General features: G+C 67.6%; 51 protein-coding genes and 2 pseudogenes (1 of these 53 running past the window's edge). 26 read left to right on the top strand and 27 right to left on the bottom strand.

What is annotated here, in order from left to right; translation table 11 throughout:
• The 3 genes in view from ASD34_RS23675 to pncB are tightly spaced (at most 49 nt apart) and all read right to left on the bottom strand, a layout consistent with a single transcriptional unit that may run on beyond the window.
• Window positions 1–959 carry the 5' portion of a 2-hydroxyacid dehydrogenase gene (locus ASD34_RS23675; protein ID WP_056583038.1) on the bottom strand. It extends 34 nt beyond the left edge of the window, so 959 of the gene's 993 nt are visible here — the first part of the coding sequence; it begins with the start codon at window positions 957–959; its stop codon lies off the left edge, out of view.
• Between the two features lie 34 nt (window positions 960–993).
• Complete coding sequence (locus tag ASD34_RS23670) at window positions 994–2406, bottom strand: sodium:proton antiporter (RefSeq protein WP_056583036.1); 1413 nt, start codon at window positions 2404–2406, stop codon at window positions 994–996.
• Between the two features lie 49 nt (window positions 2407–2455).
• Window positions 2456–3676 carry a nicotinate phosphoribosyltransferase gene (gene pncB, locus ASD34_RS23665; protein ID WP_056583034.1) on the bottom strand — a complete coding sequence of 407 codons (1221 nt, stop codon included), beginning with the start codon at window positions 3674–3676 and terminating at the stop codon, window positions 2456–2458.
• 185 nt (window positions 3677–3861) lie between these two features.
• Between pncB and ASD34_RS23660 the strand changes: the two genes are divergently transcribed.
• Together ASD34_RS23660 and ASD34_RS23655 are read left to right on the top strand one after the other, a co-directional pair.
• Window positions 3862–4095 carry a CsbD family protein gene (locus ASD34_RS23660; RefSeq protein ID WP_056583033.1) on the top strand — a complete coding sequence of 78 codons (234 nt, stop codon included), beginning with the start codon at window positions 3862–3864 and terminating at the stop codon, window positions 4093–4095.
• 51 nt (window positions 4096–4146) lie between these two features.
• Complete coding sequence (locus ASD34_RS23655; RefSeq protein WP_082549042.1) at window positions 4147–4557, top strand: hypothetical protein; 411 nt, start codon at window positions 4147–4149, stop codon at window positions 4555–4557.
• Between the two features lie 61 nt (window positions 4558–4618).
• On the opposite strand, the gene ASD34_RS23650 is transcribed toward ASD34_RS23655, so the two are convergent.
• Window positions 4619–5080, bottom strand: a complete 462-nt coding sequence (locus tag ASD34_RS23650; RefSeq protein ID WP_056583031.1) for an acyl-CoA thioesterase — start codon at window positions 5078–5080, stop codon at window positions 4619–4621.
• Window positions 5077–6003 (bottom strand): histone deacetylase, encoded by a 927-nt coding sequence (locus tag ASD34_RS23645; RefSeq protein ID WP_056583027.1) that lies wholly within the window; start codon window positions 6001–6003, stop codon window positions 5077–5079. Before ASD34_RS23645 ends, ASD34_RS23650 begins: the two co-directional genes overlap by 4 nt.
• Window positions 6004–6187: 184 nt before the next feature.
• On the opposite strand from ASD34_RS23645, the gene ASD34_RS23640 reads away from it, so the two are divergent.
• Entirely contained in the window at window positions 6188–6739 is a 552-nt protein-coding gene (locus ASD34_RS23640) for a phasin family protein (protein ID WP_056583024.1), read from the top strand.
• Window positions 6740–6869: 130 nt separating this feature from the next.
• Window positions 6870–7628, top strand: a complete 759-nt coding sequence (locus ASD34_RS23635; protein ID WP_056583022.1) for a 3-hydroxyacyl-CoA dehydrogenase — start codon at window positions 6870–6872, stop codon at window positions 7626–7628.
• Here ASD34_RS23635 and ASD34_RS23630 read toward each other — a convergent pair.
• Complete coding sequence (locus tag ASD34_RS23630) at window positions 7576–8523, bottom strand: YihY/virulence factor BrkB family protein (protein WP_056583021.1); 948 nt, start codon at window positions 8521–8523, stop codon at window positions 7576–7578. The two genes, ASD34_RS23635 and ASD34_RS23630, sit on opposite strands and share 53 nt — an antisense overlap.
• Before the next feature lie 74 nt (window positions 8524–8597).
• Between ASD34_RS23630 and dnaG the strand changes: the two genes are divergently transcribed.
• Complete coding sequence (gene dnaG, locus ASD34_RS23625; protein ID WP_056583019.1) at window positions 8598–10625, top strand: DNA primase; 2028 nt, start codon at window positions 8598–8600, stop codon at window positions 10623–10625.
• 123 nt (window positions 10626–10748) lie between these two features.
• On the opposite strand, the gene ASD34_RS28400 is transcribed toward dnaG, so the two are convergent.
• Window positions 10749–11087 carry a hypothetical protein gene (locus ASD34_RS28400; RefSeq protein WP_235510227.1) on the bottom strand — a complete coding sequence of 113 codons (339 nt, stop codon included), beginning with the start codon at window positions 11085–11087 and terminating at the stop codon, window positions 10749–10751.
• Between ASD34_RS28400 and rpoD the strand changes: the two genes are divergently transcribed.
• From rpoD to sugE, 4 genes are all read left to right on the top strand, one after another.
• A complete protein-coding gene (gene rpoD / locus ASD34_RS23620; RefSeq protein WP_235510226.1) occupies window positions 11080–13281 on the top strand; it encodes an RNA polymerase sigma factor RpoD in 2202 nt (733 codons plus the stop codon). The two genes, ASD34_RS28400 and rpoD, sit on opposite strands and share 8 nt — an antisense overlap.
• A 109-nt stretch (window positions 13282–13390) precedes the next feature.
• Entirely contained in the window at window positions 13391–14629 is a 1239-nt protein-coding gene (locus tag ASD34_RS23615; RefSeq protein ID WP_056583015.1) for a multidrug effflux MFS transporter, read from the top strand.
• A gap of 13 nt (window positions 14630–14642) precedes the next feature.
• Window positions 14643–15773 carry an HPP family protein gene (locus ASD34_RS23610; RefSeq protein ID WP_056583013.1) on the top strand — a complete coding sequence of 377 codons (1131 nt, stop codon included), beginning with the start codon at window positions 14643–14645 and terminating at the stop codon, window positions 15771–15773.
• Between the two features lie 37 nt (window positions 15774–15810).
• The gene (gene sugE / locus ASD34_RS23605; protein ID WP_056583011.1) at window positions 15811–16131 is read left to right on the top strand and encodes a quaternary ammonium compound efflux SMR transporter SugE; all 321 of its coding nucleotides are present in this window, start codon (window positions 15811–15813) and stop codon (window positions 16129–16131) included.
• Window positions 16132–16153: 22 nt separating this feature from the next.
• Here sugE and ASD34_RS23600 read toward each other — a convergent pair whose 3' ends face one another.
• Genes ASD34_RS23600 through ASD34_RS23590 form a run of 3 tightly spaced genes read right to left on the bottom strand, consistent with a single transcriptional unit; the run spans window position 16154 to window position 19318 of the window.
• Window positions 16154–17140: a tripartite tricarboxylate transporter substrate binding protein gene (locus tag ASD34_RS23600; protein ID WP_056583009.1), complete on the bottom strand. Its 987-nt coding sequence runs from the start codon at window positions 17138–17140 to the stop codon at window positions 16154–16156.
• A gap of 34 nt (window positions 17141–17174) precedes the next feature.
• Complete coding sequence (locus tag ASD34_RS23595; RefSeq protein ID WP_056583007.1) at window positions 17175–18374, bottom strand: CaiB/BaiF CoA transferase family protein; 1200 nt, start codon at window positions 18372–18374, stop codon at window positions 17175–17177.
• The gene (locus ASD34_RS23590) at window positions 18371–19318 is read right to left on the bottom strand and encodes a hydroxymethylglutaryl-CoA lyase (RefSeq protein WP_056583005.1); all 948 of its coding nucleotides are present in this window, start codon (window positions 19316–19318) and stop codon (window positions 18371–18373) included. Before ASD34_RS23590 ends, ASD34_RS23595 begins: the two co-directional genes overlap by 4 nt.
• A 99-nt stretch (window positions 19319–19417) precedes the next feature.
• Here ASD34_RS23590 and ASD34_RS23585 point away from each other — a divergent pair, with 99 nt between their 5' ends.
• The 3 genes and pseudogenes from ASD34_RS23585 (at window position 19418) to ASD34_RS23575 (ending at window position 22067) form a co-directional block, all read left to right on the top strand.
• Window positions 19418–20335, top strand: a complete 918-nt coding sequence (locus ASD34_RS23585) for a LysR family transcriptional regulator (RefSeq protein ID WP_056583004.1) — start codon at window positions 19418–19420, stop codon at window positions 20333–20335.
• Between the two features lie 119 nt (window positions 20336–20454).
• A pseudogene (locus ASD34_RS23580) lies at window positions 20455–21348 on the top strand (MBL fold metallo-hydrolase); the annotation flags it as partial.
• Window positions 21342–22067, top strand: coding sequence for a DsbA family protein (locus ASD34_RS23575; RefSeq protein ID WP_056583000.1), 726 nt, complete (start codon window positions 21342–21344; stop codon window positions 22065–22067). The pseudogene ASD34_RS23580 and the gene ASD34_RS23575, both read left to right, overlap by 7 nt.
• Before the next feature lie 10 nt (window positions 22068–22077).
• Here the strand turns inward: ASD34_RS23575 and ASD34_RS23570 are convergent, their stop codons facing one another.
• The 8 genes and pseudogenes from ASD34_RS23570 to ASD34_RS23535 all read right to left on the bottom strand — a co-directional run bounded on the left by ASD34_RS23570 (window position 22078) and on the right by ASD34_RS23535 (window position 29798).
• Window positions 22078–22785 (bottom strand): ABC transporter ATP-binding protein, encoded by a 708-nt coding sequence (locus ASD34_RS23570; RefSeq protein ID WP_056583450.1) that lies wholly within the window; start codon window positions 22783–22785, stop codon window positions 22078–22080.
• The gene (locus ASD34_RS23565) at window positions 22778–23539 is read right to left on the bottom strand and encodes an ABC transporter ATP-binding protein (protein ID WP_056582997.1); all 762 of its coding nucleotides are present in this window, start codon (window positions 23537–23539) and stop codon (window positions 22778–22780) included. Before ASD34_RS23565 ends, ASD34_RS23570 begins: the two co-directional genes overlap by 8 nt.
• A complete protein-coding gene (locus ASD34_RS23560) occupies window positions 23536–24531 on the bottom strand; it encodes a branched-chain amino acid ABC transporter permease (RefSeq protein WP_056582995.1) in 996 nt (331 codons plus the stop codon). The genes ASD34_RS23565 and ASD34_RS23560 overlap by 4 nt, the downstream gene beginning before the upstream one ends.
• A gap of 1 nt (window position 24532) precedes the next feature.
• Window positions 24533–25405: a branched-chain amino acid ABC transporter permease gene (locus ASD34_RS23555; protein ID WP_056582994.1), complete on the bottom strand. Its 873-nt coding sequence runs from the start codon at window positions 25403–25405 to the stop codon at window positions 24533–24535.
• A 141-nt stretch (window positions 25406–25546) separates the two neighbouring features.
• Window positions 25547–26734 (bottom strand): ABC transporter substrate-binding protein, encoded by a 1188-nt coding sequence (locus ASD34_RS23550; RefSeq protein WP_056582992.1) that lies wholly within the window; start codon window positions 26732–26734, stop codon window positions 25547–25549.
• 155 nt (window positions 26735–26889) lie between these two features.
• Window positions 26890–27879 carry a PDR/VanB family oxidoreductase gene (locus ASD34_RS23545; protein WP_056582990.1) on the bottom strand — a complete coding sequence of 330 codons (990 nt, stop codon included), beginning with the start codon at window positions 27877–27879 and terminating at the stop codon, window positions 26890–26892.
• A gap of 44 nt (window positions 27880–27923) precedes the next feature.
• Window positions 27924–28582, bottom strand: a pseudogene (locus ASD34_RS23540) (GntR family transcriptional regulator); the annotation flags it as partial.
• 106 nt (window positions 28583–28688) lie between these two features.
• Window positions 28689–29798, bottom strand: coding sequence for an aromatic ring-hydroxylating dioxygenase subunit alpha (locus ASD34_RS23535; RefSeq protein WP_056582989.1), 1110 nt, complete (start codon window positions 29796–29798; stop codon window positions 28689–28691).
• 145 nt (window positions 29799–29943) lie between these two features.
• Here ASD34_RS23535 and ASD34_RS23530 point away from each other — a divergent pair, with 145 nt between their 5' ends.
• The 4 genes from ASD34_RS23530 to ASD34_RS23515 all read left to right on the top strand — a co-directional run bounded on the left by ASD34_RS23530 (window position 29944) and on the right by ASD34_RS23515 (window position 35471).
• Window positions 29944–31065, top strand: a complete 1122-nt coding sequence (locus ASD34_RS23530) for a 5-methyltetrahydropteroyltriglutamate--homocysteine S-methyltransferase (RefSeq protein ID WP_056582987.1) — start codon at window positions 29944–29946, stop codon at window positions 31063–31065.
• 27 nt (window positions 31066–31092) lie between these two features.
• A complete protein-coding gene (locus ASD34_RS23525; protein ID WP_056582985.1) occupies window positions 31093–31764 on the top strand; it encodes a glutathione S-transferase family protein in 672 nt (223 codons plus the stop codon).
• 26 nt (window positions 31765–31790) lie between these two features.
• On the top strand, window positions 31791–33170 hold the full coding sequence (locus tag ASD34_RS23520) for a phospholipase D-like domain-containing protein (protein WP_056582984.1): 1380 nt from the start codon (window positions 31791–31793) through the stop codon (window positions 33168–33170).
• A gap of 537 nt (window positions 33171–33707) precedes the next feature.
• Entirely contained in the window at window positions 33708–35471 is a 1764-nt protein-coding gene (locus tag ASD34_RS23515; protein ID WP_056582982.1) for an Ig-like domain-containing protein, read from the top strand.
• 10 nt (window positions 35472–35481) lie between these two features.
• Here ASD34_RS23515 and ASD34_RS23510 read toward each other — a convergent pair whose 3' ends face one another.
• The gene (locus tag ASD34_RS23510) at window positions 35482–36540 is read right to left on the bottom strand and encodes an ROK family protein (RefSeq protein ID WP_056582980.1); all 1059 of its coding nucleotides are present in this window, start codon (window positions 36538–36540) and stop codon (window positions 35482–35484) included.
• A 110-nt stretch (window positions 36541–36650) separates the two neighbouring features.
• On the opposite strand from ASD34_RS23510, the gene ASD34_RS23505 reads away from it, so the two are divergent.
• Entirely contained in the window at window positions 36651–38204 is a 1554-nt protein-coding gene (locus ASD34_RS23505; protein ID WP_056582978.1) for a glycine betaine ABC transporter substrate-binding protein, read from the top strand.
• A 7-nt stretch (window positions 38205–38211) separates the two neighbouring features.
• Here the strand turns inward: ASD34_RS23505 and ASD34_RS23500 are convergent, their stop codons facing one another.
• From ASD34_RS23500 to ASD34_RS23465, 8 genes are all read right to left on the bottom strand, one after another.
• Complete coding sequence (locus ASD34_RS23500) at window positions 38212–39648, bottom strand: aldehyde dehydrogenase family protein (protein ID WP_056582977.1); 1437 nt, start codon at window positions 39646–39648, stop codon at window positions 38212–38214.
• Between the two features lie 55 nt (window positions 39649–39703).
• Window positions 39704–40801, bottom strand: coding sequence for an SMP-30/gluconolactonase/LRE family protein (locus ASD34_RS23495; RefSeq protein WP_056582975.1), 1098 nt, complete (start codon window positions 40799–40801; stop codon window positions 39704–39706).
• A gap of 51 nt (window positions 40802–40852) precedes the next feature.
• A complete protein-coding gene (gene gudD / locus ASD34_RS23490) occupies window positions 40853–42214 on the bottom strand; it encodes a glucarate dehydratase (protein WP_056582973.1) in 1362 nt (453 codons plus the stop codon).
• A gap of 16 nt (window positions 42215–42230) precedes the next feature.
• On the bottom strand, window positions 42231–43217 hold the full coding sequence (locus ASD34_RS23485) for a Bug family tripartite tricarboxylate transporter substrate binding protein (protein WP_056582971.1): 987 nt from the start codon (window positions 43215–43217) through the stop codon (window positions 42231–42233).
• 14 nt (window positions 43218–43231) lie between these two features.
• Window positions 43232–43687, bottom strand: coding sequence for a nuclear transport factor 2 family protein (locus ASD34_RS23480; protein WP_056582969.1), 456 nt, complete (start codon window positions 43685–43687; stop codon window positions 43232–43234).
• A 54-nt stretch (window positions 43688–43741) separates the two neighbouring features.
• The gene (gene kdgD / locus ASD34_RS23475; RefSeq protein ID WP_056582967.1) at window positions 43742–44653 is read right to left on the bottom strand and encodes a 5-dehydro-4-deoxyglucarate dehydratase; all 912 of its coding nucleotides are present in this window, start codon (window positions 44651–44653) and stop codon (window positions 43742–43744) included.
• A gap of 52 nt (window positions 44654–44705) precedes the next feature.
• Complete coding sequence (locus ASD34_RS23470; RefSeq protein WP_056582965.1) at window positions 44706–45695, bottom strand: Bug family tripartite tricarboxylate transporter substrate binding protein; 990 nt, start codon at window positions 45693–45695, stop codon at window positions 44706–44708.
• A 123-nt stretch (window positions 45696–45818) separates the two neighbouring features.
• A complete protein-coding gene (locus ASD34_RS23465) occupies window positions 45819–46679 on the bottom strand; it encodes a FadR/GntR family transcriptional regulator (protein ID WP_056583446.1) in 861 nt (286 codons plus the stop codon).
• A 110-nt stretch (window positions 46680–46789) separates the two neighbouring features.
• On the opposite strand from ASD34_RS23465, the gene ASD34_RS23460 reads away from it, so the two are divergent.
• The 9 genes from ASD34_RS23460 (at window position 46790) to ASD34_RS23420 (ending at window position 55898) form a co-directional block, all read left to right on the top strand.
• Window positions 46790–47614, top strand: a complete 825-nt coding sequence (locus ASD34_RS23460) for an NAD-dependent epimerase/dehydratase family protein (protein WP_056582963.1) — start codon at window positions 46790–46792, stop codon at window positions 47612–47614.
• 14 nt (window positions 47615–47628) lie between these two features.
• A complete protein-coding gene (locus tag ASD34_RS23455; RefSeq protein WP_056582962.1) occupies window positions 47629–48519 on the top strand; it encodes an SMP-30/gluconolactonase/LRE family protein in 891 nt (296 codons plus the stop codon).
• A 42-nt stretch (window positions 48520–48561) separates the two neighbouring features.
• Window positions 48562–49539, top strand: coding sequence for a TRAP transporter substrate-binding protein (locus tag ASD34_RS23450; protein WP_056582959.1), 978 nt, complete (start codon window positions 48562–48564; stop codon window positions 49537–49539).
• Between the two features lie 139 nt (window positions 49540–49678).
• A complete protein-coding gene (locus ASD34_RS23445; protein ID WP_056582957.1) occupies window positions 49679–50167 on the top strand; it encodes a TRAP transporter small permease in 489 nt (162 codons plus the stop codon).
• A gap of 8 nt (window positions 50168–50175) precedes the next feature.
• Window positions 50176–51471 (top strand): TRAP transporter large permease, encoded by a 1296-nt coding sequence (locus ASD34_RS23440; protein WP_056582955.1) that lies wholly within the window; start codon window positions 50176–50178, stop codon window positions 51469–51471.
• A 22-nt stretch (window positions 51472–51493) separates the two neighbouring features.
• Window positions 51494–53065: a galactarate dehydratase gene (gene garD, locus ASD34_RS23435; RefSeq protein ID WP_056582953.1), complete on the top strand. Its 1572-nt coding sequence runs from the start codon at window positions 51494–51496 to the stop codon at window positions 53063–53065.
• A gap of 18 nt (window positions 53066–53083) precedes the next feature.
• Window positions 53084–53845 (top strand): SDR family NAD(P)-dependent oxidoreductase, encoded by a 762-nt coding sequence (locus ASD34_RS23430; protein ID WP_056582951.1) that lies wholly within the window; start codon window positions 53084–53086, stop codon window positions 53843–53845.
• 53 nt (window positions 53846–53898) lie between these two features.
• Window positions 53899–54879 carry a tripartite tricarboxylate transporter substrate binding protein gene (locus ASD34_RS23425; RefSeq protein ID WP_056582949.1) on the top strand — a complete coding sequence of 327 codons (981 nt, stop codon included), beginning with the start codon at window positions 53899–53901 and terminating at the stop codon, window positions 54877–54879.
• 26 nt (window positions 54880–54905) lie between these two features.
• A complete protein-coding gene (locus tag ASD34_RS23420; protein WP_056582947.1) occupies window positions 54906–55898 on the top strand; it encodes a Bug family tripartite tricarboxylate transporter substrate binding protein in 993 nt (330 codons plus the stop codon).
• Window positions 55899–55994 lie beyond the last annotated feature (96 nt).

Raw genomic sequence — 55994 nt, 5'->3', positions numbered from 1 at the left:
GTCAAGGGCCCCTTGCCGCTGCCCCAGGCGATGAGGTTGTCGGCCGCCAGGTCGGCCATGGCGCGGCGCGTGGGCACGGTGGCGCTCGCGATGTGCGGCGTGAGCACCACATTGGGCACGGTGAGCAGGTCGGGGTGGACCTTGGGCTCGCCCTCGAACACGTCGAGGCCCGCTGCGGCGATGCGCTTTTCGCGCAGCGCCACGGCCAGCGCCGCGTCGTCGACGATACCGCCGCGCGCGATGTTGACCAGCGTGGCCGTCGGCTTCATGAGCGCGATTTCGGCCGCGCCGATGGTGTGGTGCGAGGCCGGCGAGTACGGCACGACCAGCACGACGTGGTCGGCGGTCTTGAGCAGCTCTTCCTTGCCGACGTAGCGGGCCTTGCATTCGGCTTCGAGCGCGGCGTCCAGGCGCGAGCGATTGTGATAGATCACGTTCATGCCGAAGCCGTGCGCACCGCGCCTGGCAATGCCCTGCCCGATGCGGCCCATGCCGATGATGCCGAGCGTGGATCCGTGGATGTCGGAACCGGCGAACATGTCGTAGCTCCACTTTTCCCACTTGCCCGCACGCAGGAAGTGTTCGCTCTCGGTGATGCGGCGCGCGGTGGCCATGAGCAGCGCAAAGCCGAAGTCGGCCGTGGTCTCGGTCAGCACGTCGGGCGCGTTGGTGCCGAGCACGCCGCGCGCGGCCATGGCGTCGACGTCGAAGTTGTTGTAGCCCACGGCCATGTTGGCGCAGATCTTCAGCTCGGGGCAGGCGTCGAGCACCGCGGCGTCGATGCGCTCGCTGCCGGTGGTGAAGGCGCCCTGCTTGCCTTGCAGCTTCGCGATCAGTTGGTCCTTGCTCCAGGTTTCGTCGGCCTGGTTCGACTCGACCTCGAAATGCTGCGCGAGGCGCGCCAGGGTCTCGGGGAACACCGCGCGCGCGACCAGGATCTTGGGCTTGCTGCTGCTCATGGAACGTGTCTCTTTCTTGAACGTGTGGGAAGGATCAGACGAAGAAGATGAAGGTGGTCAGCACGAACAGCGGAACCAGGATCGCACCCGACCACAGCATGTAGCCGAAGAAGCTGGGCATGCGCACGCCGCGGCTTTCGGCGATGGCCTTGACCATCAGGTTCGGCGCGTTGCCGATGTAGGTGTTCGCGCCCATGAACACGGCGCCCGCCGAGATGGCGGCCAGCGTGGTGGCATAGGTGGTCATGAGTGCCACCGGATCGCCGCCCGCCGTGTTGAAGAACACGAGGTAGGTGGGCGCGTTGTCCAGGAACGAACTCAGGATGCCGGTGGCCCAGAAGTACATCGCCGGATCGGGCTGGCCGTCGGCGCGCGTCACGGCCGCGACGATGGCGCCGAACGGGCCCTGCGTGCCGGCCTTGAGCATGGCGATCACCGGGATGATGGTCAGGAAGATGCCGGCGAAAAGCTTGGCCACCTCGGCCATCGGACCCCACTCGAACTGGTTGTCGGCGTGCACCTTGGCGGCGGTGATCTTCAGCGACAGCAGCGTGATGGCGATGAGGCCCACGTCGCGCACCAGCCCCGGCAGGCCCATCGTCGAGCCGTAGATGTCGAAGGTGACCGGCGACTTCCAGAACCCGCTGATCAGCACCAGCGCAATCACGCCGCCGAGCAACGCGAAGTTGATGGCGCCATCGAAGCCGATGCGCTGGGTGTCGGGCGTCGGGTCGACCGGGAGCACGCCGTCCTTGCGGTAGTAATGGCGGTCGATCAAATAGAACAGCACGAGCAGCACGGCCAGGATGAACAGCGTGTCGGGCAGGATGTTCTGCGCGGTCCAGAAGAAGTCGACGCCCTTCAGGAAGCCCAGGAACAGCGGCGGATCGCCCAGCGGCGTGAGCGAGCCGCCTGCGTTCGAGACGATGAAGATGAAGAACACGACCACGTGCGCCCGGTGCGCCCGGTTGTCGTTGGCGCGGATCAGCGGGCGAATCAGGAGCATCGAGGCGCCCGTGGTTCCCATGAAGCTCGCGAGCACCGCACCGATCGCCAGGATGGCCGTGTTGAGCCCCGGCGCCCCGTGCAGGTTGCCCCGGATGTGGATGCCCCCGGCCACCGTGAACAGTGCGGTGAGCAGGATGATGAAGGGGATGTATTCCTCGACCAGCGCGTGCACCATCTGCGCCCCGGCCAGCGGCGCGCCGTAGATCGCGGCAAACGGCAAGAGGAAAGCCAGTGCCCAGGCGGCCGACACCTTGCCGTAGTGGTGGTGCCAGAACGACGGCACGAGCAACGGCATGAGCGCGATCGACAGCAGGATGCCCGCGAAGGGCACGCCCCACAGCGGCGACAACGTGGCGCCGTTGAATTCGGCGGCCGACGCGAGGGCGGGGAACATCAGCGGCAGCAGCGCGGCCGCGACCAGTCGGAGGGATTTTTTCATGGGGCTGTACCGTACCAGACGAAGCGCTGCACGGGGGCCGGTACAGGGTTCACGCGGGGGGTTGTTCGATCTCGAAAACCTGACGCAGGTAAGCCAGGTATTTCTCGTCCTCGCACATGTTCTTGGATGGCGTGTCCGACAGCTTGGCCACCGGCTGGTCGTTGCACTGGATCATCTTGATGACGATCTGCAGCGGCTCGTAGCCCAGGTCGTTGGTGAGGTTGGTGCCGATGCCGAAGGCCAGCAGGCAGCGGCCGCGGAACTGCTGGTACAGCTCGATGGTGCGCGGCACCGTGAGGCCATCGCTGAAGATCAGCGTCTTGGTGAGCGGATCGACCCGGTTCGCATGGTAGTGCGCCAGCATGCGCTCGCCCCACTGGAACGGGTCGCCGCTGTCGTGGCGCGCGCCGTCGAAGAGCTTGCAGAAGTACAGGTCGAAGTCGCGCAGGAAGGCGCTCATGCCGTACACGTCGGACAGCGCAATGCCCAGGTCGCCGCGGTATTCACGGGCCCAGCTCTCGAAGCCGAAGATCTGGCTGTCGCGCAGCCGCGGGCCCAGCGCCTGGCAGGCCTGCAGGTACTCGTGTGCCATGGTGCCCAGCGGAATGAGGCCGAGCTTCATGGCGTACAGCACGTTGCTGGTGCCCGCCAGCTGCGGCAGGTGTTCGCCCGCGGGCGACTTGGCCGGCGGCGAGGCCACGGCGCCGAGCCGTTGCGCCAGCGTGCGCAGTACTTCTTCGTGCCAGTCTTTCGAGAAGCGGCGGCGCGTGCCGTAGTCGGCAATCTTGAGGTCGCCCAGGCCGGCCTCTTGCAGCTGGCTGATCTTGAGGTCGAGGCGGCGGCGGCCTTCCTCGAAATCGGGGTTCTTCTGCGTGTTGCGGAAGTAGACCTCGTTCACGATGGCCAGCACCGGGATCTCGAACAGGATGGTGTGCAGCCACGGGCCCTTGATGCGGATCTCGAGCTCGCCCGAGGGCTGGGGAATGACGTTGATGTACTTCTCGTTGAGCCGGAACAGGCCCAGGAAGTCGACGAAGTCGCTCTTGATGAAGCGCATCGAGCGCAGGTAGGCGAGTTCGGCGTCGCGGAACTGCAGCGAGCACAGGCTGCGGATCTCGTCGCGGATCTGCCCCGCAAACTGCGCGAGGTTGACGCCGGGGTTGCGGCACTTGAAGCGGTACTCGACCCGTGCCCCCGGAAAGTGGTGCAGGACGACCTGCATCATCGTGAACTTGTAGAGGTCGGTGTCGAGCAGGCTGTGAATGATCATGGTGCGGTGCGCGGTGTCTCGGGTCTCTGGCTGCGGCGTCCGTTCCATTATCACGGCCTGAGTCGGCCTCTGCCTACGAGGGCCGCACTGCACGTCCTACCGGCAGGGGGAATCACTCACGCGACATTGATTTCACGGCGGCGGCATGTTCCGCCGGGTCATCACTCTTACGCAAGGAGATTCGCATGAACAAGGACACCATCGAAGGCAACTGGAAGCAGCTCAAGGGCAAGGTCAAGGAGCAGTGGGGCAAGCTGACCGACGACGACTTCGACGTCATCGCGGGCAAGCGCGACCAGCTGCTGGGCCGCATCCAGGAACGCCACGGCATCAGCCGCGACGAGGCCGAGAAGCAGGTGAAGGAATGGGAATCTCGCGACGGCCGCTCTCCCGACGCCCTCTGGTACGAAAAGTACTGAGAACGAACGCGCCCTGCTCTCTTCCGTCATTCACCGCAAAGGACATACACCATGAAAAAACAGCACTTCGTCATGCTCGCCCTCGCCTCCACCTGTTTCGTTGCCAGCCAGGCTGGTGCGATGACCAAGGATGAGTACAAGGTCGCCAAGGAAAAGGTCGAGGCCGACTACAAGGTCGCCAAGACCCAGTGCGACGCGATGAAGGACAACGCCAAGGACGTCTGCCAGAAGGAAGCCAAGGGCAAGGAAGAAGTGGCCAAGGCCGAGCTCGAGCAGCAATACCAGCCGAGCGACAGCCATGCCCGCAAGGTGGCCGAAGAGAAAGTGAAGGCCGCCTACGAAGTCGCGAAGGAAAAGTGCGACGACCAGCAGGGCGAAGCCAAGGCTGCGTGCGTGAAGCAGGCCAAGGCCGACGAGGCCCAGGGCAAGGCCGACATCAAGGCCATGAAGAAGACGATGTAAGCGGGGTCATGCCCCACTCACTCACGGACGGCGCCTGCGGGCGCCGTTTTTTCATGGGCGCTCAGGCGCGCAGCGAATCGACCACCTGCTGCAGCGCCTCGGGCAACGGCACCGGCCGCTGCGTCGCGCGGTCGACATACACATGCACGAAGTGCCCCTGCGCGGCGGCGGTGTCGGAACCCTCGGCGAACAGCGCGATCTCGTAGCGCACGCTCGAGCGCCCTGCTTGCGCGACGCGGATGCCTGCCTCCACCGTCTGCGGGAACGCGACCGGCGCGAAGTAGTTGCACTGCGTCTCGACCACGAAGCCGATGGTCTGGCCGCCGTGGATGTCGAGCGCGCCGCGCTCGATGAGCAGCGCGTTCACCGCGGTGTCGAACCAGCTGTAGTAGACGACGTTGTTGACGTGGCCGTACATGTCGTTGTCGGCCCAGCGCGTCGGGATGCTGCGAAACGCCCGGTAGGCGCTGCGGACGTGGGGCGTGGGCTTGGGGGCGGCGGGTGGAGGTGTCGAGGCGCTCATCGCGCGGCATTTTGCCAGCGGCGCCAGCAATCGAGCGCCACCCGGAAAGTGCCCAGCTGCACCTGCACCGTCTCGGCGATGTCGCTGGCATAGCCGCCGGCCATCGCGAAGGCGGTCGGGATGCGGCGCTGCCAGGTCCAGTCGAACACGCGGCGGTCGCGCGCCTCCAGGCCGTCGAAGCTCAGCTTGAGGCGACCGAGCCGGTCGCGCTCGAAGGGGTCGGCACCGGCCAGGTAGATCACGAGGCCGGGCGAGAAGCGGCGGTCGAGCTCGTCGAGCGCGTGCTCGAGCGCCGCGAGGTAGTCGGCGTCGCCGCAGCCGTCGGGCAGCTCCACGTCGAGATCGCTCGCCTCCTTGCGAAAGGGGAAGTTCTTCTGGCCGTGCACCGACAGCGTGAACACGCTGGGGTCGCCCTGGAAGATGCGGGCCGTGCCGTTGCCCTGGTGCACGTCGAGGTCGATCATGGCCACCCTGAGCAGCCGGCCGGCACGGGCCTGCTCGACCTGCATGAGCCGCGCAGCCACCGCTGCGTCGTTGAAGACGCAGAAACCACTGCCCTTGTCCGCATAGGCGTGGTGCGTGCCGCCGGCCATGTTGGCTGACACGCCGCCCGCGAAGGCCGCGCGGCAGGCGGCAATGGTGGCGCCGGTGGAACGGCGCGAGCGCTCGACCATCGCCTCGCTCCAGGGAAAGCCGATCTCGCGCATGGCCTGCGGGCTCACGCGGCCTTCGCTGACGGCGGTGATCCATTCGGGCGTGTGGGCGAGCGCAAGCTCGTCGTCGGTGGCGCGCGGGGCCGGATCCATCTCGACGGCGGGCAACTGCTCTTGCAGGCGGTCGCGCAGCATCGCGTAGCGCGACATGGGAAAGCGGTGGCCCGTCGGCAAAGGCAGGACGAACTGCCCGGAATAGAAAGCACGCATGGCCGCATTCTGGCGGCGCAGGGCGGTTTTAGAAGGCGGCTTCTAAATTGCTGCACAGCAGCAAAAACCGCTTGATCGCTGCGTTCAGCTGCCTATACTTCAGGCCATGCTGCACCGCAACATGAACGACGAGGCGCAGCGCAACGTGAATCGACCACCCCATCATCCTTCCTGGAGATCCCAAATGGCCCTGACCGCTGACCAAATCCTCGCCGCTCAAAAAGCAAACCTCGAAACCCTGTTCGGCCTGACCACCAAGGCTTTCGAAGGCGTTGAAAAGCTGGTTGAACTGAACGTGACCGCCTCCAAGGCCGCCCTGACCGAAGCCCAGAGCACCGCTCAGGCGGCCCTGAACGTCAAGGACGCCCAAGAGCTGCTGACGCTGCAAGCCAGCCTGTTCCAGCCCCTGGCCGAAAAGACCGCTGCCTACAGCCGTCACCTGTACGACATCGCCCAAGGCACCAGCGCCGAATTCTCGAAGGCCTTCGAAGCCAAGTCCGCTGAAGCCCAGCAAGCCTTCGTCGGCCTCGTCGACAGCGCTTCCAAGAACGCCCCCGCCGGTTCGGAAACCGCCGTCGCCGTGCTGAAGAGCGCCGTGGCAGCCGCCAACAACGCTTTCGAATCGGTCCAGAAGGCCGTCAAGCAAGCATCGGACGTCGCCGAAGCCAACTTCAACGCTGTGTCGACCCAAGCCGTCGCCGCGGCCAAGACGGCCACCGCCTCGCGCAAGCGCTAAGCACCGACCACCACCAGTTGTCTCCTTGGGTCCTTACGGATCCAATTCAGGGCCTCATCTTCGGATGAGGCCTTTTTTTTGGCCCGGCGGTCGTCTTCGATAATGTCGGTCTCATTTCAGGAGACTTTCAATGCAGATCGACGGCAAGGTTTTTATCGTGACCGGTGGCGCTTCGGGCCTCGGCGAAGGCACGGCGCGCATGCTCGCGGCCAACGGCGCCAAGGTGGTGATCGCCGACATGCAGGCTGACAAGGGTGAAGCCGTTGCCAAGGAAATCGGTGGCGTGTTCGTCAAGTGCGACGTCAGCCAGGAAGCCGACGGCCAGGCCGCCGTGGCTGCCGCGCTCAGGCTCGGCAAGCTGGTCGGCCTCGTGAACTGCGCCGGCATCGCGCCGGCCGAGAAGACCGTGGGCAAGAACGGCCCGCACGCGCTGGCCGTGTTCAGCAAGACCGTCACGGTCAACCTGATCGGCAGCTTCAACATGATCCGCCTGGCCGCCGACGCCATGGGCAAGAACGAGCCCGAATCCACCGGCGAACGCGGCGTGCTGATTTCGACCGCCTCGGTCGCGGCCTACGACGGCCAGATCGGCCAGGCCGCCTACAGCGCCTCCAAGGGCGGCGTGGTCGGCATGACCCTGCCCATCGCCCGCGACCTCGCGCGCAGCGGCATCCGCAACATGACCATCGCCCCCGGCATCTTCGGCACGCCCATGCTGTTCGGCATGCCGCAGGAAGTGCAGGACGCGCTGGCCGCCAGCGTGCCCTTCCCTTCGCGCCTGGGCACGCCTGACGACTACGCCAGGCTGGCCAAGCACATCATCGAGAACGACATGCTCAACGGCGAGGTGATTCGTCTGGACGGAGCGATTCGATTGGCCCCTCGCTGACCTGGGACGCCGGCAGCTTCGTGCTGCCGGTGCGGTCCAGGCGCTCGTAGTTCGCGATGACCTGGGCGCCGAGCAGCACCAGCATGGCGGCGATTTCCAGGCTCAGCAGCACCACGATGGCCGTGGTGAGCGAGCCGTAGACGACGTTCACCTGCGACAGCGTCGAGAAATACCAGATCAGCACGCGCCGCGTGGCCTCCCACAGCAGCGCGGCCGTGACGCCGCCCAGCAGCGCATGCCGCAGCGACATGCGCCCGGCCGGCATCACGAGGTACAGCGAGGTCAGCATGAAGATCTCGCCGCCCAGCCCCAGCAGGTACAGCAGCAAGCCCGAAATGCCCGACAGCGACCAGCTGCGCCCCAGCAGGTCGACGCTTTCCTGTCCCACCAGCTGCAGCGCGCCCGACACCAGCGTGACCAGCAACAACCCCGCGCACAGGCTCAGGATGTAGAGGTACGGCATCGCCACCGACACGAGAAAGTGGCGCTTGTGATCGGCCTTGCGGTGGTGAAAGATCACCGCCATGGCGCTTTCGAGCACGCTGAACGCCAGCGAACTGAAGAAGATCATCGTCACCAGCAGCACCGGCCCCAGCACCGAGCGGTGGTCCAGGAAGCTCGACAGCTCGGCCACGATGGCTTTCGACTGCCCCGGCAGCAGCCATTCGAGATAGCGCCCGATGGTGCGCAGCAGCTCGGCCTGGTCGATCATGTGCGACAGCGCCATCACGCTCACGATCAGCAGCGGCACGATGGACAGCAGCGCGTAGTAGGCCACCGCGCCCGCGAGCAGCAACCCCTGGTTGGCGCGGAACTCCTTGAGCGCACTCCAGACGAAGCGCAGCGGATGGCGCAGCAGCGGTGCGGCGTGTTGCAAAGGCAGGGGCGTCTTCATGCGTGATGTGGATTTGCGGCGGGGTTCAGTATGCCGCTCGTCGGCTTGCGTATGATTTGCCGCTCCCCGCAGCCATGACCATCCCCGCTTCATTCATCCAGGAACTCATCGCGCGCGCCGATGTGGTCGAAATTGTCGGCCGCTACGTTCAGCTCAAGAAGGCCGGCGCCAATTTCATGGGGCTGTGCCCCTTCCACGGCGAGAAGTCGCCTTCGTTCTCGGTCAGCCCGACCAAGCAGTTCTATCACTGCTTCGGTTGCGGCGTGCATGGCAACGCCATCGGCTTCCTCATGGAACATGCGGGCATGGGCTTCGTCGAGGCCGTGCATGACCTGGCCGGCCAGTACGGCCTGGTCGTGCCTGAAGACGACGTCTCGCCCGCCGAACGCGCCCGCGCCGCCACCCAGCGCCAGAAGCAGGCCACGCTGACCGACGTGCTCGAAAAAGCCGGCGACGCCTACCGCAAGGCGCTGCGCCAGGCGCCCGGCGCCATCGAGTACCTCAAGGGCCGCGGCGTCTCAGGCGAGGTCGCCAGGCAGTTCGGCATCGGCTATGCGCCGGCCGGCTGGCGCGCACTGGCCAGCGTGTTCCCCGATTACGACGATCCGCTGCTCGCCGAGAGCGGGCTGGTGATCGTCAATAACGAGGAAGGCAAGCTCAGCGACGAAGAAGCCAAGCGCTACGACCGCTTTCGCGACCGCGTGATGTTCCCGATCCGCAACGTCAAGGGCGAGTGCATCGGCTTCGGCGGGCGCGTGCTCGGCGACGAAAAACCCAAGTACCTGAACTCGCCCGAGACGCCGGTGTTCAGCAAGGGCCGCGAACTCTACGGCCTGTACGAGGCGCGCGCCGCCTTCCGCGACCGCGGCTACGCGCTCGTCACCGAGGGCTACATGGACGTGGTCGCGCTGGCCCAGCTCGGCTTTCCAAACGCGGTGGCCACGCTGGGCACGGCGTGCACCACCGAGCATGTGCAAAAGCTCTTCCGCTTCACCGAATCGGTGGTGTTCAGCTTCGACGGCGACGCCGCCGGGCGCCGCGCCGCGCGCAAGGCGCTCGACGGCGCCCTGCCCTATGCCACCGACACGCGCAGCATCAAGTTCCTGTTCCTGCCGGCCGAACACGATCCGGACAGCTACATCCGTGCACACGGTGCCGACGCGTTCGCGGGTTTCGTGGCCGAGGCCACACCGCTGTCGCGCTTCATGCTCGAGGCCGCGCGCGAAGGCTGCGACCTGAGCTCGGCCGAGGGCCGCGCCCACATGACCAGCAACGTGCGCCCACTGTGGAGCGCGATGCCCGACGGCGCGCTCAAGCGGCAACTGCTCAGCGAGATCGCCACGCTGGTCCAGCTCGACGCCGCCGCGCTGTCCGACCTGTGGTCCACCGCAACGCCCGGCCCACGCAAGGGCGCCGGTGCGCCGTCGCAGGCGGCGCAACGCCACAGCGAATCCGACAGCTACGGCAACGACCCTGGCGACTACTACCCGGACATGCCGCCGACGCAGGACTACGAGCCGCCACGCTACGAAAACGAGAGCAAACCCAGGTTCCAGCCGCGCAAGTTCACCAAGGGCAAGCGCTGGGGCGGCAAGTTCGAGGAACCCATCGAGCCGCTGCGCGGACGCGGCAAGCCGCCGAGCCGGCCCGACGTGGCGGTTCGTCTGGTGCTGTCGAACATGGCGCAATGGGAAGCGCTGTCGCACGAGCTGCACGTGATGCTGTGCGACCTGCCGGGCGAGCACGGCGCCCTCTTCACCTGGCTGGACAGCCAGCTGCACGAGCACGGCGTGCAGCCCTGGGCAGCGCTGCGCGAAGGCCTGCGCGGACTCGATTTCGCGCCGCTGGCCGAGCGCCTCATGAGCGTGTCGGAGGCCGGGCCGGTGCCCGAAGGCGAGGAAGAACAGCATCTGGCCGATGCCGCCAAGGAGCTGGCGAGCGTGCTCGACTTCATGCTCGACGACCGCCTGAAAGCCCAGCAGAGCAAGGCCATCGCGTCGGTGGGAAAAGATCCGAAGGCCCTGGAGCGCTACAAGGCACTGGAAGCCCGCCGGCTCGAATTGCGAGACCGCATCCGCGCTTCAGGGACAGATACTGCTTGAAATTTGCGCAACAGGCTATAATGTAGGGCTTCGCAACTGGCGAAATTAGGCAAGAGCGACAGCAGCACCTCCGGGCCGACCCCTAGCGCAACGCACTCCAACGGTAAATTCCGGCGGAAAGGGTCAATAACCGCAAGGACTGCACACCAAATGTTCGCCCGACATCTTGCCTGATGAGGACTTAATCCTCATTTCCCAATTGTTCTGTCCGTGCCTGTGCACGGGCCTGGTGGTGCTGTCCGCGTGACGGCGCGCCTGTGATCCCGCTTGTCCTTTCTTGTCGTAACGAGGTCGTATGCCCAGTTCAAAGAAGCCTGCTCCTTCACTTGCCAAAAGCGTCAAAAGCGTCGCCACCAAGCCCGCAGCAGAAAAACCGCTGAAAGCCGGTGCCAAACCGGCTACCAAGACGGCTGCCGCCGCGTCCAAAACGGCAGCCGCAACGAAAGTGAAAACCGTGCCCACGAAATCGACCTCTCTCGACGATCCCAAGAAAGCCGCCACTGCCACGGCCGCTCCCGCCGCCAAGAAAGTCGGCCGTCCGCCCAAGGCCGCCAGCGCTGCCGCTGCACCCGCCACCGGCGCCAAGCGCGGGCGCAAGCCCAAGGCCGCCAAGGAAGCCGGCGAGAGCGACATCGACCTGTCGGACATCGAGGAAGACCTGGCCGGTGACGAGCCCGCGGCCGTCGCGACCACCGAAGAGAAGGTCAAGCCGCTGCGCATGAAGATCAGCAAGGCGAAGGAACGCGCCTTGATGAAGGAGTTCGGCCTCGACGAGACCGTGCTGTCCGAAGAAGACCTGGCCAAGCGCCGCTCGCGTCTGAAGACCCTGATCACGCTGGGCAAGACCCGCGGCTATCTCACGCACGGCGAAATCTCCGACCACCTGCCCGACAAGCTGGTCGACGCCGAGACCATGGAAGTCGTGGTCACCATGCTCAACGACATGGGCGTGGCGGTGTACGAGCAGACGCCCGACGCCGAAACCCTGCTCTTGAACAACACCGCGCCCACCGCCACCACGGTGGAAGAAGCCGAGGAAGAAGCCGAAGCGGCGCTTTCCACGGTGGACAGCGAATTCGGCCGCACCACCGACCCGGTCCGCATGTACATGCGCGAAATGGGCACGGTCGAGCTGCTGACGCGCGAAGGCGAAATCGAAATCGCCAAGCGCATCGAAGGCGGCCTGATGGCCATGATGGAAGCCATTTCGGCCTCTCCCGCCACCATCGCCGCGATCCTCGAGATGGCCGCGACCATCCGTGAAGGCAAGGTCGTCATCTCGACCATCGTGGACGGCTTCTCGAACCCGAACGAGGCCGACGACTACGTGGCCGAAGAAGACTTCGACGAATTCGACGAAGAAGACGACGACGACGGCAAGGGCGGCTCCAAGGCCCTGACCAAGAAGCTCGAAGAACTCAAGAACGAAGCCCTCTCGCGCTTCGACCGCATTGCCGAGATGTTCGAGAAGATCCACAAGATCTACGAGAAGGAAGGCTACGGCACGCCGGCGTACACGAAGGCCCAGCAGGCCGTGTCCGACGAGCTCATGACCATCCGCTTCACCGCCAAGACCATCGAGAAGCTGTGCGACCTGGTGCGCACGCAGGTGGACGACGTGCGCAAGAAGGAACGCGAACTGCGCCGCATCATCGTGGACAAGTGCGGCTTCCCGCAGGACGAGTTCATCCGCGACTTCAGCGGTTACGACAAGAACGGCAACCGCGTTCCCTCGAACCTGCTCAACCTCAAGTGGATCGAAAAGCAGGCCGCCGCCGGCAAGTCGTACAGCGCCGTGCTCGCGCGCAACATCCCGCCGGTGCAGGAACTGCAGCAGAAGCTCACCGACATCCAGTCGCGCGTGGTGGTGCCGCTGACCGAGCTCAAGGACATCAACAAGCGCATGAACGAGGGCGAATCGTCCTCGCGCGATGCCAAGAAGGAAATGATCGAGGCCAACCTGCGCCTCGTGATCTCCATCGCCAAGAAGTACACCAACCGCGGCCTGCAGTTCCTCGACCTGATCCAGGAAGGCAACATCGGCCTGATGAAGGCGGTCGACAAGTTCGAATACCGTCGCGGCTACAAGTTCTCGACGTACGCCACGTGGTGGATCCGCCAGGCGATCACGCGCTCGATCGCCGACCAGGCGCGCACCATCCGCATCCCGGTGCACATGATCGAGACGATCAACAAGATGAACCGCATCTCGCGCCAGCACTTGCAGGAGTTCGGCTTCGAGCCCGACGCCGGCATCCTGGCCGCCAAGATGGAGATCCCGGAAGACAAGATCCGCAAGATCATGAAGATCGCGAAAGAGCCGATCTCGATGGAAACCCCCATCGGCGACGACGACGATTCGCACCTGGGCGACTTCATCGAGGACAGCAGCAACACGGCGCCCATCGAGGCCGCGATGCAAGCCGGCCTGCGCGACGTGGTCAAGGACATCCTCGACTCGCTCACCCCGCGCGAAGCCAAGGTGCTGCGCATGCGCTTCGGCATCGAGATGAGCACCGACCACACGCTGGAAGAAGTCGGCAAGCAGTTCGACGTGACCCGCGAACGCATCCGCCAGATCGAAGCCAAGGCGCTGCGCAAGCTGAAGCACCCGTCGCGTTCCGACAAGCTGCGCAGCTTCATCGACACCCTGTAATCCAGGTTCGCTGAAGCCCAGGCGCCCGCCTTGCCCCTCACCCGGGCGGCGGGCGTTCTCGTTTGTTTTCCACCGACACACACTACAAGTACAACGGAGCCGCCTTTCCATGAATCCCGATGCAGACAAACTCTGGCAAGCCCCGCGCTGGGCGCTTGCCGTGCTGCTCGCCGTGCTGGGCATGCTCGGGCCCTTCTCCATCGACACCTACATCCCGGCGTTCTCGGGCATTGCGAAATCGATCGGCGCGACGCCGGCCGAGATGCAGCAGACGCTCTCGGCCTACCTGTTCGGCTTTGCCTTCATGAACCTGTTCCACGGCGCGCTGTCGGACAGCTTCGGGCGCCGGCCCGTGGTGCTGTGGGGTCTGGCGGTGTTCACGCTGGCCTCGCTGGGCTGCGCGCTGTCGCAGAACATCACGCAGCTGGTGCTGTTCCGTGGGCTGCAGGGCCTGTCGACGGGTGCCGGCATCGTGGTGTCGCGCGCTGTCATCCGCGACATGTTCCCGCCGGCCGAGGCGCAGCGGGTGATGAGCCAGGTCACGATCTACTTCGGCGTGGCGCCGGCCATCGCGCCCATCGTGGGCGGCTTCCTGTTCGTGCACGCGGGCTGGCACTCGATCTTCTGGTTCCTGGTGGCCGTGGGCGTGGTGCTGTTCGTCGCCAACTACAAGCTGCTGCCCGAGACGCTGCACAAGGACCATCGCCAGCCCTTTCAGGTGCGTCACCTGATGCGCGGCTACCGCGACCTGTGCTCCGACCCGCGTTTTCTGCTGCTGGCCTTTGCGAGCGGCGTGCCTTTCAACGGCATGTTCCTCTACGTACTGGCCGCGCCCGCGTTCCTGGGCGACCACCTGGCGCTGCAGCCGCAGCAGTTCTTCTGGTTCTTCCTGCTGACCATCGGCGGCATCATGCTCGGCGCGCGCGCCAGCGGCCGCATGGCGGGCAAGGTGGCGCCCAAGCGGCAGATCCGCGACGGCTTCCTGATCATGATGGTCACCTCGGTGGTCAACGTGGTGGCCAACATCTTCTTCGTGCCGCACGTGGCGTGGGCCGTGTGGCCGCTCGCGGTGTTCGCCTTCGGCTGGGCGCTGATGGTGCCGGTGGTCACGCTGCTGGTGCTCGACCTGCATCCCGAGCGCCGCGGCATGGCGTCGTCGCTGCAGGCCGTGATCGGCTCCACCGCCAACGGCGTGGTGGCCGGCGCCATCGCGCCACTGGTGATGCACTCCACGCTGGCGCTGGCGCTGACCTCGGCGCTGATGCTCGTCATCGGGCTGGTCGCCTGGGTCTGGCTGCACGGCCGCTGGCCGGACATCGGGCGGCGGGTGGCTCACGAAGAAGCCTGAGAAGGACATCGGGATGCGATTCGCCACACTGTGGACCTACCTGCGCGCCTGGCTGCCGGGCCCTTCCAACGTCAATGCGCGGGAACGGCTGCGCGCCGTGGGCGGCGCTGTCCTCGGACTGTTCGTCACGGCTGTGCTGTGCCGCTGGCTGGCCGGTTCGCTGGGCGGCGCCGTCTGGCTGATCGCGCCGCTGGGCGCCAGCGCCGTGCTGGTGTTCGCGGTGCCCGCGAGCCCGCTGGCGCAACCCTGGTCGGTGATCGGCGGCAATACGCTGTCGGCCGTGGTCGGCATTGCCAGCGCCAACTGGATTCCCGACCCCGCCCTGGCCGCCGCCGTGGCCGTGGGTGGCGCCATCGGCCTGATGTTCTTCGCGCGCTGCCTGCACCCGCCGGGCGGTGCCGCAGCGTTGCTCGCGGTGCTCACGCACACCACGCAGTTCTCGTCGGCGCTCTTTCCGTTCTTCACCAACTCGCTGCTGCTGGTGCTGGCCGGCGTGGCCTACAACACGCTCACGGGTCGGCGCTATCCGCACGTGCAGGTGGCGCGCCCGCCCTCGCCCGACGCGCGCTTCAGCCAGGCCGACGTCGACGCCGTGCTGGCCCGCTACAACCAGGTGCTCGACATCAGCCGCGACGACCTCGAGTCGCTCATCCAGCAGACCGAGCTCGAGTCGTACAAGCGCCGCCTGGGCACGCTGCACTGCGCCGACATCATGTCGCGCACGCCGATCTCGGTGGAGTTCGGCACGCCGCTGCAAGAGGCCTGGACGCTCATGCACCAGCACCGCATCAAGGCCCTGCCGGTGACCGACCGCACGCGCCGCGTGGTCGGCATCGTGACGCAGGCCGACTTCTTCCGCCAGCTCGACCTGCAGCACCACGACGGCATCGCGGGCCGGCTGCGCGACCTGATCCGTGCGACGCGCACGGTGATGTCGAACAAGCCCGAAGTGGTCGGCCAGATCATGACGCGCCAGGTGCGCGTGGCCAGCGCCGACCGGCCCGTGGTCGAGCTGGTGCCGCTGTTCTCCGAAGGCGGCCATCACCATATCCCCATCATCGACAGTGAGAAGCGGCTCACCGGCATGATCACGCAGTCCGATTTCGTGCGCGCCCTTTACCGGGCCGTGCGACCTGAAAACTGAAACCCTCTTCTTCTCTTCTTCCCATCAAGGAGCGCACATGGCGTGGGGCGTGTTGTTGATTGCGGGCCTGCTCGAAGTGGGCTGGGCCATCGGCCTGAAGTACACCGAAGGCTTCACCAGACTCTGGCCTTCAGTCGGCACCGCGCTGTCGATGGTGCTCAGCGTCGTGCTGCTGGGCTGGGCGATGCGCTCGCTGCCCGTGGGCACGGCCTACGCGGTGTGGACCGGCATCGGCGCGGTGGGCACGGTGATCCTGGGCATCTTCCTGTTCCACGAGCCCGCGAACGCCGCACGGCTGATCTGCGTGGGCCTGATCGTCGCGGGCATCCTCGGGCTCAAGCTCACGAGCGCGGCCTGAGCAGCCTTCTGAGCCCGTCGGCTCACTCCAGCACCACGTTCGCCCTCTTCACCAGCGCCGCATAGCGCGCGGCCTCGCTGCGGAAGTAGCTCGCGGCCTCTTCGGGCGACGTGGGCTTGATGACGTTGCCCTGCTTGTCCATCGCCTCGCGCACCTCGGCGCTGGTGTAGGCGGCCGCCACCGCGTCGTGCGCGCGCTTGATGTCGGCGGCCTGCATCTTCGGCGGGCCGATCACCGCAAACCAGCCTTCGACCGCGTAGTTCGGCAAGCCCTGCTCCGCAATCGTGGGAATGTCCGACGCGGCTGGCGAGCGTGCGGGCCCGCATACGCCGATGGCGCGCAGCGCGCCGCTCTTGATGTGCTGCTGCACGGCAGGCAGCGCGACCACGCCGATCTCGACCTGGCCCGCCATCATGTCGGTCACCATCGGGCCGGTGCCCTTGTAGGGAATGTGCCGCGCCTTGACGCCGGCTTCGTCCATGAACATCTCGCCAGCCAGGTGGATGATGGTGCCGTTGCCCGACGAGGCGTAGTTGTAGCCGTCGGGCTTCGCGCGCAGGAGCGCCACGAGTTCCTTCACGTTCTTCGCGGGCAGCTTGGGGTTCACCATCAGCACGAGCGGCGTCGCGCCGACCACGCTGATCGGCGTGATGTCGTTGATGGCATCGAACGGCATCTTCTTGAACACGCTCGGGTTGATCACATGGTTGTTCGACACCATGCCCAGCGTGAGCCCGTCGGGCGCCGCTTTCACGATGGCCGACGTGCCGGTGATGCCGCCCGCGCCCGGCATGTTCTCGATCACCACCGGCTGGCCGAAGGCCTTGCCAAGTGACACCGACGCGGCGCGCACGATGTTGTCCACGCCCGAGCCGGCGCTGATCGGCAGGATGAAGCGAATCGGTTTGTCGGAGCCCTGCGCGAGCGCGGGAAAGGTGGCGAGCGCCGCGGCGCTCGCGCCCAGGCCCAGCATCGCGCGGCGGCTCATCGGAAAAAGGTTCGTGGTCATGGTCTTGTCTCTCGTCTCGTTTTTGATGAAGTACTCAGGCGACGGCCGCGTCGGCCTGCATCGCCGCGATCTGCGCGCCCTCGTAGCCCAGTTCGGCCAGCAGTTCGCGCGTGTGTTCGCCCAGCGTCGGCGGATGCAGCCGCACGCCCAGGCGCTCGCCGCCGAGCGTGATGGGGAACAGCGTCGTCTGCGCCATTTCGCCGGCGCGCTCGCCGTCGGGCAAGCGGATGTCCGCAAGGCCGCCGGTGGCCTGCAGGTGCGGATCGGCATACAGGTCTTCGGGCCGCGTGATCGGCGCGAACGGCAGGCCGCGCGCCTCGAAGATCGCAGACAGCTCGGCGGCCGAACGGGCGGCGAGCCGGGCGCGCAGGTCGGCCAGCAGCGTGGGCCGCAGGCGCACGCGGTCGTTGTTCGTGCGCAGGGCCGGGTCGGCCTTCAGGTCGTCGAAGCCCAGCGCGTCGCAGAACACCGTCCACTGCGCGTCGCTCACCGCCGCCAGGAAGATCTGCTCGCCGTCCTTCACGGTGAACACGTCGTACAGCGCCCAGGCCGAGATGCGCTCGGGCATCGGCGCGGCGGCCTGCCCCGTGATCGCGTACTGCAGCATGTGCTGGCCGACGAGGAACACGTTGTTCTCGAACAGCGCCGACTGCACCTCCTGGCCCTTGCCGGTTTCAGCGCGCTGCATCAGCGCGGCGATGGCGCCGATGGCGCCGAACATGCCGCCCATGATGTCGTTCACGCTCGTGCCCGCGCGCAGCGGATCGCCCGGGCGGCCCGTCATGTAGGCCAGCCCGCCCATCATCTGCACCACCTCGTCAAGCGCGGTGCGATGTTCGTAGGGACCGGGCAGGAAACCCGTGTGGTTCACGTACACGAGGCGCGGATTGAGCTTGCCGAGCGCGGCATAGCCCAGGCCGTACTTGTCCATCGTGCCGGGGCGGAAATTCTGTGCCACCACGTCGGCCGTGCCGCACAGCCGCAGCGCGGCCTCGAGCCCCTGCGGGTTGCGCAGGTCGAGCGCGATGCTCTTCTTGTTGCGGTTGAACATCGGGAAGAAGCCCGCGCCCGCGCCCAGCAGGTGCCGCGTGCGGTCGCCCTCGATCGGCTCGACCTTGATGACTTCGGCGCCCAGGTCGGCAAGCACCATGCCGCAGGTCGGCCCCATCACCATGTGCGTGAACTCGACCACGCGGATGCCCGTGAGCGGCAGGCGTTTTTCCTCCGTGCTCATGCCGCGACGCCTTCCGCACGTGCAAAGGTCTTCGGAAAACCCGCGCGCCACACCGTGCCTTGCAGCGTCTCGCCATCGAGCCAGCCCGCCACGCGCTTCCTCAGATCGAGCAGTTTCGGCAGATCGACGCCCGTGACGACGCCCATGCTCTCGAGCATGAAGATCAGGTCTTCGGTGTCGACATTGCCGCTCGCGCCCGGCGCATGCGGACAGCCGCCGATGCCGGCCAGGCACGCATCGAAACGCGTCACGCCGACCTCCAGCGCGGCGTAGACATTGGCGAGCCCGAGGCCACGCGTGTCGTGGAAATGGCCGCACCAGAGGCGGTCGCCCGCGATGCGCAACGCGCGCTCGAACAGGCTGCGCACCATCGCCGGATCGGCGTAGCCCACCGTGTCGGCCAGGCTCACGCGGTCGGCGCCCGCGTCGAGCAGCGCCTGCATCAGTCGCAGCACTTCGTCGGGGTCGACATGACCCTGCAGCGTGCAGCCGAACGCCGTGCCCACGCCGCCATCGATCAGCGTCTTCGAGCCCGCCGCATCGCGCGCGGCGCGCATGCGGCCGACCTCGGCCACCACCTCGTCGGGCGTCTTGCGCAGGTTGGCGAGGCTGTGCGCATGGCTGGCCGACAGCGGCACCATCATCAGGTCGGCTTCGCCGGCGATGGCGCGCTCCGCGCCCTTGAGGTTGGGCACGAGCACCGAAGCGAACAGGCCCGGCAGCGTCTTCGCATACGCCAGCAGCTCGGCCGTGTCGGCCAGCTGCGGCAACAGGTGCGCCGGCACGAAGGAGCCGACCTCGATCTCGCGCTGACCGGCCGCGTGCGCGTCGCGGATCCATTCGAGCTTGTGCGCCGTGGGCAGCACGCGGGCGATGCTTTGCAGCCCGTCGCGCAGGCCCACTTCGCGAACGACCGCGCGCGGCGGCAGGAAGGCGTGAATCAAGTTTTGTCTCCGTCGTGGGGGAATGGCCTCGATCGTAGAAGTTCCGAATCAGTCCTGAAGGTATATTTTGGAAGCCATTCGCTTCCAGATTGGAACTTCATGAGAGACCTCGACCTGACCACCCTGCGCCTGTTCGTGGCCGTCTGCGACAGCCGCAGCATCGCGCGCGCCGGCGAGCAGGCCAACATCGTCGGCTCGGCGATCAGCAAGCGCCTCGCGCAGCTCGAAGACACGGTCGGCACGCCGCTGCTGCTGCGCAAGCGCCGCGGCGTGGTGCCCACGCCGGCCGGCGAAACGCTGCTCGAACATGCGCGCGCCATGCTCGGCAGCGCCACCCGCATCGAGCGCGACATGGCCGCGTATGCGGGCGGCGCGCGCGGGCATGTGCGCATCCTGGCGTCGGCCTCCGTCATGGCCGAATCGCTGGCCGAGGACGTGGCCGGCTTCCTGCAGGACCCGGCGCACCGCAACATCCGCGTCGACATGGAAGAACGCGTGAGCCCCGAGATCGTGCGCGGCATCCGCGAGGGCATCGCGTCCATCGGCCTGTGCTGGGACGCGGCCGACCTCGACGGCCTGGAGCGGCGCGACTACCGCTCCGACCACCTGGCCATCGTGGCCCACCCGTCGCACCCCGTGGCCCGCCACGACGCGGTGCGCTTCGAGCAAGTGCTCGACCACGAATTCGTCGGCATGCCGGCGCTGAGCGCCGTGCAGCTGATGCTCGCGCGCGAAGCCGCAGTGGCCGGCAAACCGCTTGTATACCGCGTGCTGGTGTCCAACTTCGATGCGGCGCTGCGCGTGGTGCGCGCCGGGCTGGCCATCAGCGTGGTGCCGGCGGAGGTCGCCCGGCCCTTCACCGAGGCCTTCGGGCTGCGGCTGATGCCGCTCACGGACGAGTGGGCGCGCCGGCGCTTCGCGATCTGCTTTCGCAGCGAGTCGACGCTGTCGCCCTCGGCGCAGCTGCTGGTCGCGCATCTGGAGCGATGCGCCACAGACCGCGCCGACGACCGCTGATTCGTCCGATAACCGAAACGATCCATTGTCTTGGCGATGGTTTTTGTTTCGTTTCCCGCAACCTAACATCCGGCCTGTTTGCGCTGTCACCCTCCATCAATCGACCGAAAGCCACTGCCATGTTCCGCAGAACCCTCGTTGCCGCTGCCGCCCTGTCCGCCGCATTCGCCCTCGCACCGCTCGCCGCGCAGGCCGTGCAGCCGCTCAAGATCGACGTCTACAACCCCGGCACGAAGTCGATGTTCCCCGTGTCGTCGGTGCTGCTCGCCGGCGCCACCGACGCCGTGCTGGTCGATGCCCAGTTCCAGCGCAACGACGCCCAGGCGCTGGTGCAGAAGATCAAGGACAGCGGCAAGAAGCTGACCACGGTCTACATCAGCCACAGCGACCCCGACTACTACTTCGGCCTGGACGTGATCCGCGCCGCCTTCCCCGACGCGAAGATCGTCGCGACGCCGCAGACCGTCGCCGCCATCCAGGCCTCCAAGGACGGCAAGCTCGCGCACTGGGGCCCGATCCTCAAGGACAACGCACCGCAGGCGCTGGTCGTGCCCGAGCCGCTGGCCGGCGACAGCCTCACGCTCGAAGGCCGCAAGATCCAGGTCGTCGGCCTCGACAGCCCCACGCCCGCGCGCACCTTCGCGTGGATTCCCTCGCTGAAGGCGGTGGTCGGCGGCATTCCGGTGTCGGCCAACATCCACGTCTGGGTGGCCGACACGCAAACGGTGCAGTCGCGCCGCGACTGGCTCAAGACCCTCGACCGCATCACCGCGCTGCACCCCAAGACCGTGGTGCCCGGCCATTGCCTGCCGAACGCCGATGGCTCGGCGCCCTCCACCGTGGCCTCGGTGAAGTTCACGCGCGACTACCTCAAGGCCTTCGAGACCGAGGCCGCCAAGGCGAAGGACTCGGCCGCGCTGATCGCCGCCATGAAGCGGCGCTACCCGAAGCTCGAAGACGCCTCGTCGCTCGAACTCGGCGCCAAGGTCATCAAGGGAGAAATGAAGTGGCCGCAGTAACCAACAACAACGGCGACACCGCCACGCTGCACTGCATCTTCGATCCGCTGTGCGGCTGGTGCTACGCCGCCGCGCCGTTGGTCGAGGCCGCGCGCACCGTGCCGGGCCTGCGCGTCGAGCTTCACGCCGGCGGCATGATGACCGGTGCCAACCGCCGCCCCATCACGCCGCAGTGGCGCGACTACGTGATCCCGCACGACAGGCGCATCGCCGAACTCACCGGCCAGCCCTTCGGTGAGGCCTACTTCGAAGGCCTGCTGCGCGACAGCGGCGCGGTGATGGATTCCGAACCGCCGATCACCGCCATCCTCGCCGCCGAATCGCTGCGTGCAGGCGGCGGGCTGGACATGGCGCACCGCGTGCAGCAGGCCCACTATGTCGAGGGTCGGCGCATTGCGGAGGCCGGCGTGCTCGCCGAACTGGCGGTCGAACTCGGCTTCGATGCCGAAGCCTTCGCTGCGGCCTTCGCGCAGCACACGGGCGAGGCCACCGCACGCCACATCGCCGCGAGCCGCGACCTGCTGCAGCGCGCGGGCGGCCAGGGCTTCCCGACCTTCGTGCTGGCGCAGGCCGATGGCAGCACGGGCCGCATCGACATCGGGCCGTGGCTGGGGCGTGTGGACGCATGGAAGGCGCAGCTTGCGACCTTCGTCGCGCCGAAGCCTGCGGCAGCTGCGCCTGAAGCCTGCGGCCCCGACGGCTGCGCGATCTAGCCCAAGAAATTCAGCGCGCCACGCCCAGCAACCGGTCGAGCACCTCGGGCTGCGCACGCAGCGCCGCCGCCGTGTCGGCATGCACGATGGTCCCGTGGTCGAGCACCACGGCGTGGTCGGAAATCGCGAGGATCGCCTGCGGGTGCTGCTCCACGATGATCGCGGCCAGCCCCTCGTCCTGCGTGATGCGGCGAATCGCACGCAGCAGCTCTTCCACGATGATCGGCGCGAGGCCTTCGAGTGGCTCGTCGAGCAGCAGCAGCTTGGGGTTGAGCACCAGCGCGCGGCCAACTGCCAGCATCTGTTGTTCACCGCCCGAGAGTTGCGTGCCCAGGTTGGTCTTGCGCTCCGCCAGACGCGGGAACATCTCGTACACGCGCTGTGGGTTCCACTTGCCGGGCCGCTCCACCGCCGTGAGGTTCTCGTGCACGGTGAGCGACTTGAAGATGTTGCGCTCCTGCGGCACCCAGCCGATCCCCGCCGCGGCGCGCTGGTGCGGCTGCAGCTTGTGCAGCGCCAACTGCCCGCCGAGCGCGATGGTGCCGCCGTGCTGGCGCGTGGCGCCGGCCAGCGTGTTGATGAGCGTGGTCTTGCCCGTGCCGTTGCGGCCCAGCAGCGCAAGCGTCTGGCCCTCGCCGAGCGAGAAGGCCACGTCGTGCAGCACCACGGCCTCGCCGTAGCCGGCGCTCAGATTCTCGATGCGCAGCAGTTCAGACATGGGCATGTTCTCCGTGGCCCAGGTAGACCTCTTTGACCTTCGGGTCGTTCGCGATCGTTTCCGGGTCGCCCTCGGTCAGCAGCGCGCCGTTGACCAGCACCGTCATGCGGTCGGCGAAGCTGAACACCAGGTCCATGTCGTGCTCGATGAGCAGCACCGACACGTCGGACGGCAGCGCAGCCACCGTCTGCAGCAGTTCTTCGCGCTCGCCCGCGGGCACGCCGGCCACCGGCTCGTCGAGCAGCAGCACGCGCGGCTCGCAGGCCAGCGCAATGGCGATCTCCAACAGGCGGCGCTTGCCGTAGGCCATCAACTTCGTCTGCTGTTGCGCGACGTCGGCAAGATGGAACTGCTCCAGCAGTTGTCCGGCCCGCTCGGCGATGCGCTTGTCCGCGCCCAGCGGACGCCACCATTGCGCGGCGATGCCTTTCTGCTGCGACACCACGAGCGCCAGGGTTTCCAGCGGCGTCATCGAATCGAAGAGCTGGTTGATCTGGAAGGTGCGCACCAGCCCGCGCGCCACGCGCTTGTGCGGCGCGAGCATGGTGATGTCTTCGCCGAGCAGCGAGATGCGCCCTTCGGTGGGCGTGAGCACACCGGTCAGCAGGTTGATCAGCGTGGTCTTGCCGGCGCCGTTCGGCCCGATGAGCGCGTGGCGCGCGCCACGCTTCAGTTCCATCGTGACGTTGTTCGTGGCCGTGATGCCGCCGAAGCGCATCACCAGACCCTGGGTCGAGAGCACGGTGTCGGTCATGCCACGCCCCCCTTATCGCCCTTCTTCCTGCCAGCGCCGAACCACGTCCATGGCTTGAGCAGCCGATCGCGTCCCACGAGCACCAGCAGCACAAGGATCAGGCCGATCCAGAACATCCAGTACTGCGGCGTGACCGACGACAGCCAGTTCTGCAGCAGCTTGAAGACGATGGCGCCGGTGACGCCGCCATACAGCCAGCCCACGCCGCCGATGACCAGCATCAGCAGCACGTCGGCCGAGCGGTCGAAAGCCAGCACGTCGAGCGAAGCAAAGCCGGTGGTCTGTGCCAGCAGTGCACCCGCCGCACCCGCGATGCCGGCGGCCACGGTGTAGACCACGGCGAGCCGCGACACCACCGGGATACCGATGGCCATGGCGCGCAGCCGGTTGTCGCGGATGGCCTTGAGCGTGGCACCGAAGGGCGAATGCACGATGCGGCGCATCACGAGGAACAGCACGAGCATCACGGCCAGCGAGTACCAGGCAGCCGTGCGGCCATACAGGTCGAACTCGAACAGGCCGAGCACGGGCCCCATCACCACGCCCTGCAGGCCATCGGCGCCGCCCGTGAGCCAGTCGAGCTTGTTGGCCAGTTCCAGCAGCAGCAGCGCGGTGCCCAGCGTGACCATGAGCCGCGTGAGGTCGCTGCCGCGCAGGATCGTCACGCTGGCCACGAGGCCGAGCAAGGCCGACAGCACGGTGGCGAACACGAGGCCGACGGTCGGGTCGGGCATGACGAGCTTGGCGAACAGCGCGGCGGCATACGCACCGAAGCCGAAGAAGGCGGCATGGCCGAGCGACACGATGCCGGTGTAGCCGAGGATCAGGTCGAGCGACATCGCGAACAGCGCGACGATGGCGATCTCGTTGACCAGCAGCGAATGCGAGGGCACGAGCAGCGGCAGCGCGAAGGCCACCGCCCAGATCACGAACTCCCAGGGCCGCCAGCGCGCGGTGCGCAGCAGGGCCGATTCATGGGCAGGTGCGCTCATTTCAACGGCCTCCCTTGCGGGTGAAGAGCCCTTGCGGCCGCCACATGAGGATCAGGATCATGAGCAGGTAGACGGTGAACGCGCCCATCTTCGGAATGAAGTACTTGCCGGCCACGTCGGCAATGCCGAGCAGCAGCGCGGCGGCGAGCGGCCCGGTGATCGACGAGGTGCCGCCGACCGAGACCACGATGAGGAAATAGATCATGTACTTGAGCGGGAAGGTCGGATCGAGCCCGAGGATTTCCGCACCCAGCGCGCCGCCCAGCCCCGCGAGCCCCGAGCCCACGGCAAAGGTCAGCAGGAACACGATGTTGACGTTGATGCCCAGGCCGGCGGCCACGCGCGGGTCGTCGACGGCGGCGCGCAGGCGGCTGCCGAAGCGCGTCTTCGAGAGGATGAGCTGCAACACCACCGTGAGCACGGCGCACACGGCGATGATGAAGATGCGGTAGTGGCCCATGCCCAACAGGAACGCGCCGTCGCCGAATTCGCTGCGCCCGCGCAGCCACTCGGGCAGCTGCAGGTTCTGCTGCGACGAGCCGACGAAGTAGTCGACGGCCGCGACGGCCATGAACGCCAGGCCGATGGAAAAGAGCACCTGGTCCAGGTGCGGCTTGCCGTACATCGGCCGGTAGAGCGTGCGCTCCAGCAGCGCGCCGGCGAGTGCGACGACGATGAACGCGAGCGGCAGGCAGGCCAGGAACGGCACGCCGAACTTCTGCATCGCGAACACGGTGAGGTAGCCACCCGCCATGGCAAAGGCACCGTGCGCGAGGTTGATGAAGTTCATCAGCCCGAGCGTCACGGCCAGCCCCACGGCAAGGACGAAGAGCAGCATGCCGTAGGCGATGCCGTCGAAAAGAATGGTCAACATGTCAGCGATTCAACAGCTTGCGCGCACTGCGGTTTCTTCGGGGAACACCGAGGAACCGGCTTTGCCGGGCCTCGGGAGTCGCCCCCGGCAGGGGGAAGGCGCGCGCGACACGGAGTGCGCGCAGCCTGGGGGCGGGTTTGATTACTTCGCCTTGCCCGGGTCCTTCACGCCCTTGAGCACGTCGAACTCGACGTTGTAGAGCTGCCCATCCTTCTTTTCAACCTTGCGCAGGTACACGTCCTGCACGATGTCGCGCGTCTGCGCATCGATCAGCACCTGCCCGCGCGGGCTCTCGAAGACCTGGCCCTTCATGGCCGCCAGCAGCGCTTCGCCGCCGCCCTGGCCCTTGGTGGCCTTGAGGGCTTCGTAGATCACGCGCATGCCGTCATAGCCGCCCACGGCCATGAAGTTGGGGCGCATCTTGGGGTTGGCTTTCTGGAAGGCCTCGACGAACTTCTTGTTCAGCGCCGAGGGGTGCGCGGCCGAGTAGTGGTGCGAGGTGACCACGCCCAGCGCGCCGTCGCCCATGTCGTTCAGCTGATCGTCGTCGGTCACGTCGCCGGTGGCGATCATCTTGATGCCGGCCTTGTCCATGCCGCGCTCCAGGAACTGCTTCATCACCGCCGCGCCCGCACCCGAGGGCACGAAGACGAACAGCGCGTCGGGCTTGGCGTCGCGCACCTTCTGCAGGAACGGCGCGAAGTCGGGGTTGCGCAGCGGCACGCGCAACTTTTCGAGCACCTTGCCGCCATTCAGCTGGAAGCGCTCGCTGAAGAATTTTTCGGCGTCGTTGCCCGGGCCGTAGTCGGCGACGAGCGTCACGACCGTCTTCACGCCGTTCTTGGGCGCCCAGTCGCCCATCACCACCGACACCTGTGGCAGCGTGAAGCTGCTGCGCACGATGTAGGGCGAGGCCTCGGTGATGCTCGAAGTGGCCGCGGCCATCACCACCTGCGGCGTCTTGGACTGCGTGGCCAGCGGCGCGGCGGCCAGCGCGGCCGGCGTGACGCCAAAGCCCGCGATCACGTTCACCTTGTCGTTGACGATGAGCTCCTGCGCGAGGCGCTTGGTGACGTCGGGCGTGGCCACGTCGTCCTTGACGATCAGCTCGATCTTCTTGCCGGCCACGGTGTCGCCGTTCTGGGCCATGTAAAGACGCGCTGCCGCTTCGATCTGCCGGCCGGTGGAGGCTTGCTGCCCCGTCATCGGCAGGATGAGGCCGATCTTGAAGGTGTTGCTGGTCTGCGCGCTGGCCAGCGGCAGGGTGAGCGCGGTGGCAAGCGCAATCGCCGAAAGGCCGGCGGTCTGGATGAGATGGCGTCTTTGCATGGAGTTTTCCTTTGAGGGGCGGAACGCGAAACCGGGCATATTTTGAACAATTCGCAACAACTGACGCAGCAGGCAATCACCTACCCGCCGCGCAGCGCGGCACTTTGTTGCGCGATCAATCGAATGGTTGCGCGATGATCGCGCAACCGATGTTTTCAGCAGTCGGGACGGTAGGCGGAGTCGAGCGTGAGCGTACCCACGGCGCGTGACACGCAGGCGCAGATGCGCGTGGTCGCCTGCTTCTCGTGCGGGCTGAGGAACACGTCGCGGTGATCGACTTCGCCGTCGACCGCGAGCACATCCATGGCGCACAGGCCGCACTCGCCGCGCTTGCAGTCCGACAGCGTCTGCACGCCGGCCGCATCGAGCGCGTCGAGCAAGGTGCAGTCGGCCGGCACGGTGATCGACAGGTCGTGGCGGGGAATGCGCACGGTGAAGGCCTGCGTGGCGAGCCGCCCACTGCTGCCGAAGGTTTCGAAGCGCAGGTCGGCGAGCGGCCGGCCGGCCGCGGCCCACGCGCGCTTGACGGCTTCGAGCATCGGCACCGGGCCGCAGGTGTAGAGCTGGCCGCCGGGCGGCAGCGCGGCGATGGCGGCGTCGAAGTCGATGGGCGCGGCGCCTTCGTGCGCCCGCACGCCGGCTTCGCCCAATGCGTCGCGCAAGGTGTCGAGGTAGCCGAACTCGCCTGCATGGCGCGCGCCGTACAGCATGGCCACCGGCACGCCACGGCGTTGCGCCAGTGCGCCCAGGCGCTGCGCCATCAGCACCAGCGGCGTGATGCCGATGCCGCCGGCCACCAGCAGGTAGCCGGGCGCCGCGAGGTCGAGCGGAAAGTGGTTCTGCGGCGCGCTCACCTGGAGCCGGTCGCCCACGGCCAGGCGCCACATCGCACGCGAGCCGCCACGGCCGTCGTCCAGCCGCTTGACGGCGATGCGCCAGCAGCTGCCGTCGCCCTCGCCCACCAGCGAGTAGGAGCGCGTCTGTATGCGGCCCTGCTCGGTCATCACCTGCACCTGCAGATGGGCGCCGGGCTCGTGCGCAGCGACGAAGTCGGCGTCGGGGCGCAGCGTGAATTCGCGCACGGTGGGCGTGACGTCGCGCAGCGCCACCACCTGCGCCTGCATCCATTGAAGATCGCTTTTCATCGGGGGAACACCAGCAGGAAAGAAGGAAAGAAGAAGGTCGTCGGTCAGCCGCGACGGCGGATCAGTTGCACGCCCGGCAGCGGACGCTGCTCGGCACTCGGCGTGCCGTGCAACGCCTCGCGCAGGTTGCGCCGCGCAATGCGGCTGTGCTCGCGCATCAGTGCCTCGGCGCGCGAGCCCTCGCCGGATTCGATGGCGTCGAGCACCTGCAGGTGCTGGTCCTGCGCAATCACGAGCATGTCGCGCGCGGCCGGCGAATTGGCCTGCACGATGACGAAGCCCGAGGGCGAGGCGAACGGCAGGTTGACCACGCGTTCGAGCTGCTGCGCGATGACGGGGCTGCCCGCCATCTCGCACAGCAGCGCATGGAATTTCTCGTTGTGCGTGACGTAGCGCGAGAAGGCCGCGTCGTCGAGCGCGGGCTCGCGCAGCAGCTCGTCGATGCGCAGGAGGCAGGCGCGCGCTTCGCGCAGCACCACGGGCGCCGCGCCGCGCTCGGCCGCCAGCCGCGCCACCAGGCCTTCGAGCGTGCCGCGCAGCTCGATGGCATCGGCCACGTCGCGCTCGGAAAAGGTGCGCACCGCGTAGCCGCCGTTGGGCAGGGCTTCGAGCAGGCCCTCCTGCTCCAGCCGCATGAGCGCGCTGCGCACCGGCGTGCGCGACACGCCGAGCTGTTCGGAGATGGCGACCTCGGCAATGCGCGNNNNGTTCGCCCGCCAGAATCATTTCGCGCAGCCGCAGCTGCGCCTTCACGGCCTGCGAACTGCCACTGTCGCCGGGCTCGGCGGAAGTCATGGGGGCGACCTTCATCAAGCGGCCTGTTTCTCTTCGACAGGGCGGATCGGGATCGCGGCGCGCGCGGGCCGCTCCTTCTCGATCATGCGGTCGATGAGGCGGCGCGCCCACATCGAGCCGGCGTCGATGTTGAGGTTGTAGAACTGGTGATCGGGGTGCTCGTCGATGGCTTTCTGCTGCGCCTCGAGCACGATCTCGTCCTCGCGGAAGATGCCCGACACGCCCTCGCGCAGTTCGTGCGTGAGGCGCTGTTCGCCCAGGCAGTAGTTGCGCGCGAAGGCCCAGAAGTACAGGCAGGTCTTGTCGGTCTCTGGCGTGATGGTGTTGAGCACGTAGCCGTTGACGCCCTTGCTGCGGTCACCGGGGTTGCTGCCCGACGGCACTGCGCCGCTGCCTGCCTCGGCCACGCCGACGTCGATGTTCACGGTGCACGGCCCTTCGAAACGGATGATCTGCCAGCGGTCGACCTTGCCCGTGTAGCCGCGCGCATGGCGGATCTGGTTGCCCCAGAACGGCGGCGCGTCGATGTTCTCCATCCAGCGGGTGACGGTGGCCGAGCGGTCGCCGTGCGTGGCGACGAAGGGCGCCTCGGCGACCTCGCGATTGCCGATCGACGAGCCGTGCACGAAGGTCTCGTGCGTGAGGTCCATGAGGTTGTCGACCACGAGCCGGTAGTCGCAGTTCACGCGGATCATCTTGCCGTCGCCGGCCCAGGCGGGGTCGTCGTTCCAGTGCATGTCGGGCACGAGCGCAGGGTCGGCCTTGGCCGGGTCGCCGGGCCAGATCCACACGAAGCGGTGCTTCTCGACCACCGGAAAGCTGCGCACGCAGGCCGAGGGGTTGAGCGTTTCCTGGCTCGGCATGTGGGTGCAGCGGCCCTGGCTGTTGTAGACCAGGCCGTGGTAGCCGCAGACCAGCTCGTCACCCTCCAGGCGGCCCAGCGACAGCGGCATCAGCCGGTGCCAGCAGGCGTCTTCGAGCGCGGCCACCTGGCCGTCGGTACGACGGAACAGCACCAGCTTCTGGTTGCAGATCGTGCGCGGCAGCAGCGCGCGACGCACTTCCACGTCGTAAGCGGCGGCGTACCAGGCGTTGAGCGGAAAGGTCGTCGTGGTCGTCTTCATGGATACTCAATGTATACAGAAAATAGATGAATTCCATCGCACAACCCCTTATTCGAGGGTAATTACTGAGTCAATCGTATACAAACAAGACTCGCGCGAAGGCGATAGGATTCCGCTCGTTCACAGTCACGACGGAGTTCATTCCATGTCCCAGCATGCCGCCCTGCCCGCCCGCTACGACCACGTGGGCAGCTTCCTGCGCCCCCAATACCTGCTCGAAGCCCGCGAACAGAAAGCCAAGGGCCAGATCACGCCCGAGCAATTGCGCAAGGTCGAAGACAAGGCCATCACCGAGATCGTCCGCTTCCAGGAAGACATCGGCCTGAAGAGCATCACCGACGGCGAGTTCCGCCGCACCTACTTCCACATCGACTTCCTCGACCAGCTCGGCGGCGTGAAGACCGACATCCCGGTCACCATCCGCCGCCCCGACGGCACCGAGGAGCTGGCGCCGCCCGCGATGCGCGTGATCGACAAGGTGCGCCACGTCAAGGACATCCAGCTCGCCGACTTCCAGTACCTCAAGAGCCAGGTGTCGGCCGGCCGCACGCCGAAGGTGACCATTCCTTCGCCGACGATGCTGCACTTCCGCGGTGGCCGCGCCGGCATCAGCAAGGACGCGTACCCCGAACTCGACCCGACCTTCTACGACGACGTGGCCCAGGCCTACGGCGACGAGCTGCGCTCGCTGGCCGCCGCCGGCTGCACCTACGTGCAGATGGACGACACCAACCTCGCCTACCTGTGCGACGAGCACATGCGCGAAGCCGCCCGCAAGCGCGGCGACGACCCGAACGAGCTGCCGCACCGCTACGCCGCATTCATCAACAAGGTGGTGGCGCAGAAGCCGCCGGGCATGCTGCTGGCCATGCACCTGTGCCGCGGCAACTTCAAGAGCACGCACGCCGCCGCCGGCAACTACGAGCCCGTGGCCGAGGCGCTGCTGAAAGAGATGGACCTGGACGCCTACTTCATGGAGTACGACGACGCGCGCTCGGGCGACTTCAAGCCACTGCGCTACCTGCCCAAGGGCAAGACCGTGGTGCTCGGCCTCGTGACCACCAAGTTCGGCGAGATGGAAGACAAGGACGAGCTCAAGCGCCGCATCGAGGACGCCAGCAAGTACGCCTCGCTCGACCAGCTCGCGCTGTCGCCGCAATGCGGCTTCTCCAGCACGGTGCACGGCAACAACATCGCCGTCGAAGCGCAGCGCAACAAGCTGCGCCTGGTCGTCGAAACCGCGCAGGAAGTCTGGGGCTCGACCTGACGCGCGGTTTCTGTTGAAGTCGGGGGCATGACGACGACCACACGCCTCTACTCCGGCCCCCTCAGCATGTTCGGCGCCAAGGCCGAGATCGCGGCACGCGAGAAAGGCGTGCGCTTCGAGCTCGTGATGGTGCCCTTCACCACCGACGACGCCTACGAGCCCAAGCACCCCGAGGTGCTGCGCGTGAACCCGGTGAAGCAGCAGGTGCCGGTGCTGGTCGACGAGGAGGTCGCGCTGTTCGATTCGACACAGATCTTCGAGTACCTCGAAGACCGCTACCCGCAGCCCGCGCTGTGGCCCGAAGGCATTGCCGGCCGGGCCCGCGCGCGGCAGCTGGAGCAGAAGTCGGACGAGGTGTTCTTCCCCAACGTCGTCAAGCTCTTCGGCCTGCAGGACGCCATGCAGAGCGCCCCGGCCGTGGCCGCATGCGCCGCCTGCGCGCGCTTCTACGAAGAGCTGGAAGGCCTGCTCGCCACGCGCGAACACCTGGCCGGCCCGTACTCCTTTGCCGACATCGCCTTCTACATGGCCCACGTGTTCGCCGACCGCAAGGGCGCCGGCATGACTCAAGCCACGCCGCGTCTCGTGGCCTGGCGCGACCGCGTGGGCACGCGGCCCGCCGTGCGCGCGGTGGTCGATCCGATGATGCGGTTCCTGGCATCGCAAGGACGCGGCGTGCCGGCCTTCCTTCAGCGCTGAGCGGGCACCGAGGCCTCACCCGCCCCATGCCGGACACCGCCTTCGACTGGCTGCCCTCTCCTTCACAGCATTTTCTTGCCGTCACTTTCGCGTTGCTGGTCTATGTGCTGACCACGCGCACGCGGCGCGAGCAGCGCGCGCCCACCACCGCCATCGCGTGGGTCATGGGGCTGGTGCTGATGCCCTACGTGATCCTGCCGATGTACCTGCTGTTCGGCCAGCGCAAGCTGCGCCCGGCGGGTGCGCCCCGGCCGCCGCGTTCGATGCCGCCGGGCCACTGGGCGGCCGACCTCATCGAGAGCTTCGGCCTGGCGCCACCGGGGCGCTGCGCGATCCGCATGCATGCCGACGGCGAAGCCGCGCGCGAGGCGCTGTTCGAGGTGATCGCCGGCGCGCGCGAACGCATCGACGTGTGCACCTTCATCATCGGCGACGACGCGCTCGGCCACGCCGTGCTGACACGGCTTGCGCAGCGCGCGCGAGAAGGCCTCAAGGTGCGCGTGCTGCTCGACGGCTTCGGTGCGCTGTCGCTGCCGCGCCATCACTTCGACCGGCTGCGCGCGGCCGGCGGCGAGGTGGCGGTATTCCGCCCCTTCTTCAGCCTGCGCCGCATCGGGCCGCGCAACCTGCGCAACCACCGCAAGCTCACCATCGCCGACGACCGCTGGCTCTGGTCGGGCGGACGCAACCTCGCGGGCGAATACTTCACCGGCAACGCCACCCATCCCGAAGCCTGGCACGACCTCTCTTTCGACCTGCAGGGCAGCGTGGCCGCCGCCGCGGCGCGCCAGTTCGACCACGACTGGAGCTCGGTGCGCGGGCGCAAGGCGCGCGCCGTCACCGCCGACGACGTGGCGGCAGGCCCCGGCTGCGCGATGGCCCAGTTCCTGCCGAGCGGCCCCGACCAGACCGAGGACACAGCGCATGCGTTGCTCATCGACGCCTGCTTTCGCGCCGAGCACCGGCTGCTCGCGATCACGCCCTACTTCGTGCCCGGCGACGGCCTGCGCGACGCGCTGCGACTGGCCGCGCGCCGCGGCGTGCAGGTGACCGTCGCGATGCCCGCGCAATCGAACCACCGCCTCGCCGACTTCGTGCGCGCACGCGCCATGCGCGACCTGGCGCGCGCGGGCGTGAGCTTTCGCATGCTGCCCTTCATGGCGCACGCCAAGGCCGTGGTGGTCGACGACGAACTCGCGATGTGCGGCTCGATCAACCTCGACCTGCGCAGCCTGCTGCTGAACCACGAGGCGGCGGTGGTGTTCTACGGCCGCGACGACATCGAATGGCTGGCCGAATGGATCGAGACCACCGCCTCGGCCGGCGAGCCCTACCGCGCGCGGCGCCCGGGGCTGCTGCGCGACGTGGCCGAAGGGCTGCTGCTGACGGTTGCGTTCCAGCTGTAGACGGGCAGTGCATCGCTCAAGATGCACGAATGCAACATAATTGCAACTAATTGAACATTCACACTAGAATCGCCACCGGTTCCGGTGGATGACCGTTCTTCCGGAGCCCCCTGCATTGCGGGGCAGCCCGCTCCGGCCCGGCCTCACGGGGCCCACTGAAGCGCCATTCGTACCGCCCTTTTCGTGAGAAAGTGCCCAAATAACAGGCACCACTACAGCGAGGCCAGTTCCCTTCCTACGAGCCCAGAAATTAAGATAAAGGTTCACTGATTGTTGCCACATCGTGGGGAGGAATGAGCGGTCCGCCCGCCCTCCGCACTGAATGAGCAACCCGTAGTCCCCGCACTTCAGAAGCATCGGCGTCCGTCAGGGCGTATCGCCTTCGGCGACCTCGATGCGATGCAGGCGCGTGACCGGCAAAGGCGGTCGCCGCGGGGTCTGTGCGCTGGGCGCCGGGCGACACCTTCGCGCGGCCCGAAGCGGTCCCCTTTGTTGTCGATCACTGCCGGACTCCCCTGAGCACGGGGAGAAAAATCGATGCCTTTCATTGATTCGCTGCTGGCGCTCGCGCGCCGGCTGGGCGCAGCCTTGCCCGTCGTTTTGGCCTTGCTGCTGCCGTTGTCCGCTGCCCCGACCTGGGCGGCCATGAACGAAGTCGGCCGCGCCACGCCGAGCGTGCACCGCCTGCGCTTCTTCATCGACCCGCAACTGGCGGCCGACATCGGCGCGCCCGAGGCCGGCCGACGGCTCGCGCAGTACGTGGCCGACCTCAACACCGTGTTCCAGCGCGAAACGGTGCGCAGCTTCGCCTTCGACCCCGCGAAAGACCTGCAGATCGTCGCGCCCGGCGCGGCACCGCCCTGCGGCTTCAACGGCGTGGCCGGCGGCGAGATCGTGCTGTGCGTCGGCCCCTCCAAGCGCGGCTACAGCCACGGCGGCCTGACCACGAGCACCACCTTCCCGCCCACCGGCGTGACGTGGAACCTGAACTGGACCGCCATCCACGACCCGCTGCGCCTGTCGCGTGTCATCACCGCCGCCGCGCCCGAGTCCACCGAGAAGGACTACCTCGGCCGCCAGCTCAAGACCCTGCTGCACGAGCTGGAGCACGTGTTCGGCGCCGGTTCCGGCGAGTACTACAACGCGACCGCCATTGCCGACACCACCGAAGCCGCGCCCGCCAGCGACCTGGCCATCGTGAAGCACACCGACCGCTACTGGTGGACGCGCCAGCACTGGCGCCTCGACCCGCTGCTGGGCACCGTGTTCGAGCCACGCTACGACCCGGCCGCCAACCGCGTCGCCACGCTCGGCCTGATCCGTTTCACCGAAGGCACCAAGGCGCAGATCAACACCGACTGGCGCGACTGGCCCAAGCTCGGCAGCTCGAAGTTCATGGCCGCGACCCCCGCCACGCAGGTGCGCGTGACCGAGCGCGAGAGCGGCGCTGCGCTGGCCGGCGCGCCCGTCTCGGTGTGGCGCGACCCCGGCGCCGGCAAGCCGCTGGAGCCGATCGCGCAAGGCACGACCAACGCCGAAGGCCGCTTCGTGTTCGACTGGCGCTGCGGCTTCAGCTGCTTCGCCGTCGGCAAGACCACGCTGCTCGTGAAGGCGCAGGCCCCAGGCCGCGCACCGGGCGCGACGTGGTTCACCATCTTCGATGCCTTCGAACAGAAGGCGGTGCAAGGGCTCGCGACCTTCACCATCGACCTGCCGCTGGGCGTCCCCGACAGCCAGAAGCCGGCCGTGTCGCTGGCCGCACCCGCGATGGCGATCGTCGGCCAGCCGGTGGCGCTCGCGCCCGTGGCGGTCGACAACGTCGGCGTCTTCGGCGTGAAGGTGATCGGCACCGACAGCCTGCCGCTGTGCACCTTCACCGCCCCGCCCTACACCTGCCAGTGGACGCCGACCGCGCCGGGCGTGCAGGTCGTCCGCGTGATCGCCATCGATGCCGCGGGCAATGCGGAGGTTGCGTCGGCGCAGGTGATCGTGCGCGCGCCGGCCGACACCACGGCGCCGACCGTGACGCTGACCGTGCCGCAGATGGCGACGGCCGCGCCCGGCCTGCCGGTGCGGCTGTCGGGCACCGCATCGGACGACACCGGTGTCGCCGAACTGGCCTTCATCGTCGATGGCAAGACCGTCTGCGCGCTGCGCGCCGCGTCCTACGCCTGCAGCTGGACACCCGCACGCGCAGGCCTGGCGAACATCGAGCTGCGCGCCACCGATGCGGCAGGCAACGTGGCCACCGCCGCGGCCACCGCGCGCGTCGGCGCGGAACTGCGGCCCGAAGACCTGTAAGAGGTAGCGCTCAACGCCGGTTCGTGAAGCTGGCGTTGCCCAGCCCGGTGCCGATGGTCAGCACGCCCCAGCGTTGCACGTCGCGCATGAAGGGCAACTCGCTCAGGCCCTGCACCACCGCGTCGTTGTGCATGAGCACCAGCGTCGGCCCCGAGCCGATGATCGGCAGGCGCTGCCACAGCGCGGCCGGCAGGTGGAAGGCATGGCTCTCCCAGTCGCCCGGCAGGTTCTGCGCACCGCGCGCGATCGAGCCGTCGGAGCGAATGAGCCCCGGGCAACCGATGCCGATGAAAGGCGCGAGCCGGATCTTGTGGCGCTCGGCGTAGATCACCATGTCTTCGAGCATGTCGGCGATGCGCTCGACCATGTGGCTGCGGTTCGGGCCGTCGTCGGCATGGCGCCATTTCTCGCGCCGGACCACTTTGGCGCGCGAGAAGTCAGGCGCCTTGCGATGGCGCGTCTTCACGATGCCGCAGCGCACGTTGGTGCCGCCGATGTCCACGGCCAGGATCGCGTCGTGCCCCTTCAACAGCGCCGGCGGCGTGAGGTGCACCCAGCCGATCAGCCCGCCATCGTCGACGTTGTGCGACAGGCGGCCCAGTTGCACATGAACGCCCAGGTCTTCGAGCATCGCGCCCGCCTGCAGGATCGCGCGCTCTCCCACGTCGCTTTCGGGAAAGCCACCGCCCACTACGATGCGCTGCACCTTGCGCCACGAGGGCTGTCGCATGAAGCGCTGGATCACGAGGGCCAGCTCCTCGGCGAACTCCTCGATGGCGCCGTGCATCACGTCGGCGGCGGCGGTTGCGGTTTTCCCCTGCAGCACACGGTCGAGCTCCTTCTTGCTCAGGTCGCGCGAATGGGTTCCGCCCAACGGGTCGCGCCCAGCCTTGCGGCGGCGCTTGCGCCAGCGCTCGAGCAGCTCGCGAAACGCCGTCTGACTGGCCTGGTCGCCGACGAAGCCGTCCTTGTCGCGCAGCTGCAGGCTGTAGCCGTCCACGCGCAGGCCGGGCAGCTCGCGCAGGCCATGGATGTCGGGACCGGGGAGCGCGTGCTTGGTTTTCTTCATGACGGCCACTATGGGTCGCTGCGCGCCTGTGGCGCATCGGCTGCGCGCACCACGGCGTGTAGGAGGCGAACGGGTACGGCTGGCGCGGCGATGCCGATACACTGGCCCGGATGCACCTGCTTCGCAGCTTCTGGCGTGCCGCCCTGTGGCTTCCCGCGATGCTCTGGCTGGCCACCGCGCCCTGCGCGCAGGCCGCCGACGAGACCTTGCGCGTCGGCTCCAAGCGCTTCACCGAGTCGTACATCCTGGCCGAGGTGCTGGCGCAGACCGCTGCGCCGCACACCGCGTCGCCGCCCGTCATCCGACAGGGCCTGGGCAACACGGCCATCGTCTACGAGGCGCTTCGCTCCGGTGCCATCGACCTGTATGCCGAATACACCGGCACCATCGCACTCGAAATTCTCAAGGGCTCGCCCGCCGACACGCGCGAGGCGATGAACGCCGCGCTCGCACCGCTCGGCCTCGGCGTGGCGATTCCACTGGGCTTCAACGACGGCTACGCGCTGGCCGTGCGCGCTGCCGATGCCGACAAGCTGGGACTGCGCACGCTGAGCGATCTGGCGAAGCACTCCGAGTTGCGCATTGGGCTGTCGAACGAATTCATCGGCCGCGCCGACGGCTGGAAAGGCCTGGCCGCGCGCTACGGCTTCACGCAGACGCCCACCGGGCTCGACCACGGCCTGGCCTACGAGGCGATGACGGCCAGGCAGATCGACGCCATCGACATCTACACCACCGACGCCAAGATCGACCACCTCGGCCTGCGCGTGCTCCAAGACGACAAGCGGTACTTTCCGCGCTACGACGCCGTGGTGCTCTACCGGCTCGACCTGCCGACGCGGCTGCCGAAGGCCTGGGCCGCATTGCAGGCGCTCGAAGGCAAGATCGACGAGCACGCCATGATCGCGATGAACGCGCGCGCCGAATTGCAGGGCGTGCGCTTCGACACCATCGCGCGCGACTTCCTCGCCGGTGCCACCCAGGACGGCAAGACACCACCGAGCGCCGCGCGTGGCTTCACCGCCAAGCTCTTCGGCCCCGACCTCTGGCCGCTCGCGCGCCAGCATCTGCTGCTGGTGGCGGTGTCGGTCGGCGTCGCCATCCTCGTCGGTGTACCGCTGGCGATCCTGGTGTTTCCGCACCTGCGGTTGCGCGCCGTGGTGCTGGGCTTTGCGAGCGTGATGCAGACCGTGCCCTCGCTGGCGCTGCTGGCGGTGTTGATCTCGCTGCTCGGCGCCATCGGCGCCCTGCCCGCGCTGATCGCGCTCACGCTGTACTCGCTGCTGCCGATCATGCGCAACACGGTGACCGGACTCACCGAAGTGCCGCACGGCCTGCGACTGGCCGGCACCGCGCTGGGCATGACGCCGCCGCAGAGCCTGCGCTTCGTGTTGATGCCGCTGGCACTGCCCACGCTGCTGGCGGGCGTGCGCACCGCCACGGCCATCGCCATCGGCACCGCGACCATCGCGGCCTTCATCGGCGCAGGCGGCTTCGGCGAACGCATCGTGACGGGTCTGGCGCTCAACGACCGCGAGCTGTTGATGGCCGGCGCGTTGCCGGCTGCTGCGATGGCACTCGTCAGCGAGGGCATCTTCGAGCTGATCGAGCTCTGGATGCGGCGCCGTCGCCGGGCGCCGCCGTCCTCGCTGCCGCCAGCCTGACGGGTTCTCAGGCCAGCGTGTAGGCCGTCTTCACCGTGGTGAAGAACTCCTGCGCGTACTTGCCCTGCTCGCGCGGGCCGTAGCTCGATCCCTTGCGGCCACCGAAGGGCACGTGGTAGTCCACCCCCGCCGTCGGCAGGTTCACCATCACCATGCCCGCCTGGCTGTGGCGCTTGAAGTGCGTGGCGTACTTCAGCGAGGTGGTCGCGATGCCGGCCGACAGGCCGAACTCGGTGTCGTTGGCCGTGGCCAGCGCTTCCTCGTAGTCCTTCACGCGGATCACGCTCGCCACCGGGCCGAACACTTCCTCGCGGTTGATGCGCATGTGAGCGGCGGACTCGCTGAACAGCGCCGGCGACATGTAGTAGCCGTCGGTCTCCAGCTTCAGCAGCTCGCCGCCGGCTGCCAGCGTGGCGCCTTCGTCCTTGCCGATGGCGACGTATGCCATGTCCTGGTCGAGCTGCGACTTCGACGACACCGGGCCCACGTCGGTGCCCTGCGCGAGCGCGTCGCCGACCTTGATCTTCGCCATGCGCGTCTTCATCGCCTCGATGAACTTCGGGTAGATGCCCTCGGTCACGATGAGGCGACTCGATGCCGTGCAGCGCTGGCCGGTCGAGTAGAACGCGCTTTGCACGCTGAGCTCCACGGCCTGTGCGAGGTCGGCGTCGTCGAGCACCACCTGCGGGTTCTTGCCGCCCATTTCGAGCTGCACCTTCTTGTGGTTCGTGACGCACTGCACTGCGATGTTGCGGCCCACGCCCACCGAGCCCGTGAAACTGATCGCATGGATGCCGGGGTGGTTGACCAGCGCATCGCCGATCACGCTGCCGCGGCCCATCACGAGGTTGAACACGCCGGCCGGAATGCCCGAGCGGCTGATGATCTCGGCCAGCGCCCAGGCGCAGCCCGGCACGAGGTCGGCGGGCTTGAGCACCACGCAGTTGCCGAAGGCCAGCGCGGGCGCGATCTTCCAGGCGGGAATGGCAATGGGAAAGTTCCACGGCGTGATGAGGCCGACCACGCCGACCGGCTCGCGCGTGATCTCGACGCCGATGTTCAGGCGCACCGAGGGCAGCAGCTCGCCCGACAGGCGCAGGCACTCGCCCGCGAAGAACTTGAAGATCTGGCCCGCGCGCGTGGCCTCGCCGATGCCTTCGGCCCGGGTCTTGCCTTCTTCGCGCGCCAGCAGCGTGCCGAGCTCTTCCTTGCGCGCGAGGATCTCGGTGCCGATCTTGTCGAGCGCGTCGGAGCGCGCCTGGATGCTGCCCGTCGCCCATGCGGGGAAGGCAGCGGTGGCGGCCGCCACGGCGGCATCGACATGGCCCTTGTCGCCCTGCGTGTACTGGCCCAGCACGTCGGCCAGGTTGCTGGGGTTGATGTTGGGGCTGTAGCTCTGGCCGGCCAGCCATTCGCCATTGATGAGGTTGTTGAATTCAGTCATCGTCGGTGTCCTTGTGTGCGTGTTGTGTTGTGAGGAGGTTGGAAAAGTCCCAAGGCTAGGTGGCGCCTTCGGACTCCACGTAAAGGGCGTACAGCGAATGGCTGGCGGCCATGTAGAGGCGGTTGTTCTTGGGGCCGCCGAACGTGAGGTTGGCACAGCGTTCGGGCAAGCGGATGAAACCGATGGGCTTGCCTTGCGAATTGAAGATCTTGACGCCATCGAGGTCTTCGGACTTCGCCTGCGGCTGATAGACCTTCATGCCGTTGCCGGCATCGACGGGTTCGGGCGCGACGGCGCCGTTCCAGCCCCAGCCCATCCAGAGGTTGCCGTCGCGGTCGACGCGAAAGCCGTCGAGCGCGGCGGCGCCCGTGCCGTCGATGAGCTTCACCTTGTTCGACACGCTGCCATCGGCCGCCACGTCGTAGCGCCAGAGGCTGCGGTTCGGCGTGCCTTTCCATTCAACGACATAGAGCTTCTTTTCGTCCGGCGAGAAGGCCAGGCCGTTCGGATTCACGAGGTCGGTGATCACCGCCGAGAGCTGGCCGTCGGGCGTGAGGCGGTACACGTTGGTCGTTGCCTGCTCGGGAGCGGCCTTCTCGCCTTCCCAGGTGCCCGAGATGCCGAAGAGCGGATCGGTGAACCACACGGTGTCGTCCGATTTCACGACCACGTCGTTCGGCGAATTCAGCCGCTTGCCCTGGTAGCGGTCGGCCAGCACGGTCGTGCGGCCGTCGGGCTCGGTGCGCACCACACGCCGCGTCACCGAGTGCTCGCAGCTGATGAGGCGGCCCTGCCGGTCGCGCGTGTTGCCGTTGCAGTAGCCGGCGTTCGCCTTGTGGACCTTGAACTCGCCGGTCTTTTCCTCGTAGCGCATGAGCCGGTTGTTCGGGATGTCGCTGCACACGAGGTAGCCCTCGCGCGGCAGGTACACCGGGCCCTCGGCCCAGCGCATGCCGGTACCGACCTGCTCGAGCGTGCTGCTGTAGATGCGGTACTTCGCAAAGCTGGGGTCGAGGATCAGCACCGAAGGGTCTGGGTAGCGCTGCTGCGGCTTGTAGGGAAACGACTGGGCGCCCGCGGCCGCAGCCACGGCGCCGAGTGCCGAGCCGGCCGCGGCCTGGAGCAGGCGACGGCGATCCATGTGCTTGTTCATTCAGTCTCCTTGAAGGTCGGGACGGTCGGCACGCAGCGTGCGCCGCAGGGCTCAGCGGACCATGCAGGGCCGCTTGTTGTCGAAGGTCCAGTTGGGAATCAGGAACTGCATCGCCTGCGCATCGTTGCGCGACCCGAGGCCGTGCTTCAGGTACAGCTGGTGCGCCTTCTCGACCTCGGCCATGTCGAGTTCGATGCCCAGGCCACCGCGCGTGGGCACCTGCACGAAGCCGCCCTCGATCTGCAACGGCGCCTTCGTGAGGCGCTGGCCGTCCTGCCAGATCCAGTGCGTGTCGATGGCCGTGACCTTGCCGGGCGCCGCCGCGGCCACGTGCGTGAACATCGCGAGCGACACGTCGAAGTGGTTGTTCGAATGCGAGCCCCAGGTCAGGCCCCAGGCCTGGCACAGCTGCGCCACGCGCACCGAGCCCTGCAGGGTCCAGAAGTGCGGGTCGGCCAGCGGAATGTCGACCGATTGCAGCGAGAGGCTGTGCACCATCTCGCGCCAGTCGGTGGCGACCATGTTGGTGGCGGTGGGCAGGCCGGTGGCGCGGCGGAACTCGGCCATCACCTCGCGGCCCGAGAACACGCCTTCGGCGCCGCAGGGGTCTTCGGCATAGGCCATCACGCCGTGCAGGTCGCGGCACAGGCGGATGGCGTCGGCCAGCAGCCAGCCGCCATTCGGGTCGAGCGTGACGCGCGCCTGCGGAAAGCGCGCGTGCAGCGCGCGGATCGCCTCGACTTCTTCTTCGCCGCGCAGCACGCCGCCCTTGAGCTTGAAGTCGGTGAAGCCGTAGCGCGCATGCGCGGCCTCGGCCAGCCGCACGATGGCCTCGGGCGTCATGGCCTCTTCGTGGCGCAGGCGGAACCAGTCGTTGTCGGCGTTCGGGTCGGTCTCGTAGGCCAGGTCGGTCTTCGTGCGGTCGCCCACGTAGAAGAGATAGCCGAGCATCTGCACCGCGTCGCGCTGCTGGCCTTCGCCGAGCAGCGCCGCCACGGGCACGCCCAGGTGCTGGCCCAGCAGGTCGAGCAGCGCGGCTTCGGCGGCGGTCACGGCGTGGATGGTCACGCGCAGGTCGAAGGTCTGCAGGCCACGCCCGCCGCTGTCGCGCGCGGCAAACGCGCTGCGCATGCGGTTGAGCACGGCGTTGTGGTTGCCGATGGGCTGGCCCACGATGAGATCGCGCGCGTCTTCGAGCGTCTGGCGGATCTTCTCTCCGCCCGGCACTTCGCCCACGCCGGTGTGGCCGGCGCTGTCGGTGAGGATCAGCAGGTTGCGCGTGAAGAACGGGCCATGCGCGCCGCTGAGGTTCATCAGCATGCTGTCGTGGCCCGCAACGGGCACGACGCGCATGGCGGTGACGACGGGCGCGCCCGACACGGCGGGGGAGGCAGCGGATTCAGGAGAGGTCATCTTCGGGCTCGGTGGCTCAGTCTGCAGTGATGTGGCGGGTGTCGATGAGCGTCTTCCATCGCGCCCATTCGCGCAACTGGAAAGCCGTGAAGTCTTCTGGGGTGCTCGCGACGATTTCCAGGCCCTGGTCGAGCATGCGTTTCTTCGTCTCGGGGTCCTGCATGGCGGCGATGACCGCGTCGCTCAGCTTCTTCTTGGTGGCAGGTGGCAGGCCCTTGGGCGCGGCCATGCCTTGCCACGAATAGACCTCGGCGCCCTTCACGCCGGCTTCGGCGAGCGTGGGCACGTCGGGCAGCACGGGCGAGCGTTTGTCGCCGGTGACGGCCAGCGCGCGCAGCTTGCCGGCGCGGATGTGCGGCAGCACGGCGTTCACGTTCTGGAACGAGAAGTCGACCTGGTTGCCCAGCAGGTCGTTCACCGCCGGCGCGCCGCCCTTGTAGGGAACGTGCACGCCTTCGGTCTTCGATTGCTGCCAGAAGAGTTCAGCCGACAGGTGGTCGGAAGATCCGTTGCCCGAGCTCGCGAACGAGACCTTGCCGGGCGTCTTGCGCAAGAGCGCGAGCACGTCGGCCACGGTGTGTTCGGGCCGCGCGACATTCGCCACGAGCACGTTGGGTGCCTGCACGGGCACGCTGATGTAGTCGAAGTCCTTGGTGGCGTCGTAGGGCACGCTCTTTTGCAGGTGCGGCGTGACGACGAAGGCGCCGAGCGACGACACGAGCAGCGTGTAGCCGTCGGGCAGTGCGCGCCGCACGAAGCCGGTGCCGATGGTGCCGGTGGCGCCGGGCCGGTTGTCGACCACGAAGCTGCCGCCGAGCTTGCCCTGCAGCTGCTGCGCCAGCGCACGCGCCACCATATCGGTGGAGCCGCCGGCGGGGAACGGCACGATGATCGTCACGGGTTTCTGCTGCGGCCATGTGTCGGCCTGTGCCGTGGCATGCAACGGCAGCAGCGCGGTGGCGGCGAGCGCGAGGCCCGCGGCCAGGAGGTGTTGTCTCTTCATCGATTGCGCTCCCGTCAGGTCGTGAGGCGCACGGCCTGGCGCGCGAGCAGCTTCCACTCGCCGCCCTGCTTCTGCCAGATGCCGAGGATTTTCAGCGCGACCTTGCCGGGCTTGCCCGAGTCGTTGGTGTCGGCCGCGAGCGTGTGGCGCACGATGGCGGTGTGGCCGTCGACCACCTTGATGGTCTGGTCGGTGATCGCGATGGTCACGAAGTCCGACTTGCGGTCGAGCAGGTCGGCGATGAAGCTGGCCTGCGTGTCGACCTTGCCGCCCGAATGGCCATAGCTCAGGTCGTCGGACACCAGCGCACGCAGGGCGGCCGGTGTCGGGTCGATCATGGCGACGCGCAACCGCTCGGCCGCGGCGGCCACGGCCGGTTCGGCCGAAGCACTGCTGCCGCCACCGCTGGCGGCGCAGCCGGCGAACACGGTGGTCGCCGCGGCGGCGAGAAGAAATTTCCTGATGAGCATGTCGTTGTCTCCTGTTGTTCTGTGGTGCGGTCGACTATTGCGATCAGTGCCGGCTTACTGCGGGCCGAGCGTGTCGATGAGCGCCTTCAGCGCGTCCATCTCGTCAGGCTTCAGGTCGGTCAGCGGTGCGCGCACGGGGCCAGCGTCGTGGCCGACGAGCTTGGCGCCGGCCTTCACGATGCTCACGGCATAGCCGGGCACGCGGTTGCGCAGCTCCAGGTAAGGCATGAAGAAGTTCTTCAGCAGGTGATGCTGCGTGGCCATGTCGTCGTTGGCGACCGCGTGATAGAAATCCATCGCCGTCTTCGGGATGAAGTTGAAGACCGCCGACGAGTACACAGGCGTGCCCATCGCCTTGTAGGCCGCGGCATACACCTCGGCCGTGGGCAGGCCGCCCAGGTAGGCGAAGCGGTCGCCCATCTTCTGGAAGATCGCGACCATCGCTTCGATGTCGCCCACGCCGTCCTTGAAGCCGACGAGGTTCGGGTTGCGCTCGGCCAGGCGGGCCAGCGTGTCGGGCTTGAGGCGGCTCGAGGCGCGGTTGTAGACGATGACGCCGAACTTCACGCTCTTGCACACGGCTTCCACGTGCGCAGCCAGGCCTTCCTGGCCGGCTTCGGTGAGGTAGTGCGGCAGCAGCAGGATGCCGTGCGCGCCCGCCTTTTCGGCGGCTTGCGCGCACTGGATGGCGAAGCGCGTGGGGCCACCGGCGCCGGCAATGATCGGCACCTTGCCGCGGCAGGTGTCGACGGCGGTCTGGATGATTTCGGGGTACTCGTCACCCGTCAGCGAGAAGAACTCGCCCGTGCCGCCCGCGGCGAACAGCGCGCTCGCGCCGTAGGGCGCCAGCCATTCGAGGCGCTGGACGTAGCCCTTCTTGTGGAAGTCGCCGTTGCTGTCGAAGTCGGTCAGCGGGAACGAGAGCAGGCCGGAGCCCATGATGGTCTTGAGTTCTTGCGGGTTCATCGGAAGTCGTCCAGTGAAAAATGAAAAAGAGAAATGAAGAAGAAGGGGTCGCTCAATCGAGCTTCAGGTTGGCCTGCTGGATCACCTGCGCCCAGCGCGCGCGTTCCTTGGCAAAGAACTGGTCCTGCTCGGGCGCGGTCATGGTCACGACCTCGGCGCCCTGCCCCGCCAGCCGTGCCCGGATGTCGGGCGTGCGGATGATGCGGACCAGTTCCTTGTTGAGCCGGGCGATCACCGCGTCAGGGGTGCCGCGCGCCGCGACCACGCCCTGCCATGTGCCCGACTCGTAGCCGGGAACGCCCTGCTCCGCGATGGTCGGCACGCTGCCGATGAGCGGCATGCGCGTCGACTTGGACACCGCGATCAGCTTGAGCTTGCCGCTCTGCACATGCGGGTAGGTGGCCAGCATGCCGTTCATCAGCACCTGCGTCTGGCCGGCGACGGTGTCGAGCACGGCCTGCACGCCGCCCTTGTAGGGCACGTACTCCCACTTGGCGCCGCTCTTGCGCTGCAACTCGACACCGGCCAGGTGCGCGGTGCTGCCGCTGGCGGTGACGGCGAAGTTGAGGTCGCTCTTCTTCGACAGCTCGACCAGTTCCTTCAGCGTGCTGGCCTGCACCGACGGATGCACCACCAGCAGGTGCGGCGAGTAGGCCAGCATGGCCACGCTGCGCAGGTCCTTCGACGGATCGAACGGCAGCTTGGGGTACAGCGACGGGCTGATGGCCAGCGCGCCGAGGTCGCACAGCATGAGCGTGTGGCCGTCGCCCGGTGCCTTGGCGAGCAGGTCGGCGCCGAGGTTGCCGTTGGCGCCCGCGCGGTTCTCGATGACCACGGGCTGGCCCAGCGCTTCGGACAGCGGCTGGCCGATGGCGCGCGCAATGATGTCCGACGAGCCGCCCGGCGGGTACGGCACGATGAGGCGGATGGGCTTGGAAGGCCAGGTGCCGCCCGCCCCTTGCGCGAAAGCGGGCAAGGGCAGGCTGACAGCCAGTGTGGTGGCGAGGGCGGCGCCGAGCGCGCCGCGTCGGTTGATGGTCATGGGTGCTGTCTCCTGAAGGTCGATGCGGGCATGCGTGGCCTCGATGGCGTCGCATGTTATCAGTCATCGTACAACTAGAGAATCAGCTTGTCCAGACTTGAGCCCTGAAAACTCAGGGCGAACTCAACGCGAAGGGGTGTTGTCGGACGAGGCGGCGCGGTTGCCGGCCGCCTCCGCCTTGGCTTTTTGCTGTTGCGCGGCTTCCTGCGCCATGCGCAGCCGCTCGCGGCTGTTGGTCAGGTGGATGCGCATCGCGGCGCGCGCCGACTCGGGGTCGCGGCGCGCAATGGCCGCATAGATTTCCTCGTGCTCGCGGTTCACGCGGCTGAGGTAGCTGCCGTCCTGCACACGGATCGCGCTGATGCGCGTGCGCGGGATGATCGTCGTTCCCAGGTGCCGCATGATGTCGGCGAAGTAAGGGTTGCCGGTCGACTGCGCGATCTCCAGGTGGAAGGCGAAGTCGGGCCCCACCGTGTCGCCGCCCACCGTGACGTTCTGCTCGAACGCATCGAGCGCCTGGCGCATGGCGACCAGCTGCTCGTCGGTGCGCCGGCTGGCGGCGAGCCCGGCGGATTCGGTCTCCAGGCTGATGCGCAGTTCGAGCACGGCAAGCACGTCGACCGAGGTCGCGATCTCGCCGGGATCGAGGCGGAACACGCCGCCCATGCCACCCGGTCGCGGCTGCAAAACGAAGGTGCCCACGCCGTGCAGCGTCTCGACCAGCCCACCCGCCTGCAGCTTCGACAGCGCCTCGCGCACCACGGTGCGGCTCACGCCGTAGGCCTGCATGATGGCCGACTCGGTCGGCAGCTTGTCGCCCGGGCGCAGCGACTGGCTGCGGATCTTCTCGCCCAGATCTTCCACCAGCCCGTGCGCCAGGCCGCGCGCGCGCTGGCGCGGCCGTCCCACGAAGGCGGCGCTGGCCGCCGGGTGGTCGGCGGTCGTTTTCTGAACCTCGGGATTACCCGCAGTCGGTTGGGCCATGGCGACGATCATAATCCCCTCACAGTTGTACGACAACAGATAACTTATCACTTAAAAGTGGTGACACCGTTGTCCATTCCACACCCGCTTCCCTCACACCTCCCGAAGACATGTCGACGCCTGAAGCCTTCTCCCCCTCGCTCGGCCGCTTGCTGCTGACCGGCGCCGCCGGCGGTCTCGGCCGCGTGCTGCGCGAGCGGCTCGCACCGTTTGCGAACGTGATCCGCCTCTCCGACATCGCCGACATCGCGCCGGCCACGGGCGCACATGAAGAGGTCGTGCCCTGCGACCTGTCCAACAAGGCCGCGGTCGATGCGCTGGTGGCCGGCTGCGACGCCATCGCGCATTTCGGCGGCGTGTCGGTCGAGCGCCCGTTCGAAGAAGTGCTCGAAGCCAACATCAAGGGCGTGTTCAACCTGTACGAAGCCGCGCGCCGCCACGGCGTGAAGCGCGTGGTGTTCGCCAGCTCGAACCACGTGATCGGCTTCTACAAGCAGGACGAACACATCGACGCGCACGCCGCGCGCCGACCCGACGGCTACTACGGCCTCTCGAAGTCCTTCGGCGAAGACATGGCGCAGTTCTACTTCGATCGTTGGGGCATCGAGACGGTGAGCATCCGCATCGGCTCCTCGTTCCCCGAGCCGCTCAACCGCCGCATGATGAGCACCTGGCTCAGCTACCGCGACCTGACAACGCTGATCCAGAAGTCGCTCTTCACGCCGAACGTGAAGCACACGGTGGTCTACGGCATGTCGGCCAACCGCGACCTGTGGTGGGACAACGCCGCCGCCGCGCACCTGGGCTTCGTGCCGCAAGACAGTTCCGAGGTGTTCCGCGACAAGGTCGAGGCCCAACCGCCCGTCGCGCCCACCGACCCGAACGCCATCTACCAGGGCGGCGCCTTCACCGCGCAAGGCCCGTTCGGCGACTGACCGCGCCGCACCGCATGCAAGCCGAACTCGTTCTCGACGCGCGCAACGGCACGGGCGAAAGCCCGGTGTGGCTGGCCGCACAGCAGGCGCTGTACTGGGTCGATATTCCCGCGCGCACGCTCAACCGCTGGCACGCCGGCGAAGGCCATGCGACGTGGCAGGCCGATGAAATGATCGCCTGCATCGCACCGCGTGCCGGCCAGCCCGGCGAGTGGATCGCCGGCATGGAAAGCGGGCTGTTCTCGCTGCGCCCGCGCGCCGACGGAACGCTCGCGGCCACGCCGCTCGCTGCGGTGGCGCACGCTGCGCCGGGCATGCGCTTCAACGACGGCCGCTGCGACCGGCAGGGCCGCTTCTGGGCCGGCACGATGCTGCTGGACATGGCCGCGGGCGCGCGCATCGGCCGCCTGTACTGCTACGGCGCCGGCAACGACAGCGCGGCCCTGAAGCTGGACGATCTGATCGTGCCCAACGGCCTGGCCTTCAGCCCCGACGGCCGCACGATGTACCTGTCGGACTCGCACCCGAGCGTGCAGGCCGTCTGGGCCTTCGACTACGACACCGACACCGGCACGCCCCGCAACCGCCGCCTCTTCGTCGACATGCAGCCCCTGCCCGGCCGCCCCGACGGCGCGGCGATGGACATCGACGGCTGCTACTGGATCTGCGGCAACGATGCCGGCCTGGTGCACCGCTTCACGCCCGACGGCAGGCTCGACCGCTCGCTCGCCGTGCCGGTGAAGAAGCCCGCCATGTGCGCCTTTGGCGGGCCGAACCTGGACACGCTGTTCGTCACCTCGATCCGCCCCGGCGGCGTCGACCTGTCGGACCAGCCGCTGGCCGGCGGCGTGTTCGCGCTGAATCCCGGCGTGGCCGGGGTGCCCGAGCCGGCGTTCGCCGGCTGACCCCTTTTCTTTTTCACGACAACCACCAAGAGGACGAGACAAATGAAGCTCTACAAGACACTCATCGCACTTGCTGCCGGCGCGGCAGCCGCGTTGACCACGCTGGCTGCCGGCGCCACCGAGTTCCGCTCGGCCGACATCCACCCCGACGACTACCCCACGGTGACCGCCGTGAAGTTCATGAGCGAACGGCTCAAGGCGTTGTCCGGGGGCAAGCACAGCATCAAGGTCTTCAACAACAGCGCGCTCGGCAACGAGAAGGACACGATCGAGCAGACCAAGATCGGCGCGCTGCAGATGGTGCGCGTGAACATCGCGCCCATGAACAACATCTGCCCCGAGACGCAGGTGCCGACCATGCCCTTCCTGTTCCGCTCGGTCGAACACCTGCACAAGGTGCTGGACGGCCCGGTCGGCGAAGAGATTCTGAAGTCGTGCGAGAAGCAGGGCTTCGTGGGCCTGGCCTACTACGACAGCGGCGCGCGCTCGATGTTCACGGCCAAGAAGCCCGTGCGCAGCTTCGCCGACATGAAGGGCCTGAAGGTCCGCGTGCAGCAGTCCGACCTGTGGGTGTCGATGCTCGAGGCCATGGGCGCCAACGCCACGCCGATGCCCATGGGCGAGGTGTACACGGGCCTGAAGACCGGCCTCATCGACGCCGCCGAAAACAACTACCCCACCTACGAAAGCGCGCGCGCCTTCGAGGTCGCCAAGTACTACAGCAAGACCGAGCACTCGATGGCGCCCGAGATGCTGCTGTTCTCCAAGCGCGTGTGGGACAAGCTCTCCACCGAAGAGCAAGGCTGGCTGCGCCAGGCCGCCAAGGAATCGGTGCCCTACATGCGCAAGCAGTGGCAGGAGCGTGAGGTGAAGTCGCTGGCCACGGTGAAGGCTGGCGGCGCCGAGATCATCGACGTCGACAAGGCTCCGTTCCAGGCCGCGATGAAGCCGGTGTACGACAAGTTCATCACGGACGCGAAGCTCAAGGACCTGGTCAAGCGCGTCCAGGACACGAAGTAAACAGGGCTCGCCCCCAGGCTGCGCGCACTTCGTGTCGCTTCTCCAACCCCCTACCGGGGGCAACACCTGAGGCCCGGCAAAGCCGGTTCCTCGGTGTTCCACGAAGACGCCGGGCCTCTCCATTTTTCGCGCTGGAAATATGTACACCAAACTTTGCCGCACGCTCGCCCGTGCCTGCATGTGGATGGGCATCCTCGGTCTCGTCGCGGTGATCTGCGCCGTGAGCTGGCAGGTGTTCGGCCGCTACGTACTCAACAACACCCCCACCTGGGCCGAAAGCCTCGCGCTGCTGCTGGTGCTCTACGTGACCATGCTGGGCGTGGCCGTGGGCGTGCGCGACGCGGGCCACATCGGGCTTGAATCCTTCCTCGTGCTCGCGCCCGACTGGCTGCGCCTGAAGATGGAATACCTCATCCACGCGCTGATCCTGCTGTTCGGCCTGGCCATGGCCTGGAACTGCGCCTCGCTCGCCGAATCGGTGTGGGACTACCGCCTGCCCACGCTGTGGATTTCCGAAGGCTGGAAGTACGTGCCTGCCGCCGTGTCGGGCGTCCTCATCGTGATGTTCTCCATCGAACACATCATCGCGCTCGCCCAAGGCCGCGAAGTCGAACCCGCCTGGGGCTGAACCTCATCATGACGACCCCTCTTCTCATTCTTTGCCTCTCGTTCACGCTGTTCCTGCTGCTCGGCGTGCCGGTGGCGTTCTCGATCGGCCTGTCGGCCCTGGCCACGCTGCTGTACGAAGGCCTGCCGCTGGCGGTGGGCTTCCAGCAGATGACCTCGGGCATGGGCATCTTCTCGTTCCTGGCCATTCCGTTCTTCATCTTCGCCGGCGAGCTCATGCTCTACGGCGGCATCGCGGACCGCATCGTCAACTTTGCGCGCAACCTCGTGGGCCACGTGCGCGGCGGCCTGGGCATGTCGAACGTGGTGGCCTGCACCTTGTTCGGCGGCGTCTCGGGCTCGCCCGTGGCGGACGTCTCGGCCATGGGCGCCGTGATGATCCCGATGATGAAGAAGGAGGGCTACCACGCCGACTACGCGGTCAACGTGACGACGCATGCCGCGCTGGTCGGCGCGCTCATGCCGACGAGCCACAACCTCATCATTTACTCCCTGGCGGCGGGCGGCAAGGTGTCGATCGCGGCGCTGATCCTTGCGGCGCTGCTGCCGGCGGCCGTGCTCACCATCAGCAACCTTGCGGCGGCCTACCTCGTGGCCGTGAAGCGCGGCTACCCGGCCGGCAGCTTCCCGGGCTGGGACATCGTGGCGCGTTCGTTCGCCGCGGCACTGCCGGGGCTGTTCATCGTCGTGCTGATCCTCGGCGGCATCCTGTCGGGCATCTTCACGGCGACCGAATCGGCGGCAGTGGCGGTGCTCTATGCGCTGGCGCTGACGATCTTCGTGTACCGCACGCTGAAGTGGGAGCACTTCATCAAGGCGGCTGCCAAGGCCGTGCGCACCACGGGCGTGATCCTGCTGCTCATCGGCATCTCAAGCACCTTCGGCTACCTCATCAGCCTGTACGGCGTGGCCCAGCTCACGGGCGAGTTGCTGTCGCAGATCACGACCACGCCGTGGATGATCTTCCTGCTCATCAACGTCATCCTGTTCGTGCTGGGCACCTTCCTGGACATGGCCGCGACGATCCTGCTGTGCACGCCGATCTTCTTGCCGATCGCGCAGCACTACGGCATGAGCTCGGTGCAGTTCGGCGTGGTGATGCTCATCAACTGCGCGCTCGGCCTGAACACGCCGCCCGTGGGCACCACGCAGTTCGTCGGCTGTGCCATCGGCGGGGTGTCGGTGGGCACGGTGATGCGCACGATCTGGCCCTTCTATGGCGCGTTGATCTTCGCGCTCGGGGTCGTTACCTTCGTGCCGGCGTTTTCCACCTGGCTGCCCAGCCTGTTCATGGTGGTGAAGTAAAGAAAAGAGAAAGGGCCTCCCGATGGCCGATGCGAACACCCGACCGCCGCTGTACATCCGCATCCACGCGGCCGACAACGTTGCCATCGTTGCGAACGACGGCGGCCTCAAGGCCGGCACGGCCTTCGACGACGGCCTCGTGCTGGTCGACACCGTGCCCCAGGGGCACAAGGTTGCGCTGACCGACCTGGCCGAAGGCGCGGCCATCGTGCGCTACAACGTGGTGATCGGCTACGCACTCAAGGCGCTGCCGCGCGGCAGCTGGGTGCACGAGCGCGTGATGCGCATGCCGGTCGCGCCCGAACTCGACGGCCTGCCCATCGCGACCGTCAAGCCCCCTGCCCTGCCGCCGCTCGAGGGCTACACCTTCGAGGGCTACCGCAACGCCGACGGTTCGGTGGGCACGCGCAACATCCTCGCGATCACGCAGACTGTGCAGTGCGTGGCCGGCGTGACCGAGTTCGCCGTGGCGCGCATCAAGGCCGAGCTGCTGCCGAAGTACCCGCACGTCGACGACGTGGTGGCGCTGGAGCACACGTACGGCTGCGGCGTCGCCATCGATGCGCCCGATGCCATCGTGCCGATCCGCACCCTGCGCAACATCAGCCTCAATCCGAACTTCGGTGGCGAGGTGATGGTCGTGAGCCTGGGCTGCGAGAAGCTGCAGCCCGAGCGGCTGCTGCCGCCCGGCACCATCCCCATCGCCGACCAGCGCGGCGCGCCCGCCGGCGACCTCGACGTGGTCTGCCTGCAGGACGACGCGCACGTCGGCTTCATGTCGATGATCGACTCGGTGATGCGCCAGGCCGACGCGCACCTCGCCCGCCTGAACCAGCGCCGGCGCGAGACCGTGCCCGCGAGCGAGCTCGTCGTGGGCGTGCAGTGCGGCGGCAGCGACGCCTTCTCGGGCGTCACCGCCAACCCGGCCGTGGGCTTTTGCACCGACCTGCTGGTGCGCGCGGGCGCCACCGTGATGTTCTCGGAAGTCACCGAGGTGCGCGACGGCATCGACCAGCTCACCTCGCGCGCGTCCACGCCCGAAGTGGCCGACGCGATGATCCGCGAGATGGCCTGGTACGACGCTTACCTGCACCAGGGCCGCGTCGACCGCAGCGCCAACACAACGCCCGGCAACAAGAAAGGCGGGCTGTCGAACATCGTCGAGAAGGCCATGGGCTCGATCGTGAAGTCGGGCTCCGCGCCGATCACCGGCGTGCTCGCACCCGGCGAGAAGGCGAAGCAGAAGGGCCTGATCTACGCCGCCACGCCGGCCAGCGATTTCATCTGCGGCACGCTGCAACTCGCCGCCGGCATGAACCTGCATGTGTTCACCACCGGCCGCGGCACGCCCTACGGGCTGGCCGAGGTGCCGGTGATCAAGGTCGCCACGCGCAGCGACCTCGCGCGCCGCTGGCACGACCTGATGGACGTGAACGCAGGCCGCATCGCCGATGGCGACGCCAGCATCGAGGACATCGGCTGGGAGATGTTCCGCCTGATGCTCGACGTGGCCAGCGGCCGCAAGAAGACCTGGGCCGAGCACTGGAAGCTGCACAACGCGCTGGTGCTGTTCAACCCGGCACCGGTCACCTGACATCGAAAGGAAGCATCCATGGAAGACCTCAAGGACAGGACCGCCCTCGTCACCGGCGCCAGCACCGGCATCGGTGCCGCGGTGGCCATCGCCTTTGCCGCGCGCGGCATGCGCGTGGCGGTGCACTACAACAGCTCGGCCGATGCGGCGAACCGCGTGGTCGACACCATCCGCACGGCCGGCGGCACGGCCTTCGCGCTGCAGGCCGACGTGCGCGACACCGCCGCGATCCGCGCCTGCGTGCAGGAGACCACGGCGCAGTTCGGCCGCATCGACGTGCTGGTGAACAACGCCGGCAGCCTGGTCAAGCGCATGCCCATCGCCGAGTTCGACGATGCGCTGTTCGACGAGGTCATGCACATCAACGCACGCTCGGTGCTGGCCTTCTGCCGCGAAGCCGTGCCGCAGATGCGCAAGCAAGGCAGCGGCGCCATCATCAACGTGACCTCGGTGGCCGCGCGCACCGGCGGCGGGCCCGGCGCCTACCTGTACGCGGGCGCCAAGGGCTTCGTGAGCACCGCGACGCATGGCCTGGCACGGGAACTCGTGGGCGATCGCATCCGCGTGAACGCGGTCGCGCCGGGCGTGATCCAGACGCCCTTCCAGGACCGCTTCTCGACGCCCGCGATGCTGGAGACCTTCAGGACCGGCATCCCGATGGGGCGCCTGGGCACGGCCGACGAATGCGTGGGCGCCTTCCTGTACCTCGCGTCCGAGCAGCTCTCGGGCTACGTGACCGGCCAGGTGCTCGAAGTGAACGGCGGGCAGTACATGCCCTGACGCACTCCCCCGCCTTCCCGGCACCACAGATCAACAACGGAGACAGAGACACCATGCAAAGAAGCCAGTTCGTCCGCGGCATTGCCGCCCTTTCGGCCACCGCCGCCCTCTCGCTCGTCGGGGCCGCGCCCGCCGCGGCACAAGCCAACGACTTCCCGAACCGCACCATCGAACTGCTCGTGCCCTACCAGCCCGGTGGCGGCACCGACGGCCTGGCGCGCGCGTTCTCGGAAGCCAGCCGCAAGCACATCTCGCAGAGCATCGTGATCGTCAACCGCCCCGGCGCGGGCGGCGCCATCGGCTGGGCCGAGGTGATCAACGCCAAGCCCGACGGCTACAAGCTCGCCGTGCTCACCGTGGAGCTGCTGACGCTGCCGCACCTGGGCCTGGCCAAGTTCAACTACGACGACTTCCAGCCCATTGCGCAGCTCAACGCCGACCCGGCCGCGATCACCGTGAAGGCCGATGCGCCGTGGAACACCATCGAGGAGTTCCTCGCCGCCGCGAAGAAGTCGCCCGAGAGCATCCGCGTGGGCAACTCGGGCAACGGCTCGATCTGGCACCTGGCCGCCGCCGCGCTCGAAGACAAGACCGGCACCAGGTTCGGCCACATCCCCTACCAGGGCGCCGCGCCCGCCGTGCTCGCGTTGCTGGGCGGCCACATCGAGGCCGTGGCCGTGAGCCCCGCCGAAGTCACGACGCATGTGCAGGGCGGCAAGCTCAAGGTGCTGATGGTGATGGCCGACAAGCGCGTGAAGGGCTTCGAGAAGGTGCCGACCGCGAAGGAGCGCGGCATCGACCTGTCGATCGGCACGTGGCGCGGCCTGGGCGCGCCGAAGAACACGCCGCCCGAGGTGATGGCCAAGCTGCGCGAGATCACCGCCAAGACCGCCGCCGAGCCGCTCATGCACGAAGTGATGGACCGCCAGAACCTGGGCTACGTCTACACCGACGGCGCCGTGTTCAAGGACACGCTGGCCAAGGACAACGCCTACTTCAAGGCGCTGATCGCCAAGCTCAACATCAAGCCGTGAACGCCCCACGACAAGGAGACACTGCCATGCAACGCCGCACACTGATCCAATCCGCCCTCGCCGCTTCGCTCGCCACGGCCCTGCCCGCCTTCGCGCAGGGCGGCAGCACCTGGCCCACGGGCAAGGCCATCACCTACCTCGTGCCGTTCCCCGCGGGCGGCACCACCGACGTGCTGGGCCGGCTCATCGGGCAGCGGCTGGGCACCGCGCTGGGCACGAGCGTGATCATCGACAACAAGGGTGGCGCCGGCGGCAGCGTGGGCTCCGAGATCGGCGCCCGCGCCGCGCCCGACGGCTTCACCCTGGTGGGCGGCACGATCAGCTCGCACGCCATCAACGTGAGCCTGTACCCCAAGCTGGGCTACGACCCGCAGAAGTCGTTCGCGCCCGTGACGCTCATCGGCACCAACCCGGTCGTGCTGGTGGTGAACCAGGCCAGCCCCTACAAGACGCTGAAGGACGTGATCGCCGCGAGCAAGGCCAAGGCCGGCGGCCTCTCGTCGGCCTCGGCGGGCACGGGCACCTCGCAGCACCTGGCGCTGGAACTGCTGGGCTTCAAGTCGGGCGTGAAGTTCACGCACATCCCTTACAAGGGCAGCGGCCCGGCGATCCAGGACGTGATCGGCGGACAGGTCGACATGATGTTCGACACCACGGTGGTGGCCGGCCCGCACATCCAGAGCGGCAAGCTGCGCGCCATCGCCGTGACTTCGGCCAAGCGCCTGGCCTCGATGCCCGACGTGCCCACGGTCGCCGAGTCGGGCGTGCCCGGCCTGCAGGACTTCGAGGTGGTGTCGTGGCAGGCGATCTTCGTGCCCGCTGGCGTGCCCGTCCCCGTGGTCGAGCGCCTGCACACCGAGATCCGCAAGATCCTCGCGACGCCCGAGATGCAGGACAAGCTCAAGGGCTTCGGCATGGAGCCTGCCGACCTGACGACTGCGCAGATCGCCGCCTTCCAGAAGACGGAAGTGGAGAAGTGGGCGCAGGTGATCAAGGCCGCAGGCATCAAGGCCGACTGACCCAACTCCCTCAGCAGCGGCGCCCGACTGCACCCACACCCCCACAAGCGCCCGGTGGGCGGTGTTGTGCGGGCGGCCCCTCTGTGCCGCCGAGGC

This window comes from Variovorax sp. Root473, assembly GCF_001426505.1.
GTDB lineage: Bacteria > Pseudomonadota > Gammaproteobacteria > Burkholderiales > Burkholderiaceae_C > Variovorax.
The sequence above is the reverse complement of the archived record's forward strand: the minus strand, read 5'-3'. Positions and strand labels throughout refer to the sequence as shown.

Coding starts and splice junctions, on each gene's coding strand:
- ASD34_RS23470 (WP_056582965.1), bottom strand. CDS start 45,695: ATGACCATCAACCGACGCGGCGCGCTCGGCGCCGCCCTCGCCACCACA.
- ASD34_RS23450 (WP_056582959.1), top strand. CDS start 48,562: ATGAAGCTCTACAAGACACTCATCGCACTTGCTGCCGGCGCGGCAGCC.
- ASD34_RS23650 (WP_056583031.1), bottom strand. CDS start 5,080: ATGAGCGCCTCGACACCTCCACCCGCCGCCCCCAAGCCCACGCCCCAC.
- ASD34_RS23630 (WP_056583021.1), bottom strand. CDS start 8,523: ATGAAGACGCCCCTGCCTTTGCAACACGCCGCACCGCTGCTGCGCCAT.
- ASD34_RS23555 (WP_056582994.1), bottom strand. CDS start 25,405: ATGTTGACCATTCTTTTCGACGGCATCGCCTACGGCATGCTGCTCTTC.
- ASD34_RS23505 (WP_056582978.1), top strand. CDS start 36,651: ATGCACCTGCTTCGCAGCTTCTGGCGTGCCGCCCTGTGGCTTCCCGCG.
- ASD34_RS23655 (WP_082549042.1), top strand. CDS start 4,147: ATGAAAAAACAGCACTTCGTCATGCTCGCCCTCGCCTCCACCTGTTTC.
- ASD34_RS23465 (WP_056583446.1), bottom strand. CDS start 46,679: ATGGCCCAACCGACTGCGGGTAATCCCGAGGTTCAGAAAACGACCGCC.
- ASD34_RS23645 (WP_056583027.1), bottom strand. CDS start 6,003: ATGCGTGCTTTCTATTCCGGGCAGTTCGTCCTGCCTTTGCCGACGGGC.
- ASD34_RS23560 (WP_056582995.1), bottom strand. CDS start 24,531: ATGAGCGCACCTGCCCATGAATCGGCCCTGCTGCGCACCGCGCGCTGG.
- ASD34_RS23500 (WP_056582977.1), bottom strand. CDS start 39,648: ATGACTGAATTCAACAACCTCATCAATGGCGAATGGCTGGCCGGCCAG.
- ASD34_RS23670 (WP_056583036.1), bottom strand. CDS start 2,406: ATGAAAAAATCCCTCCGACTGGTCGCGGCCGCGCTGCTGCCGCTGATG.
- ASD34_RS23480 (WP_056582969.1), bottom strand. CDS start 43,687: ATGCTCATCAGGAAATTTCTTCTCGCCGCCGCGGCGACCACCGTGTTC.
- ASD34_RS23425 (WP_056582949.1), top strand. CDS start 53,899: ATGCAAAGAAGCCAGTTCGTCCGCGGCATTGCCGCCCTTTCGGCCACC.
- ASD34_RS23530 (WP_056582987.1), top strand. CDS start 29,944: ATGTCCCAGCATGCCGCCCTGCCCGCCCGCTACGACCACGTGGGCAGC.
- garD (WP_056582953.1), top strand. CDS start 51,494: ATGGCCGATGCGAACACCCGACCGCCGCTGTACATCCGCATCCACGCG.
- ASD34_RS23640 (WP_056583024.1), top strand. CDS start 6,188: ATGGCCCTGACCGCTGACCAAATCCTCGCCGCTCAAAAAGCAAACCTC.
- ASD34_RS23595 (WP_056583007.1), bottom strand. CDS start 18,374: ATGAGCACGGAGGAAAAACGCCTGCCGCTCACGGGCATCCGCGTGGTC.
- gudD (WP_056582973.1), bottom strand. CDS start 42,214: ATGACCTCTCCTGAATCCGCTGCCTCCCCCGCCGTGTCGGGCGCGCCC.
- dnaG (WP_056583019.1), top strand. CDS start 8,598: ATGACCATCCCCGCTTCATTCATCCAGGAACTCATCGCGCGCGCCGAT.
- ASD34_RS23615 (WP_056583015.1), top strand. CDS start 13,391: ATGAATCCCGATGCAGACAAACTCTGGCAAGCCCCGCGCTGGGCGCTT.
- ASD34_RS23660 (WP_056583033.1), top strand. CDS start 3,862: ATGAACAAGGACACCATCGAAGGCAACTGGAAGCAGCTCAAGGGCAAG.
- ASD34_RS23600 (WP_056583009.1), bottom strand. CDS start 17,140: ATGACCACGAACCTTTTTCCGATGAGCCGCCGCGCGATGCTGGGCCTG.
- kdgD (WP_056582967.1), bottom strand. CDS start 44,653: ATGAACCCGCAAGAACTCAAGACCATCATGGGCTCCGGCCTGCTCTCG.
- ASD34_RS23510 (WP_056582980.1), bottom strand. CDS start 36,540: ATGAAGAAAACCAAGCACGCGCTCCCCGGTCCCGACATCCATGGCCTG.
- ASD34_RS23535 (WP_056582989.1), bottom strand. CDS start 29,798: ATGAAGACGACCACGACGACCTTTCCGCTCAACGCCTGGTACGCCGCC.
- ASD34_RS23420 (WP_056582947.1), top strand. CDS start 54,906: ATGCAACGCCGCACACTGATCCAATCCGCCCTCGCCGCTTCGCTCGCC.
- ASD34_RS23520 (WP_056582984.1), top strand. CDS start 31,791: ATGCCGGACACCGCCTTCGACTGGCTGCCCTCTCCTTCACAGCATTTT.
- ASD34_RS23570 (WP_056583450.1), bottom strand. CDS start 22,785: ATGTCTGAACTGCTGCGCATCGAGAATCTGAGCGCCGGCTACGGCGAG.
- ASD34_RS23610 (WP_056583013.1), top strand. CDS start 14,643: ATGCGATTCGCCACACTGTGGACCTACCTGCGCGCCTGGCTGCCGGGC.
- ASD34_RS23445 (WP_056582957.1), top strand. CDS start 49,679: ATGTACACCAAACTTTGCCGCACGCTCGCCCGTGCCTGCATGTGGATG.
- ASD34_RS23585 (WP_056583004.1), top strand. CDS start 19,418: ATGAGAGACCTCGACCTGACCACCCTGCGCCTGTTCGTGGCCGTCTGC.
- ASD34_RS23455 (WP_056582962.1), top strand. CDS start 47,629: ATGCAAGCCGAACTCGTTCTCGACGCGCGCAACGGCACGGGCGAAAGC.
- ASD34_RS23440 (WP_056582955.1), top strand. CDS start 50,176: ATGACGACCCCTCTTCTCATTCTTTGCCTCTCGTTCACGCTGTTCCTG.
- ASD34_RS23635 (WP_056583022.1), top strand. CDS start 6,870: ATGCAGATCGACGGCAAGGTTTTTATCGTGACCGGTGGCGCTTCGGGC.
- ASD34_RS23550 (WP_056582992.1), bottom strand. CDS start 26,734: ATGCAAAGACGCCATCTCATCCAGACCGCCGGCCTTTCGGCGATTGCG.
- ASD34_RS23525 (WP_056582985.1), top strand. CDS start 31,093: ATGACGACGACCACACGCCTCTACTCCGGCCCCCTCAGCATGTTCGGC.
- ASD34_RS23565 (WP_056582997.1), bottom strand. CDS start 23,539: ATGACCGACACCGTGCTCTCGACCCAGGGTCTGGTGATGCGCTTCGGC.
- sugE (WP_056583011.1), top strand. CDS start 15,811: ATGGCGTGGGGCGTGTTGTTGATTGCGGGCCTGCTCGAAGTGGGCTGG.
- ASD34_RS23495 (WP_056582975.1), bottom strand. CDS start 40,801: ATGAACAAGCACATGGATCGCCGTCGCCTGCTCCAGGCCGCGGCCGGC.
- ASD34_RS23430 (WP_056582951.1), top strand. CDS start 53,084: ATGGAAGACCTCAAGGACAGGACCGCCCTCGTCACCGGCGCCAGCACC.
- ASD34_RS23515 (WP_056582982.1), top strand. CDS start 33,708: ATGCCTTTCATTGATTCGCTGCTGGCGCTCGCGCGCCGGCTGGGCGCA.
- ASD34_RS23485 (WP_056582971.1), bottom strand. CDS start 43,217: ATGAAGAGACAACACCTCCTGGCCGCGGGCCTCGCGCTCGCCGCCACC.
- pncB (WP_056583034.1), bottom strand. CDS start 3,676: ATGATCATTCACAGCCTGCTCGACACCGACCTCTACAAGTTCACGATG.
- ASD34_RS23460 (WP_056582963.1), top strand. CDS start 46,790: ATGTCGACGCCTGAAGCCTTCTCCCCCTCGCTCGGCCGCTTGCTGCTG.
- ASD34_RS23545 (WP_056582990.1), bottom strand. CDS start 27,879: ATGAAAAGCGATCTTCAATGGATGCAGGCGCAGGTGGTGGCGCTGCGC.